This window comes from Ectobacillus ponti (assembly GCF_024294785.1).
In the GTDB taxonomy this organism is placed as follows: Bacteria; Bacillota; Bacilli; order Bacillales; family Bacillaceae_G; genus Ectobacillus; species Ectobacillus ponti.
Genome location: NZ_JANCLT010000003.1, coordinates 370,794 through 424,833 on the forward strand (window position 1 = coordinate 370,794; position 54,040 = coordinate 424,833).

At 51.1% G+C, this 54,040-nt stretch carries 58 protein-coding genes, 3 pseudogenes and 1 riboswitch; of the genes and pseudogenes, 42 read left to right on the forward strand and 19 right to left on the reverse strand.

The window, feature by feature from the left end; genetic code table 11:
* Window positions 1–21: 21 nt before the first annotated feature.
* From NK662_RS08120 to phaQ, 3 genes are all read right to left on the reverse strand, one after another.
* Window positions 22–471, reverse strand: a complete 450-nt coding sequence (locus NK662_RS08120) for a MaoC family dehydratase (protein ID WP_254758417.1) — start codon at window positions 469–471, stop codon at window positions 22–24.
* A 92-nt stretch (window positions 472–563) separates the two neighbouring features.
* Window positions 564–1,088 carry a polyhydroxyalkanoic acid inclusion protein PhaP gene (phaP, locus tag NK662_RS08125; RefSeq protein WP_254758418.1) on the reverse strand — a complete coding sequence of 175 codons (525 nt, stop codon included), beginning with the start codon at window positions 1,086–1,088 and terminating at the stop codon, window positions 564–566.
* A 42-nt stretch (window positions 1,089–1,130) separates the two neighbouring features.
* Complete coding sequence (phaQ, locus tag NK662_RS08130; RefSeq protein ID WP_254758419.1) at window positions 1,131–1,574, reverse strand: poly-beta-hydroxybutyrate-responsive repressor; 444 nt, start codon at window positions 1,572–1,574, stop codon at window positions 1,131–1,133.
* 210 nt (window positions 1,575–1,784) lie between these two features.
* Between phaQ and phaR the strand changes: the two genes are divergently transcribed.
* From phaR to phaC, 3 genes are all read left to right on the forward strand, one after another.
* On the forward strand, window positions 1,785–2,234 hold the full coding sequence (gene phaR / locus NK662_RS08135) for a polyhydroxyalkanoic acid synthase subunit PhaR (RefSeq protein ID WP_254758420.1): 450 nt from the start codon (window positions 1,785–1,787) through the stop codon (window positions 2,232–2,234).
* A 57-nt stretch (window positions 2,235–2,291) separates the two neighbouring features.
* On the forward strand, window positions 2,292–3,035 hold the full coding sequence (gene phbB, locus NK662_RS08140) for an acetoacetyl-CoA reductase (protein WP_254758421.1): 744 nt from the start codon (window positions 2,292–2,294) through the stop codon (window positions 3,033–3,035).
* A 242-nt stretch (window positions 3,036–3,277) separates the two neighbouring features.
* Window positions 3,278–4,363 carry a class III poly(R)-hydroxyalkanoic acid synthase subunit PhaC gene (phaC, locus tag NK662_RS08145; protein ID WP_254758422.1) on the forward strand — a complete coding sequence of 362 codons (1,086 nt, stop codon included), beginning with the start codon at window positions 3,278–3,280 and terminating at the stop codon, window positions 4,361–4,363.
* A gap of 59 nt (window positions 4,364–4,422) precedes the next feature.
* Here phaC and NK662_RS08150 read toward each other — a convergent pair whose 3' ends face one another.
* Window positions 4,423–4,776 (reverse strand): DUF3905 domain-containing protein, encoded by a 354-nt coding sequence (locus tag NK662_RS08150; RefSeq protein ID WP_254758423.1) that lies wholly within the window; start codon window positions 4,774–4,776, stop codon window positions 4,423–4,425.
* A 133-nt stretch (window positions 4,777–4,909) separates the two neighbouring features.
* On the opposite strand from NK662_RS08150, the gene ykzP reads away from it, so the two are divergent.
* The gene (gene ykzP / locus NK662_RS08155; protein ID WP_254758424.1) at window positions 4,910–5,071 is read left to right on the forward strand and encodes a protein YkzP; all 162 of its coding nucleotides are present in this window, start codon (window positions 4,910–4,912) and stop codon (window positions 5,069–5,071) included.
* Between the two features lie 38 nt (window positions 5,072–5,109).
* On the opposite strand, the gene NK662_RS08160 is transcribed toward ykzP, so the two are convergent.
* Both NK662_RS08160 and NK662_RS08165 read right to left on the reverse strand, forming a co-directional pair.
* Window positions 5,110–5,328 carry an NINE protein gene (locus NK662_RS08160; protein ID WP_254758425.1) on the reverse strand — a complete coding sequence of 73 codons (219 nt, stop codon included), beginning with the start codon at window positions 5,326–5,328 and terminating at the stop codon, window positions 5,110–5,112.
* Window positions 5,329–5,377: 49 nt separating this feature from the next.
* Complete coding sequence (locus tag NK662_RS08165; RefSeq protein WP_254758426.1) at window positions 5,378–7,150, reverse strand: B12-binding domain-containing radical SAM protein; 1,773 nt, start codon at window positions 7,148–7,150, stop codon at window positions 5,378–5,380.
* Window positions 7,151–7,655: 505 nt separating this feature from the next.
* On the opposite strand from NK662_RS08165, the gene NK662_RS08170 reads away from it, so the two are divergent.
* Entirely contained in the window at window positions 7,656–8,285 is a 630-nt protein-coding gene (locus NK662_RS08170) for a class II aldolase/adducin family protein (protein WP_254758427.1), read from the forward strand.
* A gap of 152 nt (window positions 8,286–8,437) precedes the next feature.
* A complete protein-coding gene (gene cbpA / locus NK662_RS08175; RefSeq protein ID WP_254758428.1) occupies window positions 8,438–9,064 on the forward strand; it encodes a cyclic di-AMP binding protein CbpA in 627 nt (208 codons plus the stop codon).
* Between the two features lie 38 nt (window positions 9,065–9,102).
* Here the strand turns inward: cbpA and NK662_RS08180 are convergent, their stop codons facing one another.
* Window positions 9,103–9,840 carry a divergent polysaccharide deacetylase family protein gene (locus NK662_RS08180; protein ID WP_254758535.1) on the reverse strand — a complete coding sequence of 246 codons (738 nt, stop codon included), beginning with the start codon at window positions 9,838–9,840 and terminating at the stop codon, window positions 9,103–9,105.
* A gap of 337 nt (window positions 9,841–10,177) precedes the next feature.
* Here NK662_RS08180 and NK662_RS08185 point away from each other — a divergent pair, with 337 nt between their 5' ends.
* From NK662_RS08185 to NK662_RS08200, 4 genes are all read left to right on the forward strand, one after another.
* On the forward strand, window positions 10,178–10,465 hold the full coding sequence (locus NK662_RS08185) for an aspartyl-phosphate phosphatase Spo0E family protein (protein WP_254758429.1): 288 nt from the start codon (window positions 10,178–10,180) through the stop codon (window positions 10,463–10,465).
* 113 nt (window positions 10,466–10,578) lie between these two features.
* The gene (locus NK662_RS08190) at window positions 10,579–11,022 is read left to right on the forward strand and encodes a MarR family winged helix-turn-helix transcriptional regulator (protein WP_254758430.1); all 444 of its coding nucleotides are present in this window, start codon (window positions 10,579–10,581) and stop codon (window positions 11,020–11,022) included.
* A gap of 132 nt (window positions 11,023–11,154) precedes the next feature.
* Complete coding sequence (locus NK662_RS08195) at window positions 11,155–12,849, forward strand: M3 family oligoendopeptidase (RefSeq protein ID WP_254758536.1); 1,695 nt, start codon at window positions 11,155–11,157, stop codon at window positions 12,847–12,849.
* Window positions 12,850–13,009: 160 nt separating this feature from the next.
* Window positions 13,010–13,537 (forward strand): DinB family protein, encoded by a 528-nt coding sequence (locus tag NK662_RS08200; protein ID WP_254758431.1) that lies wholly within the window; start codon window positions 13,010–13,012, stop codon window positions 13,535–13,537.
* A gap of 41 nt (window positions 13,538–13,578) precedes the next feature.
* Here the strand turns inward: NK662_RS08200 and NK662_RS08205 are convergent, their stop codons facing one another.
* Window positions 13,579–16,608 (reverse strand): efflux RND transporter permease subunit, encoded by a 3,030-nt coding sequence (locus NK662_RS08205; protein WP_254758432.1) that lies wholly within the window; start codon window positions 16,606–16,608, stop codon window positions 13,579–13,581.
* Between the two features lie 200 nt (window positions 16,609–16,808).
* Between NK662_RS08205 and NK662_RS08210 the strand changes: the two genes are divergently transcribed.
* Entirely contained in the window at window positions 16,809–16,934 is a 126-nt protein-coding gene (locus tag NK662_RS08210; protein WP_254758433.1) for a DUF6254 family protein, read from the forward strand.
* A gap of 40 nt (window positions 16,935–16,974) precedes the next feature.
* Here NK662_RS08210 and NK662_RS08215 read toward each other — a convergent pair whose 3' ends face one another.
* Window positions 16,975–18,177, reverse strand: coding sequence for an ATP-binding protein (locus tag NK662_RS08215; RefSeq protein WP_254758537.1), 1,203 nt, complete (start codon window positions 18,175–18,177; stop codon window positions 16,975–16,977).
* Window positions 18,178–18,401: 224 nt separating this feature from the next.
* Window positions 18,402–18,445, forward strand: a riboswitch (PreQ1 riboswitch).
* Window positions 18,446–18,551: 106 nt separating this feature from the next.
* Here NK662_RS08215 and queC point away from each other — a divergent pair.
* Genes queC through queF form a run of 4 tightly spaced genes read left to right on the forward strand, consistent with a single transcriptional unit; the run spans window position 18,552 to window position 20,925 of the window.
* Window positions 18,552–19,217 (forward strand): 7-cyano-7-deazaguanine synthase QueC, encoded by a 666-nt coding sequence (gene queC / locus NK662_RS08220; RefSeq protein ID WP_438503603.1) that lies wholly within the window; start codon window positions 18,552–18,554, stop codon window positions 19,215–19,217.
* Window positions 19,214–19,705 (forward strand): 6-carboxytetrahydropterin synthase QueD, encoded by a 492-nt coding sequence (gene queD, locus NK662_RS08225; protein WP_254758538.1) that lies wholly within the window; start codon window positions 19,214–19,216, stop codon window positions 19,703–19,705. Before queC ends, queD begins: the two co-directional genes overlap by 4 nt.
* Complete coding sequence (queE, locus tag NK662_RS08230; protein WP_254758539.1) at window positions 19,698–20,414, forward strand: 7-carboxy-7-deazaguanine synthase QueE; 717 nt, start codon at window positions 19,698–19,700, stop codon at window positions 20,412–20,414. Before queD ends, queE begins: the two co-directional genes overlap by 8 nt.
* Before the next feature lie 13 nt (window positions 20,415–20,427).
* Window positions 20,428–20,925, forward strand: coding sequence for a preQ(1) synthase (gene queF / locus NK662_RS08235; RefSeq protein WP_254758435.1), 498 nt, complete (start codon window positions 20,428–20,430; stop codon window positions 20,923–20,925).
* Between the two features lie 35 nt (window positions 20,926–20,960).
* Here queF and NK662_RS08240 read toward each other — a convergent pair whose 3' ends face one another.
* Complete coding sequence (locus NK662_RS08240) at window positions 20,961–21,146, reverse strand: YkvS family protein (RefSeq protein WP_254758436.1); 186 nt, start codon at window positions 21,144–21,146, stop codon at window positions 20,961–20,963.
* Window positions 21,147–21,408: 262 nt separating this feature from the next.
* On the opposite strand from NK662_RS08240, the gene NK662_RS08245 reads away from it, so the two are divergent.
* The 16 genes and pseudogenes from NK662_RS08245 to NK662_RS08320 all read left to right on the forward strand — a co-directional run bounded on the left by NK662_RS08245 (window position 21,409) and on the right by NK662_RS08320 (window position 37,678).
* Window positions 21,409–21,639, forward strand: coding sequence for a hypothetical protein (locus NK662_RS08245; RefSeq protein ID WP_254758437.1), 231 nt, complete (start codon window positions 21,409–21,411; stop codon window positions 21,637–21,639).
* A 134-nt stretch (window positions 21,640–21,773) separates the two neighbouring features.
* Complete coding sequence (locus NK662_RS08250) at window positions 21,774–22,376, forward strand: histidine phosphatase family protein (protein WP_254758438.1); 603 nt, start codon at window positions 21,774–21,776, stop codon at window positions 22,374–22,376.
* Window positions 22,377–22,477: 101 nt separating this feature from the next.
* Window positions 22,478–22,672: a protein YkzS gene (ykzS, locus tag NK662_RS08255; RefSeq protein WP_254758439.1), complete on the forward strand. Its 195-nt coding sequence runs from the start codon at window positions 22,478–22,480 to the stop codon at window positions 22,670–22,672.
* Between the two features lie 18 nt (window positions 22,673–22,690).
* Window positions 22,691–23,035, forward strand: coding sequence for a YolD-like family protein (locus NK662_RS08260; RefSeq protein ID WP_254758440.1), 345 nt, complete (start codon window positions 22,691–22,693; stop codon window positions 23,033–23,035).
* 340 nt (window positions 23,036–23,375) lie between these two features.
* Window positions 23,376–24,218: an SPFH domain-containing protein gene (locus NK662_RS08265; RefSeq protein ID WP_254758441.1), complete on the forward strand. Its 843-nt coding sequence runs from the start codon at window positions 23,376–23,378 to the stop codon at window positions 24,216–24,218.
* Window positions 24,219–24,260: 42 nt separating this feature from the next.
* Window positions 24,261–24,764: a GNAT family N-acetyltransferase gene (locus NK662_RS08270; protein ID WP_254758442.1), complete on the forward strand. Its 504-nt coding sequence runs from the start codon at window positions 24,261–24,263 to the stop codon at window positions 24,762–24,764.
* Between the two features lie 666 nt (window positions 24,765–25,430).
* Window positions 25,431–25,802, forward strand: coding sequence for a class Ib ribonucleoside-diphosphate reductase assembly flavoprotein NrdI (nrdI, locus tag NK662_RS08275; RefSeq protein ID WP_254758443.1), 372 nt, complete (start codon window positions 25,431–25,433; stop codon window positions 25,800–25,802).
* Window positions 25,777–26,541 (forward strand): annotated as a pseudogene (locus NK662_RS08280) (ribonucleotide reductase barrel domain-containing protein); the annotation flags it as partial. The gene nrdI and the pseudogene NK662_RS08280, both read left to right, overlap by 26 nt.
* Before the next feature lie 257 nt (window positions 26,542–26,798).
* On the forward strand, window positions 26,799–28,190 hold the full coding sequence (locus tag NK662_RS08285) for a ribonucleoside-diphosphate reductase subunit alpha (RefSeq protein ID WP_279664065.1): 1,392 nt from the start codon (window positions 26,799–26,801) through the stop codon (window positions 28,188–28,190).
* Between the two features lie 829 nt (window positions 28,191–29,019).
* A complete protein-coding gene (ltrA, locus tag NK662_RS08290) occupies window positions 29,020–30,843 on the forward strand; it encodes a group II intron reverse transcriptase/maturase (RefSeq protein ID WP_254758444.1) in 1,824 nt (607 codons plus the stop codon).
* A gap of 142 nt (window positions 30,844–30,985) precedes the next feature.
* Window positions 30,986–31,867, forward strand: a pseudogene (nrdF, locus tag NK662_RS08295) (class 1b ribonucleoside-diphosphate reductase subunit beta); the annotation flags it as partial.
* A 421-nt stretch (window positions 31,868–32,288) separates the two neighbouring features.
* A pseudogene (locus NK662_RS08300) lies at window positions 32,289–32,756 on the forward strand (nucleoside deaminase).
* A 211-nt stretch (window positions 32,757–32,967) separates the two neighbouring features.
* A complete protein-coding gene (nirB, locus tag NK662_RS08305) occupies window positions 32,968–35,367 on the forward strand; it encodes a nitrite reductase large subunit NirB (RefSeq protein WP_254758445.1) in 2,400 nt (799 codons plus the stop codon).
* Window positions 35,368–35,391: 24 nt separating this feature from the next.
* Window positions 35,392–35,703, forward strand: a complete 312-nt coding sequence (nirD, locus tag NK662_RS08310) for a nitrite reductase small subunit NirD (protein WP_254758446.1) — start codon at window positions 35,392–35,394, stop codon at window positions 35,701–35,703.
* A 10-nt stretch (window positions 35,704–35,713) separates the two neighbouring features.
* The gene (gene cobA, locus NK662_RS08315; protein ID WP_254758447.1) at window positions 35,714–37,180 is read left to right on the forward strand and encodes a uroporphyrinogen-III C-methyltransferase; all 1,467 of its coding nucleotides are present in this window, start codon (window positions 35,714–35,716) and stop codon (window positions 37,178–37,180) included.
* Window positions 37,181–37,195: 15 nt separating this feature from the next.
* Complete coding sequence (locus tag NK662_RS08320; protein ID WP_254758448.1) at window positions 37,196–37,678, forward strand: precorrin-2 dehydrogenase/sirohydrochlorin ferrochelatase family protein; 483 nt, start codon at window positions 37,196–37,198, stop codon at window positions 37,676–37,678.
* Window positions 37,679–37,703: 25 nt separating this feature from the next.
* Here the strand turns inward: NK662_RS08320 and NK662_RS08325 are convergent, their stop codons facing one another.
* Window positions 37,704–38,252 carry a GNAT family N-acetyltransferase gene (locus NK662_RS08325; RefSeq protein WP_254758449.1) on the reverse strand — a complete coding sequence of 183 codons (549 nt, stop codon included), beginning with the start codon at window positions 38,250–38,252 and terminating at the stop codon, window positions 37,704–37,706.
* A 218-nt stretch (window positions 38,253–38,470) separates the two neighbouring features.
* Between NK662_RS08325 and NK662_RS08330 the strand changes: the two genes are divergently transcribed.
* The gene (locus NK662_RS08330; protein WP_254758450.1) at window positions 38,471–39,202 is read left to right on the forward strand and encodes an IclR family transcriptional regulator; all 732 of its coding nucleotides are present in this window, start codon (window positions 38,471–38,473) and stop codon (window positions 39,200–39,202) included.
* A 57-nt stretch (window positions 39,203–39,259) separates the two neighbouring features.
* Window positions 39,260–40,888 (forward strand): M20/M25/M40 family metallo-hydrolase, encoded by a 1,629-nt coding sequence (locus tag NK662_RS08335; RefSeq protein ID WP_254758451.1) that lies wholly within the window; start codon window positions 39,260–39,262, stop codon window positions 40,886–40,888.
* A gap of 31 nt (window positions 40,889–40,919) precedes the next feature.
* Here NK662_RS08335 and NK662_RS08340 read toward each other — a convergent pair whose 3' ends face one another.
* A complete protein-coding gene (locus NK662_RS08340; protein WP_254758452.1) occupies window positions 40,920–41,348 on the reverse strand; it encodes a hypothetical protein in 429 nt (142 codons plus the stop codon).
* A 182-nt stretch (window positions 41,349–41,530) separates the two neighbouring features.
* Between NK662_RS08340 and NK662_RS08345 the strand changes: the two genes are divergently transcribed.
* The 4 genes from NK662_RS08345 (at window position 41,531) to NK662_RS08360 (ending at window position 44,529) form a co-directional block, all read left to right on the forward strand.
* Window positions 41,531–41,911 (forward strand): GntR family transcriptional regulator, encoded by a 381-nt coding sequence (locus NK662_RS08345; RefSeq protein ID WP_254758453.1) that lies wholly within the window; start codon window positions 41,531–41,533, stop codon window positions 41,909–41,911.
* Window positions 41,908–42,597: an ABC transporter ATP-binding protein gene (locus tag NK662_RS08350; RefSeq protein ID WP_254758454.1), complete on the forward strand. Its 690-nt coding sequence runs from the start codon at window positions 41,908–41,910 to the stop codon at window positions 42,595–42,597. Before NK662_RS08345 ends, NK662_RS08350 begins: the two co-directional genes overlap by 4 nt.
* On the forward strand, window positions 42,594–43,376 hold the full coding sequence (locus NK662_RS08355; protein ID WP_254758455.1) for a hypothetical protein: 783 nt from the start codon (window positions 42,594–42,596) through the stop codon (window positions 43,374–43,376). Before NK662_RS08350 ends, NK662_RS08355 begins: the two co-directional genes overlap by 4 nt.
* A 124-nt stretch (window positions 43,377–43,500) precedes the next feature.
* Window positions 43,501–44,529 carry a CPBP family glutamic-type intramembrane protease gene (locus NK662_RS08360; protein ID WP_254758456.1) on the forward strand — a complete coding sequence of 343 codons (1,029 nt, stop codon included), beginning with the start codon at window positions 43,501–43,503 and terminating at the stop codon, window positions 44,527–44,529.
* A gap of 36 nt (window positions 44,530–44,565) precedes the next feature.
* Here the strand turns inward: NK662_RS08360 and NK662_RS08365 are convergent, their stop codons facing one another.
* Window positions 44,566–44,748, reverse strand: coding sequence for a DUF3913 family protein (locus NK662_RS08365; protein ID WP_254758540.1), 183 nt, complete (start codon window positions 44,746–44,748; stop codon window positions 44,566–44,568).
* 242 nt (window positions 44,749–44,990) lie between these two features.
* Between NK662_RS08365 and NK662_RS08370 the strand changes: the two genes are divergently transcribed.
* Window positions 44,991–45,215 carry a hypothetical protein gene (locus NK662_RS08370; RefSeq protein WP_254758457.1) on the forward strand — a complete coding sequence of 75 codons (225 nt, stop codon included), beginning with the start codon at window positions 44,991–44,993 and terminating at the stop codon, window positions 45,213–45,215.
* Window positions 45,216–45,252: 37 nt separating this feature from the next.
* Window positions 45,253–45,651, forward strand: coding sequence for an SseB family protein (locus tag NK662_RS08375; RefSeq protein WP_254758458.1), 399 nt, complete (start codon window positions 45,253–45,255; stop codon window positions 45,649–45,651).
* 25 nt (window positions 45,652–45,676) lie between these two features.
* On the opposite strand, the gene NK662_RS08380 is transcribed toward NK662_RS08375, so the two are convergent.
* The 6 genes from NK662_RS08380 to NK662_RS08405 form a co-directional block, all read right to left on the reverse strand.
* On the reverse strand, window positions 45,677–46,588 hold the full coding sequence (locus tag NK662_RS08380) for a S66 peptidase family protein (RefSeq protein ID WP_254758459.1): 912 nt from the start codon (window positions 46,586–46,588) through the stop codon (window positions 45,677–45,679).
* A gap of 247 nt (window positions 46,589–46,835) precedes the next feature.
* Window positions 46,836–48,005: a D-alanyl-lipoteichoic acid biosynthesis protein DltD gene (gene dltD, locus NK662_RS08385; RefSeq protein WP_254758460.1), complete on the reverse strand. Its 1,170-nt coding sequence runs from the start codon at window positions 48,003–48,005 to the stop codon at window positions 46,836–46,838.
* Window positions 48,002–48,241 (reverse strand): D-alanine--poly(phosphoribitol) ligase subunit DltC, encoded by a 240-nt coding sequence (gene dltC / locus NK662_RS08390; RefSeq protein ID WP_254758461.1) that lies wholly within the window; start codon window positions 48,239–48,241, stop codon window positions 48,002–48,004. Before dltC ends, dltD begins: the two co-directional genes overlap by 4 nt.
* Before the next feature lie 67 nt (window positions 48,242–48,308).
* The gene (dltB, locus tag NK662_RS08395; protein WP_254758462.1) at window positions 48,309–49,457 is read right to left on the reverse strand and encodes a D-alanyl-lipoteichoic acid biosynthesis protein DltB; all 1,149 of its coding nucleotides are present in this window, start codon (window positions 49,455–49,457) and stop codon (window positions 48,309–48,311) included.
* Window positions 49,454–50,968 carry a D-alanine--poly(phosphoribitol) ligase subunit DltA gene (gene dltA / locus NK662_RS08400; protein ID WP_254758463.1) on the reverse strand — a complete coding sequence of 505 codons (1,515 nt, stop codon included), beginning with the start codon at window positions 50,966–50,968 and terminating at the stop codon, window positions 49,454–49,456. Before dltA ends, dltB begins: the two co-directional genes overlap by 4 nt.
* Before the next feature lie 12 nt (window positions 50,969–50,980).
* On the reverse strand, window positions 50,981–51,127 hold the full coding sequence (locus tag NK662_RS08405) for a teichoic acid D-Ala incorporation-associated protein DltX (protein ID WP_254758464.1): 147 nt from the start codon (window positions 51,125–51,127) through the stop codon (window positions 50,981–50,983).
* A gap of 284 nt (window positions 51,128–51,411) precedes the next feature.
* On the opposite strand from NK662_RS08405, the gene NK662_RS08410 reads away from it, so the two are divergent.
* The 3 genes from NK662_RS08410 to NK662_RS08420 all read left to right on the forward strand — a co-directional run bounded on the left by NK662_RS08410 (window position 51,412) and on the right by NK662_RS08420 (window position 53,682).
* On the forward strand, window positions 51,412–51,864 hold the full coding sequence (locus NK662_RS08410; RefSeq protein ID WP_254758465.1) for a GNAT family N-acetyltransferase: 453 nt from the start codon (window positions 51,412–51,414) through the stop codon (window positions 51,862–51,864).
* Between the two features lies 1 nt (window position 51,865).
* Window positions 51,866–53,029: an amidohydrolase gene (locus tag NK662_RS08415; protein WP_254758466.1), complete on the forward strand. Its 1,164-nt coding sequence runs from the start codon at window positions 51,866–51,868 to the stop codon at window positions 53,027–53,029.
* 128 nt (window positions 53,030–53,157) lie between these two features.
* Entirely contained in the window at window positions 53,158–53,682 is a 525-nt protein-coding gene (locus tag NK662_RS08420) for a hypothetical protein (RefSeq protein WP_254758467.1), read from the forward strand.
* Window positions 53,683–54,040: the final 358 nt, after the last annotated feature.

Genomic DNA, 54,040 nt, shown 5'->3' on the forward strand with positions numbered 1-54,040 from the left:
AAAATGTGAAAAAAGAGCAGTCTAAGACTGCTCCAGCTTCATAATGGCCGCTGTGCCTTCCACCACCAGCTTGTTATGCTGATTGTAGACATTTGTCTGCATCGTCAAAATTTTCTTGTCATCCCGTTTCTTGACAACCTCAGCCACTACGGTGAGCGTGTCGCCAATTTTCACGGGTGCCTTAAAGGAAAGGTTTTGCGACAGATAGATGGTGTTGCGGCCGGGCAGCTTTGTGCCGAGCACTGTGGAAATATAGCCGGCCACCAGCATGCCGTGCGCAATGCGTTCTTGAAACATCGTTGTCTCGGCGAATGAATCAAGCAAGTGAATAGGGTTCACATCGCCAGTGAGTTGTGCGAATGCTAGAATGTCTGCGTCTGTAATCGTTTTTGTCAGAGAAGCCTGATCCCCCACTTGGATTTGATCATACGATAGCTCAGGGACGAATTCCGCTTCTTTAAAAAGATTCATGACATCCTCCTTTATGTGTCAAAAATGAGAGCAGTCAAGGATGCGTTGCCGGCAACAGACGAGTACCACTGGGAGGAAGAGCCCTATTTTTGTTATTTCATTGGTGCAAATACCGCTTTGGAATTTTCCTCGAAGCGCTTTGCCAAATCCAGCTGCATGGCTTTCAGCTCATGCAGGAAGGACGTCATTTGGCCCTGCAGCTCTTCACGCTGCTGTTGCTGCTGCTGCACAACCTGCTTCAGCGCTTCCTCCAGCTGCTCGCTTGTCTGGGAGAGCAGGGAAAGAGACGTTTTCGTCGGAGAAGTGGAGAATTGCTGCATTTGCTGAAGAAGTTCATTCCACTTGCTTTGCCATTCCTCCAGCTGCGGCACGAACTGTCCGCCTGTCAGCTGCTTCATGTAGTCCACGTATTGTGTGCTTGCCTGCGCCATATAGCGCTTAAATTCCTGCTCCATAGTCTGCATTCCTTCCACAACCTTGTGCAGTGTTTCCTGCTGCTGCTTCAGCGCTTCCATTGTCATTTGCTCCATTTGTTTGCCGGCAGATGACATCATGGACAGGGACTGCCCCCAGTTCTTCCAGAATGCATCAACGAGTTCGTACGGTTTCATTTCCATGGCTAGACCTCCAAATAAATTTTCGCGTATTGTGAATGCAGATTATTCTGCAGCGTCACCTGATGAAGATTTCTTCTGTCTGCTGGTGTCTTGGGTGCCGGTGAATGAGAAGAATGCACTTGTGTAGAGATTGAAAAAAGTGCGGAGCATGTTCTGATACTGCTCAAAGGAAGAAGCGCAGGACGTTAAATACTGCTCTCCATACTCGGTGAGGGAATAGATGCGCTTGGCGGGGCCGCCTTCACTCGTATCCCAGGTCGAAGAGATCAGCTTTTCCTTTTCGAGCTTCCGCAGTGTCCGGTACACATTGCCTTGGTCAATGGAAGAGAAGCCGATATCCATCAGCATTTGAATGAGCTTATAGCCGTGAAGGCTCCAGTCCTTGAGACAAAGAAGCAGGAAGGGGACCAGGAAGTTTTTGGGCATGGAGCTGGCTGGGCGCGTCTGCGATGCTTCAAACAATTGTTCCGGATCATGTTTTGTCATATGGGTCCATCACCTCGTTCATATAACAGGTATACTTCAGTATATTATGGGAAAATTTTCTTATACCTGTAATTTACACCTATCTGCACAAGCCGTCAACAAAAAATCAGAAAATTAAAATAGAACTTGTCATGTAATGAGAAATGAGGGAAAATATAAGTGGAATTGAATAGATTTTCAAACTTGTAAAAAAAAGGGGTGTGGGAGAGGATGATCGATCAGAAGTTCGATCCGTTGAAGGCGTGGAAGGAAGTGTACGACCAAACTGAAAAGTTCTGGGGCAAAACATTGAATGAGACGCTGAACTCCGAAGAGTATTCCGCCTGGATGGGCGGCGTGCTGGATTTGAACCTGTTTTACCAGAAGATGATGAATGACCTGACGAAGGGATATTTGGAGAAGGTCAACATGCCGACACAGGACGATATCGCCCGGGTCGCGTCCCTTGTCGTCAATGTGGAAAACAAAGTGGATAACATTGAGGAATTCCTTGAGGAGCGCGTGGAGGCCCTGGAGGCATCGCCGGCGGCAAAACGCGACCTGGCCAAGGTAAAGAATGACCTGCGCGCACTCGAAGCGAAGGTTGATCAAATTCTGGAACACCTGACAAAACAACAAGAACTGCTCCAAGGATTGCAAACGCGGGAAGAAAAGCAATAAGCTTTTTACTTCTATACATGCATTGTTGCACATATCTAATTTAAGGGGGAGCAAGAAATGATTCAATTAGAAGGCAGAGTAGCAATCGTAACAGGCGGCGCAAAAGGAATTGGGGAATCGATTACAGCAGCGCTTGCTCATGAAGGCGTAAAGGTGGTCATCAACTACAACAGCAGTGCCCAGGCGGCAGAAGAGCTTGTTGCCAAGCTGGCAGCTGAAGGATATGAAGCATATGCAGTACAGGCGGATGTTTCTGTGCCGGAGGATGCAAAGCGCCTTGTGGAAGAAACCGTACAGCGCTTTGGCAAAGTCGACTTCCTGATCAACAATGCCGGCATCACACGTGACCGCAGCTTCAAGAAGCTGAGCCGCGAGGACTGGGATAAGGTAATCGATGTGAATCTGAGCAGCGTGTACAACACAGCAAGTGCGGTGCTTCCTTACATACTGGAATCTGAAGGCGGCCGCATTATCAATATTTCTTCCATTATTGGTCAGGCCGGCGGCTTTGGCCAAACCAACTACTCTGCAGCAAAAGCCGGCATGATCGGCTTCACCAAATCATTGGCTCTCGAATTAGCAAAAACAAATGTAACAGTCAACGCGATTTGCCCGGGCTTTATCAATACAGAAATGGTCGCAGAAATTCCGGCAAACGTGCTGGATGGCATCGTAGCAAAAATCCCTAAAAAACGCCTTGGCTCACCTGATGAAATCGCGCGCGGCGTGCTGTACCTGTGCCGTGACGGTGCGTACATCACCGGTCAGCAGCTGAACATCAACGGCGGCTTATACATGTAATGTCTCAAGCAAGGAAGTGCAAACCTGAGGGAATGCACTTCTTTTTATAGAAAAGCGGAACCGGCTCGTTCAGCTCACCGAAGGGAGGTTCCGGACTCTAAAAGGCGTTGTCTGCCTTTTATGGGGCCGGGTCCTCCCTGGCAGTGAGCCGGCCGGTGCAGCTGGACAGAAGAAAAGCGGAACCGGCCTGATTGGCCCGCAGACAGGGCAGTTTGGCTGGACAATACAAAGGGGGCTGTTCAATGGCAACAATGTGGAAGGAATGGGAAAAAACACTGAATTTCTATCCGGAAGAATATCGCAATGCCTATAGCCGGGCAAAGAAGGCGGGCGAGGTGCTGTGGCGCGAGCCAGATCCGCAGGTGGGGCAGACGCCAAAGGAAGTCATTTGGACGAAGAACAAGGCGAAGCTGTACCGGTATGTGCCAAAGAAAGAGCAGACGCACCGTGTGCCGCTGCTGCTTATCTATGCCCTCATCAACAAGCCGTATATTATGGACCTCACCCCGGGCAACAGCCTGGTCGAGTATTTGGTGGGCCGCGGCTTTGATGTGTATATGCTGGATTGGGGCGAGTTCGGGCCGGAAGACAGCCATCTGAAGTTTGATGACATCGTATTCGACTACATTGCCAAAGCAGTGAAGAAGGTGCTGCGCCATTCTAAATCAGAGGACATCTCTCTGCTTGGCTACTGCATGGGCGGCACACTGACATCCATCTATGCGGCGCTGCACCCGAACATGCCGATCCGCAATCTGATTTTCCTGACGAGCCCGTTTGATTTCTCGGAAACCGGCTTATACGGCAAATTCCTGGATGAGCGGTATTTCAATCTGGATAAGGCTGTCGATACACTCGGCAATATTCCGCCGGAAATGATTGACTTTGGCAACAAGATGCTGAAGCCGATCACCAACTTCTTCGGGCCGTACGTCACGCTGGTGGACCGCTCGGACAATCAGCGTTTCGTAGAGAGCTGGAAGCTCGTGCAAAAGTGGGTGGGCGACGGCATTCAATTCCCGGGCGAAGCCTACCGCCAATGGATTGGGGAGTTCTATCAGAAGAACAAGCTGGTCAAAGGTGAGCTTACTATCCGCGGCCGTCAGGTGAATCTGTCCGACATCCGCGCCAACATGCTGAACATTTCCGCTTCCCGTGACCATATCGCGGCGCCTTGCCAGGTGGAAGCACTGATGGACCGTGTGTCCAGCACAGATAAGGAATATGTTTGCATCCCGACAGGCCACATGTCCATCGTATATGGTCCGACTGCCGTGAAGACAACATATCCGACAATCGGCGACTGGCTTGAGAAGAGATCGCATTAATGGAAGAAGGCTGGCCTGAGTGGGCCAGCCTTCTTTTCTTGATACATCAGGAATCTGTGTCAGTCGTTAATGCCAAAGTGCGGGTGCATGAAGATATCCGCTTCATGGCCATCCTCGCGCTCCCGTTCTCCCCGCTTTTCCTCCAGCAGCTCCTGATTTTCGCCGGAGGTCCAGCCGATGTCGTTTGTCGGATGCACCCATTGGTCGCCTGCCATGATTTCCGGCGGCACCTCATCGCTCCAATGGTTCAGGGGGCTGTTCTCCGAGCTGTACAGGCTGTCTCCGATGACAACGCCATAGTCGTTAACAAATGGCGGCTGCATTTCAATGCCCGTTCCCTTAAAGGAAGGGAAATGTGCTTGATGCGGCAAAGTTTCATCCAAAATTGGGGATGCAGGGTCCTTTTCTTTCATGGGTGTCGGCCTCCTCTTTTTTTCCTTAGTATTGCCACTGCCGCTGCTCCTATCGCGTTAAAAATTACCGCTTATGACAGCGGAGCACTGTCACATACTAGGAGGGACAACTTTTATAAGCGAGGGATGTTACATGGTAAAGCGCAAGGTAGCGTATCAGGCAGCAACCAACCATAATAAGACACCGAAGGAAAGCCTGCCGGAGGGCGAAATGGCAATGGAGTTTGAGAACGAGGATACAGCGAAGTACGCCAACCGCAACTCCAAAAAAGGACGCAAAAATTCTTCTTCTTAAATACAAAGAAAGGAGTGTACGGGGGTACACTCCTTTCTTCAGTAAACAGCATGCGCCCGGTTGGCCTTGTCAATCCAGCCCTTCAGCAAAAACAAATCGATGAGCCAGATGATGCCGAAGGTAATGAGGCAGACAAGCCAGTACCATAGGATGATGCTGATTTTCTCTTTTACATAAATACGGTGGCCGCCAATGCCGCCGAGAAAGAACCAAATCAGAAGAGCCAGACCGAACGACTTGCGTTCTGATACACTCATCCTATCACCTCCTCCCTTACTCTATGCGGGAAGGGAGACGAACAGAACGTTACTGCCGGACAACGGCCGGCAGCTGTTCCTTCGGTGCGCTGTACAGCTCGCACTGCAGCGTTTTCGGATTAAAATAGGCCAGCAGCAGGGACGGAAGCGGCCGCACCTCTTGGCCGGCCAGAAGGCTGCCGATGTCAAACGGAAGCTCCTCCAGTACAGTGTGCTTATGGATTTCCTTATCTGCGAGGCGCAGCGCGGCGAAATCTTCACCCAGCAGTGCCGGCTTCTCCAAGATTGCCGCGTAGTACGGCGCCAATGTCTCTTTTGTTAATACGTCATCCCACCAAGGCTTGCGCGGACGGTACTTGTGGTTGTGCAGGTAGTCCACCTTCATGAGCCCTTTTATGATTTCCAGCTGCGGCACCTGCTGATGCTGGAGGAACTCATACAGTCGCTTAAATAAGTCCTCAAGCTGGTGGCCGATGCGCACCCAGCCGCGCTCGTCCCAATAGGCGCCAAACTCCTGGAAGAAATCAAAGGGTGTTGCGAAAATATGTGTGACCAGGTACTCCAGCGTGTAATCCATGCGGTGCGCGTTCCAGTATTTCTCCAGCACGTCCTCCACCTGCTTGATCCGCACAATATCATCAAAGGAAAGAATATTGTTGGACAGCATCTCATAAGGCGCATGGTCCATATAGACATAGCCGTGGTCCTTGGCCCGGATGCGCAGGCCGGTGCCGCGCAGCAGCTTAAGGAAGCCAAGCTGCAGCTCCTCCGGCCGAAGCGCGAACACATCGTTGAAGGTATTCTTAAAGGTATCATAGTCCTCCTCCGGCAGGCCGGCAATCAAGTCCAGATGCTGGTCGATTTTACCGCCGTCCTTCACCATGGTCACGGTGCGCGTCAGCTTTTCAAAGTTTTGCTTGCGCATGACAAGCTCATTGGTCCGGTCATTCGTGGACTGCACGCCGATTTCAAAGCGGAACAGCCCCGGCGGCGCCTCCTGATTCAGGAACTCAATGACCTCAGGCCGCATAATGTCGGCTGTAATTTCAAACTGGAACACCGTGCCGGGCAAATGCTCATCAATGAGGAACCGGAACATTTCCATGGCGTAGCTGCGGCTGATGTTGAAGGTCCGGTCCACAAACTTGATGACTCTGGCGCCATTTTGCATAAGGAAGCGGATATCCTCCTTAATACGTTCCCGGTCAAAGTAACGGACACCCACTTCAATAGAAGACAGGCAGAATTGACAGCTGAACGGACAGCCGCGGCTCGTTTCAATATAGGTGATGCGTTTGCCGAGGTGCGGGATGTCTTCCGGAAAGCGGTACGGGGACGGAATGGTCTTCAAATCCAGCTTTTCGCGCTGCGGCTTGATGACGAAGGTGCCATCCTCCTTCATAAAGGCGATGCCGTCCAATTCCTCATAATTTTGGCGGTTTTGAATCGCAAACAGCAGGTTCTTTACCGCTGCTTCTCCTTCGCCCATAATAATGAAATCAAATTCCGGCACGCGCTGGAGCCAATATTTTGTATCATAGCTGACTTCCGGGCCGCCGGCGAAGAGGATCAGATCCGGGTTGATTTTCTTCAGCATGCTGGCGACCTGGATGGTCTCTTCGATGTTCCAGATATAGCAGCTGAAGCCTATGACATCGGGCTTGCGCCGATGCAAGTCCGTTACGATATTCATAGCGGGGTCTTTAATCGTATATTCCGCCATTTCCAGGTCGAACTCAGGGGCCGCATATGCCTTCAGATAGCGGATGGCCAAGTTTGTATGAATGTACTTTGCATTTAACGTACTGACGATTGCTTTCATCTATTCAAACCTCTGTTCTTGTTTTCTATTAGGATAGACACTTTCCTAGTATAGGCATACTTGGTGGAAAAGACAATGGAAGAAGCATTTGCCACAAAGTAAAAATGTTTCTTTTGCGCAACTTTTTGGCGCTGTGTTCATATTATACAGCAAGAGCAAAAAAGTTTTAAACAGGAAAGAAGGAGACAGGCCATGAGCAATCGAATACAAGGAAAAGTAGAACTGTACGCCCATCTGCTGGAGAAGCTCCATATCATTTCGGAGCAGGAGAAGCAGCAGCTGCTGCAGCTGAATAAGTCAAGAAAATGACAAATATTACAGCAGGAAATCAAATTGGAAATACATGTATAAATGCTGAGGAAGTTATTGACAAAGCGACACTCCCATGGGATAATTCTAGTAAATTGTAAGAATTATCAAAAAATTGATAATGTGGAACGTTCATATACACGCCAACGATCTGCAGCATGAGCAGGGATACGAAATTTACATGGGGGTGAAACCAATGTTGTTGTTTTTAAGAAAATGGAAGGAACTGCGCAATATTAAGATGGAGCTTGGGTTGCGCGATTGGTTTTACGGGACGAAAATCAGCTTGTCAATGCGCGTCTCCAACCAGCCGCTCACCTTTCTGATCAACGTCGAGGGAAAGGATAAGGGCTTGTTCGTAGAGGATGATTTTATCGTTGTCAACGCAGCTTGCGAGCCTGTGTTCCAGGGAGATGAATTGCCTGCGTCGGAAGCACCGATGCATGCGGATATTTATAAGAAGACAAATGCGGATACAGTGCTGCAGGTGCAGACGGTTGACAGTCATTTGGTCGCAGAGCTGCATGCAGAGCATGGACAGGTGACATTTGAACAGAAGCATGTCGGGCGTGTATTTGGCCGTGAAGGCATTGAAACCATTACAGTTCCTATCGTGGAAACTGAACAAGAGCTGGTGGCATTGCTGGAGAGCGGATCCACGGCATTTACGGCAGAACGCGGGGCTGTGCTTGTCCATAACCAGGGTCTGATCGTCTGGGCGGAATCGCCGGAGGATACAAAGAAATGGCTGGAAGGCCTTGAATACTTAATGAACTATCATGTAAAGCTCCTGATGATTAAGGGAGCGCAGAGCTCTGTGATGTGAGGATCCTGAACACTCCTTGGGCGGATGCCCGGAGAGTGTTTCCCGTTCACCAAAAATGAAATGTAAGCGTTTTAAATCGGAACTGGCCGGCATAAAGCAGCAGGCGGGCTACTATATATAGTGGCATGCTGTAACTTATGGGAGGTCTGGGGATGCGGGTAAAATATCATTTTGTTCCGACACAGGACGTGGTGTGCTGCAGGGAAAGCGACACCGTTGCACATGCTTTGGAGGTTATGAATCAAAGCGGCTATCGTGCCATTCCGGTGCTGCAGGGGGATGGGCGGTCCTTTGCCGGGCTGATCTACAAGGTGGACATATTGGAGCACCTGTACGAAAAAAGCGGCAGCAGGGGGGACTTGGCGGCTCATCTTGTTGAAGACAGCCAGGCCTATGTGTTTGAGCGGGACTCCTTCTTTCGGGCCTTCTACACGATTCGCAGGCTGCCCTTCCTTGCGGTCCTGAATGACCAGCATGAGTTTGTCGGCATTTTGACCCACGCCAATGTATTTGATGTCATGGAGGATTCCTTCGGGATGAATACAGGCGGTTATACGCTGACGATCGCCACACACGAGCATAAAGGCACGATTAAAGACCTTGGCAATGCGTTGAAGAATTACAACATTGGCGGCTTGATGACGCTCGATAACGGCGATAAATATGTCAGACGCATCATCCTGAACATTACGGACAATTTGGACGAAGCGGAGATGAAGCAGCTGATTGCCAAGCTGGAAAAGCGGGACTTCCGGGTCAGCCGGGTGGACCGCATGTAAGAAGAGAAGGGGAGCCCTCGGGGGCTCCCCTTCTCTGTCTATGGCAGAAAGAAAGGCTTGGGGGCCAGCAAGTCGGAAACAAATACAATTTCGCCAGCTTCCTTCAACTGCGGAATATGGGACTGGATGACGCTGGCGGTAATTTCTCCCGGCGGCCCGACGTGGCCGATGATAATCATGGTTTTCTCCTCCTGCATCCGCTTCAGCAGCAGAGAAGCCTGCCGCGTTACGTGGGCAGAGGTGTACACATCATCGAAGAACATTTCGTTCTCAATGACCGGAACATCCAATTCGCGGGCGATTTTGGGCACCACGCTGTGCGGGTTTGTTTTACTGTCCAGATAGAACAACCCATACTCCTTGCACACAGAAAGCACAATCCGCATGATGCGTTCATCTGCGGTTGCTTTAGAGCCCATATGATTATTCATGCCAATGGCATAGGGGACTTCCTTGATCGCCATTTCCACCCGTCTGCGGATTTCCTCATCGCTGAGGTCTGTTGTGATGGCATTTGGGCCAAGCCAGCTCCGTTTGCCCCGGAGCGGCTCCATCGGCATATGGATAATGACCTCATGGCCCTTCTCATGGGCGGCTGTTGCATCCTGGCGCGAGCTTGGCAAGAACGGCATGACCGCAATTGTAAGAGGGATCGGGAGCGACAGCATATGGCCGGTGCCTTTCATGTTGTTGCCGAAGTCATCAATAATAATGGCAACCTTATGCTTTTCCACAGCGGCAGCCTGGGGGGCGGCAGCAAACAGCAAGGCGGCCATACAACATAGGGAAGCGAGCTTTTTCATGGTTTCACACCCGTTTCATAAAGTTTTACCTATAGCTATGTTGTGTCAGATCGCGGAAAATTACGCGCGAACTCCGTCGAATTATCTGATGCGTCCGTTGGCGGAACGGTCAGAAACCGCATGATTTCGCGGCGTATAGAAAAAATACAACAAAAAAAATGTCTATTATTGCGAATGTATTTACAAAGATAGAATAATTTGTAATAATTCTCAAGGTGAGATTGAGAATTTGTAAATTCGATGGAAAATGACATAAGCACAGTTCATATAAAGCAGAGTATAGGAAGAAGGAAAAATGAGGGGGATTGAGATGTTCCAGTCAAAAAGAAAGCATATGGTGGACAAGCTGTTGTTAGACATCAAACAAAAGCGGGAGGAAATGATTCAGATCGGGATGCAAAATGGACTGGCAAGCGCTGAAACAATTCAGGCCAGCCAGGAGCTCGATTTGCTGATTGTCGAATATCAAAGGTGCAAAGAGGCAACTGACCAGCCTTTCTATTCTCATGCCCTTCGCCGTTACTCTTCCTGGCGGCGCACCAGACGCTTTCTTACAAAGGCTGTGCTGGCCGTAGTTGCAGCAAGCATGATCGGGTAAAGGCTTACTATGGAAGATAGTAGATACATAGCAAGAGGCATTGACACTTTCCAATTGCTTCCGGTATAATATCTCTGCTTCAAGATACTATTTGCGTAAAGGGTGAGCAGAGGATGGATGCATCAAGCCAAGAAAAAGCCTTGTCGCTCAAGGTAGTTATTGCATTGTCCCGTGCATACCGCCGTGTGATGGACATTTCCAATGAATCCGTACAGGGATACGGCTTAAACCCGACCGAGTTCGGTGTGCTGGAATTGCTGTTTCATAAAGGAGAACAGCCGCTGCAGCAGATTGGCGAGAAAATCCTGCTGGCCAGCGGCAGCATTACGTATGTCATTGATAAGCTGGAGAAAAAACAGCTTGTTGTCCGTAAACCGTGCCAGCGTGACCGGCGCGTGATTTTTGCCAGCCTGACAGCGTCCGGACAAGAGCTGATGGAGACCATTTTTCCGCAGCATGAAGAGCTGCTTCATACGTCCCTGGATATGCTCAGCCAGGAAGAGAAGGAGGAGCTGCTGCAGCTTCTGAAAAAAATCAGCGGTTATTCTCAGAAGTGAGAGTTTGCGCGGACAAGCCCGGATCATATGCTTTGAGACCTGCTCAAAGCTTTTTTCTTTAGCAAGGGAAACAGGCGGAGCTTGTGGAATATATGTAGCATGTACCGATTACTTATTCGTGAGGTGAAGAAAATGGCGTTTGAGAATTATGTGTATGTCCGTCCGGATATGCAGCAGCTTGAACAGCAGTTTACCGCGGCGCTCGCAGCCTTTTCTGCTGCAGCCACGCTGCAGGAGCAAGAGGAGGCAATAGCGGAAATCAACCGCATCCGCAATGGCTTTGATACGATGGCAAACGTTTGCCACATCCGCCATACCATCAATACAAATGATGAGTTCTACAGAGATGAGCAGGACTTCTTTGATGAAAGTGCCCCGGTGCTGCAGGGGCATGTAACAAAGTACTATGAGGCGCTTGTGTCTTCCGCATTCCGAAGGGAACTGGAGGAAAAGTACGGCAAGCAGCTGTTTGCGCTGGCGGAATGCGAACTGCGTACATACTCGGATGCAGTGCTTGAGGATTTGCAGGCGGAAAATAAGCTGTCCTCACAATATACAAAGCTGCTGGCCTCCGCCAAGATTCAGTTTGAAGGCGAAGAGCGCACGCTTTCGCAGCTTGCGCCGTTCATGGAGAATCCGGACCGCGAGATGCGCCGCCGCGCCAGTGCCGCTTACTACGGCTTCCTGGCTGAGCATGAAACGGAGCTGGATGACATTTACGGCCAGCTTGTCAAAATCCGCACAGCTATTGCGAAAAAGCTTGGCTTCCATAATTTTGTGGAGCTCGGGTATATGCGGATGTGCCGCACAGACTATAACGCAGCCATGGTGGCGAACTTCCGCCAGCAGGTGCTTGACCATATCGTACCGATTGCGACGAAGCTGCGCCAGCGCCAGCAGCAGCGCATCGGGGTGGAAGCGCTGAAATTTTACGATGAAGGCTTTGAATATCCATCCGGCAACCCGGTGCCAAAGGGCGACCCGGAATGGATTGTGGAAAATGGCCGGAAGATGTACGCCGAGCTGTCTCCGGAAACAAATACCTTCTTCCAATTTATGCTCGATAACAATCTGATGGATCTCGTGGCGAAGAAGGGAAAGGCTGGCGGCGGGTATTGCACGTATATTGCGAACTACAAAGCGCCATATATCTTCTCCAACTTTAATGGCACCTCCGGCGACATTGATGTCCTGACACATGAGGCGGGGCATGCCTTCCAGGTATACGAAAGCCGTTCCTTCCAAATTCCGGAATATAACTGGCCGACCTACGAGGCGTGTGAAATCCACTCCATGAGCATGGAATTTTTCACTTGGCCGTGGATGGAGCATTTCTTCCAGGAAGATACGGAAAAGTACTATTTTTCACATTTAAGTTCAGCCTTGCTGTTCCTGCCGTATGGCGTGACGGTGGATGAGTTCCAGCATTTTGTATATGAACATCCGGAAGCTACGCCTGCCGAGCGCAAGCAGGCATGGCGCCGCATTGAGAAGAAGTATTTGCCTCACCGTGATTATGAGGGCAATGCCTATCTGGAAAGCGGCGGCTTCTGGCAGCGCCAGGGCCATATCTACAATTCTCCCTTCTACTACATTGACTACACGCTGGCCCAGATTTGCGCCTTCCAATTCTGGAAGCGGTCACGCGAAGACCGTGAAGCGGCCTGGCTGGATTACGTGAACCTTTGCCGCCAGGGCGGCAGCCAATCCTTCCTGCAGCTGGTGGAAACAGCGGGGCTGCGCTCACCGTTTGCGGATGGCTGTGTGGAATCCGTTGTTGGGGAAATTGAAGCTTGGCTTAATCAAGTGGATGATTCTGATTTGTAAGAAAATTCTAAGAAAGTTCATAAAGGCTGAGGCTGCACCGGATGATGATATGTGATAATGAAGTGAGGAACTATCATCATCCGGTCAGGCCCGGCGGCCATGACCGGGGTGCCCCTTGTAAAGGAGGCGCCCTTTTTGAGTATAGGGGAGGGGAGCAGGGATGACAGAGCGAACAACAGCGGGGCTGGCGGCAGTGCTGCAGTCCTTGGAGCATACGAGGGAGAAGCTGCTGCAGGAGGTGCAGGGGCTTTCGGATGTGCAGCTGAATTCAAAGCCGAAGCGGGAAAAGTGGAGTATTATGCAAAACCTGCATCATTTGCATTTGATTGAGCAAGCGGTTGCTGCATCCGTGGACGATGCGCTGCGGCACAGTGAGAGGGAGCAGCTGTATGCCAAGCCGGTGGAGCGGACGCTGGACCGCACCTACAAGGTGGAGGCGCCGGAGCAGGTACGGCCAACGGAGACCATTTTGAAGGAAGAACAAATCCGCCAGATGCTGGCGCATTCCCGCGGGGAGCTGCTGAAGGTGCTGCAGCAGGTTACCGATGAAATGGAGGTCTTGGAGAAATCCTCCCGGCATCCGATATTTGGCAAGCTGAGCCTGCAGCAATGGCTGGAGTTTCTGAATCACCACGAGCAGCGGCATATTGCCCAGATTCAAGAAGCGAAGCGTGCCTTGCATTCATAGAAAAAAGCCGGTCCCGGAGAAGCTCCGGAGCCGGCTTTTACTTATTTCTCGCGTTTCATTTGACGTCGGAAGAACAGCTCATACATGATCGGAATGATAATGAGCGTCAGCAGTGTGGATGACGTCAAACCGCCGATAACTGTAATCGCCAGTCCCTTGGAGATCAAGGTGCCGGACGAGGTGGTCAGCGCGAGCGGAATGAGGGCGGTAATGGTCGCGAATGCCGTCATCAGGATGGGGCGCAGCCGCGTTTTGCCTGCTTCCACGAGTGCGTCGCGAATTTTCATGCCTTTTTGCTCACGGTTCTGGCCAATGCGGTCCACCAGCACAATCGCATTTGTTGTGACAATCCCGATCAGCATGAGGAAGCCGATCATCACGCTGACAGACAGCGGTTCCTTTGCGATGAAGAGCGACACAAGCGCCCCGATGGGCACAAAGATCAGGGAAGACAGGATAATGAACGGAATGCGCGCCTTTCCGAAGGTGATGAGCATGGCCAGATAGACAAGGCCGATGGCGATAATCATGGCCAGCCCGAGATCCTGGAATGTTTTCACGGTATCATCGCTTCCGCCGCCGGCTGTCAGTGAGACATCCTTCGGTAAATCCAGCTTTTTCACATCACTGCTTACCTGCTGGGTAACAGCTTGTGTGTTGTTGCCCTCAATTTGGGCGGATACGCGGGCGTATATTTTGCCGTCGAGCTTCTGGATGGCGGTGAAGCTGTCAATTTCCTTCACCTCAGCGACTTCGCCCAGCTTGACAGGGCCGCGCTGGCTGAACAGGGTCACATTCTTCAGTTCATCCAAGGAAGCGAGAGACTGGCTGTAGGACAGCTGTACACTTTGGTCCTTCTGGTCCAGCTTCAGGGTGCCTACCTGTACCGGTGTTGTCTGGTCGGAAATGGTTCCAAGAATCTGGAAGCCGGACAGCCCGTACTGGGCGGACTTTTCAGGATCAATCTGCACCAAGTATTGCTTCTGCTTCTCTGAGAAGTTGTTTGTCACATATTTTAGATCTTTATTTTTGCCCATGTATTCTTCCACTTGCTTGGCGGCTGTTTGAAGCGCATCCAGGTTTGTGGAATACAGGTCGATGTCAACGTTATTATTGGAAGGCGGTCCGCCGGAGGAAAGCTCCTGCACGCCGAGCTTCGTGCCCTTTGCTTCGGCATCGGCAATCTCCTGCATCTTCTTCTCAAGCTCTGTTATGAGCTTTGGCACATCCTCGCCTTCCTTCAGCGTAATGAAGTAGCTTGCTTTGTTTTCCCGCTTCAGGCCGGTTGTGAAGTCACGGCTGCCGACTCCTGCGGTGACCTCCTTAATGCTGTCATAGCCGCGGAACATCTTCTCCATTTTCAACGACACATCATTCGTTTTCTCCAAAGATGTAGAAGCCGGCAGTTCAATAGAAGCAATGAGCGTTTTTTGCGCTTCATTTGGAATAAATGTAAAGCCGAGCTTCGGCACGACCGCAAAGGAGCCGCCCAGCAGCAGAAGTGAAGCGAGAATGACAATAAGCTTATGGTTTAAGGCCCAAACGATGGACTTGGCATAGGCGCGCTGCAGACCGTCCTCCTTCTCTTCCTTTGGCACCTTCTTAAAGGAAAAGCGGGCCAAAATCGGAACGACTGTGACAGCGACCAGGAGGGAAGCCAGCAGCGAGAACACAATCGTTAATGCAAACGGCAGGAAGAACTCGCCGGTGATGCCGCCGACAAAGCCAAGCGGCAGGAATACGACAACGGTTGTCAGTGTGGAAGATACAATGGCCTTTAAAATTTCCCGTGTGGAATCCAGTACCAGCTCATTGGACATGCCTTCCTTGGATTTGCGCACACGGCGGAAAATATTTTCAATGACGACGATGCTGTCATCCACCACGCGGCCGACCGCGACAGCCATGCCGCCGAGCGTCATAATGTTCAGCGAAATGTCCAGCCGCTTTAAGAAAATGACCGCGAATAACAGGGACAGCGGAATGGAGACAATCGCAATGATGGTGGCGCGGATGTTGCGCAGGAACAGCAGCACGGCCAGGGAGGCGAACAGTGCGCCCAGCAAGCCTTCCTTCACCAGCGTCTCGACCGATTTCTTGATGCCGTCTGCGGAATCATAGCCGATGGCATAATCCACTTTGTCCTTGTAGCGGTCCAATACTTTGATTACCTGGTCCGCCACCTCGACAGTATTGGCATCCTGCTTCTTCGTGACAGCCATGGAGAGCGCATCCTTTTCATTGTAGCGCGTCTTTTCCGCTTGCTCGGATACAGCCTCAATCTTGGCAATATCCTTTAAGAGCACAGGAGCGGCCTGCGGTCCTGCCTGGGCCGCAAGAGGTGGCTTCAGCTGCAGATTTTCCAGCTTGCTGATGGTATCCAGCTTTTCCTCCACGCGCACCGGCACCTGCAGATCAGCGGTGTTGACACGGCCGGCCGGGAAGGAGAGGAACTTGGCGTTGATTTGCTCCTTCAGGGCGCTGAGAGTCAGTCCGTAGCGCAATGCTTTTTCCCGGTCCACGGTAATTTGGACAAGATTTTCCTTCATGCCGCCGACAGAGACGCTGTTGATGCCCTGAATTTTGTTCAGCTCCGGAACAATCTCGTCATTCAGCAGCTTTTCCAAATCCGCATCTCCTTTTGCGAATAAGGAGATGTTGTAGATTGGAAAGGAGCCGAAGGAGAAGCGGTTCACCTTGGCCTGGGCCGTCTCCGGCAGCTTTGCATCTTTGATGGAGGCATTGATTTGCTGCTCCACCTTATCCATGTCTGTATCAAACGGGAACTCCAGGTTGATAATGCCGATGCTCTCGTAGGAAGAGCTCTTCAGCGACTTTAAGCCTTCAATTCCTTTCAGTTCGTTTTCCAGCTTCGTTGTGACCTGCTGGTTCACATCATCCGGCGAAGCTCCCGGATAAATCACTTCCACTGATACCTGCGGGAACTCAATATTTGGCAGCAAATCGACCTTCAGGCCGCTGAACGAGTAGAGGCCGCCAAGAATGAGCAAAAATGAAATGATGAACACGGCGACAGCATTTTTAAGGCTGAAGCGGGTCAGAAAGTTCATATGCCATTCCCTTCCTTTCTATAATAGATTTTGATTTCGTTCCATATATAAGCATTGTAAAGCATTTATATAGAAGCTGCACTTGTTTTGTTTCAGTTTTTTGTAAGTTTTGTATAAGTTTTTGTGAATGTTGTATGATGGCATATTCTTCGGCCGGGTGGTCATTCTAAGAATGAGTATACGGGAAGGAGCTGAAGGAAATGTCTCACCAGAAGAAGGAAAAGGAACGCCTCTGGCGGGCGCGCAAGGAGAACCAGCAGCCGCATGGCAAGGTTAAGACGTTTGCGGAGCTGGCAGAGGGTACAGACGACCATAAGAGAAGCTGAAGAAATAAGAAAAAACGCGGTGGCAGGCCCACTGCGTTTTTTAGTGTACTCTCGGGAAGGACAGACGAAAGCAGGATCCGTCCCCCTGCTGGCTTGTAATTTTCACGTTGCCGCTCATGGCCTTCACGATGCTGAACACCACCATCATGCCGAGGCCGGTTCCTTTCTCCTTTGTGGAGTAGAACGGCGAGCCGAGACGCTGAAGCTGCTCCTTGCTCATGCCGGTCCCGGTGTCCTCAATGAGAAGCTGGACCGAGTCATCCTGCTCCGATGCCGAGATGGTAAGTGTGCCGCCGGACGGCATCGCCTCAATACAGTTTTTTAAAATGTTCAGGATGCACTGATTGAATTTCTGCTTTTCTCCGAGCACGTACAAAGGCTGCCCCGGGGGCTCATACTGCACCACGATGTTGGAGAAATGGGCGAGCGGTGTGATGAGGGACAGAACACTGAACAGCTCGGCTTGAACGTCCAGCCGCTGTGTCTTGTCAATGCTCGGCTTGGCAAATGTCAAATAATCAGTCAGTACATGATTGGCCTGGTCAATTCCGTTGATGGCGATATCGAGATATAGGCTGCGCTCCTCCGGTGAGTGCTGGCCTGTCTGCAGCAGCTGCAGAAAGCCCCGGGTGGAGGTGAGAGGATTTCGGACTTCATGGGAGATGGAGGCGGCCATTTCCCCGATAAGATGGAATTTTTCCATGTTCACAAACTCCTCCTGCAGGCGGACCTGCGAGCGCAAAATCTCAATGAGATACAAAATGAGCAGTGTGCCGGCCGTGCTGCAGAACTGATAAAAGGAAACATGCCAAAAGTAATCCTGCGGGTCCGGGACATTCCATAAGAAAAACGGTGCCCAGCCAATCGGAAATAAAGCGCTTGCAATGGCGCAGAGCAGCAGCTTTCGCCGGAACTGTCCCTGGATGAAGGGCTTGTACATGAAAAGAAGCGCAAGATAGGAAACAGAAGAAGCGAACAAGGCAGGCAGTGCCCCGTCGCCGCCAACCAAGAAGCGGTACAAGTTCATTAAAGCCCATACAGCGCCTCCTGCTGCGGGACCGCCTATCAGCGTGCTGAAGATAAGAGAGATATGCCGCAGGTCAAACCGGTAGCCGGGGTAAGTCTGAACGGCGAAGGTAATGCAGACAACAATCGAGAGAGAAGCGAGCGCAAGAAAGAAAGCTGCGCTTAAGCGCGGATGCTGCCGTCCCTTATGAACCCAGAACAAATGAAAGACAAGCACGGATATAAGCAGAATCATAATATTGAGCAGCAGATACATGATGTACGGTCCCAAAGCAATTCCTCCTTGGTACAGGCTGTTACGTATAATCCCATCATACAACGCAAAGACGCAATTTTAAATAAATATTGACAATTTTGAAAACCTTTTTCAGTAGTTTTCTTTTCGATGGAAATGTGGTACGATTTTATAGCGATTTTTAGAAGAAAGTCCATGCTGCCGGCATGGGAGAGGTTCGCGAACTCCCTCTATAAAAAACTAAGGTTATAACAATATCTATGGGGTATTGTTATTGTTTTTTAGGAGACAAGGAAGCCCTTGTCGATAGTTCAAGAATGCTCTTTCTTCCATATATAAGAAGGGAGATGTATGAGATGTTAAAGCAGGAAAAAGCCGTTGTGGTGTTCAGCGGCGGGCAGGACAGTACAACCTGCCTGTTTTGGGCGCTGCAGCAATTTCAAGAGGTAGAGACGGTGACGTTCCATTATGGGCAGCGCCATGAATTGGAGATTGAGTGTGCGGCCGCCATTGCCAAGGAACTCGGTGTAAAGCACACCGTGCTGGATATGAGTTTGCTTGGGCAGCTGACGCCAAACGCTTTGACAAGAAATGATATAGAGATTACGCATGAGGAAGGCGGGCTTCCTTCGACGTTTGTGGACGGCCGCAATTTGCTGTTTCTGTCCTTTGCGGCAGTTATGGCAAAGCAGGTCGGCGCGCGCCACATTGTGACAGGCGTGTGTGAAACAGATTTCAGCGGCTATCCGGATTGCCGCGATGTGTTTGTAAAGTCTTTAAATGTAACGATTAATCTGGCGATGGATCATGAGTTTGTCATTCATACACCGCTGATGTGGATTGACAAGGCGGAAACGTGGAAGCTGGCGGATGACCTCGGCGCCTTCGAATTTGTGCGCGAGAAGACACTCACCTGCTATAACGGCGTCATGGGCGACGGCTGCGGCGAATGTCCGGCATGCAAGCTGCGCAAGGCCGGCCTGGACAAGTATTTGGCCGAGCGTGAAGGAGCGGAGAACTGATGGACTTCTTTGGCTTTCGCATCGTAGAGAACCTGCAAAAGATCGACCGGGACATTAAACGGGATCAGTTGAAATACCACAACAAGCGCGTGATGGTGAGCAAGGAGTTCACCTTTGACGCGGCGCATCATCTGCATTGCTATGAAGGGAAATGCAAGAACCTGCACGGCCATACGTATAAGGTTGTGTTCGGCATCAGCGGCTATGTGGATGAAGTCGGTCTGGCGATTGATTTTGGCGATATCAAGGAGATTTGGAAGCAGGAGATTGAAGTGTATCTCGACCACCGCTATTTGAATGAAACGCTGCCGCTGATGAATACGACAGCGGAAAATATGGTGGCGTGGATTTTTGAAAAAATGGAAGCGGCGCTTGGGACAGAAGAGCGCCAGCAGCAATACAAAGGCGCACGCGTGGAATTTGTCCGCCTGTTTGAGACACCGACGAGCTATGCCGAGATGAGACGGGAGTGGATGTATGGTGAGTAAGATTCCCGTTCTTGAAATCTTCGGTCCGACTGTACAGGGCGAGGGGATGGTCGTGGGGCAGAAAACGATGTTTGTCCGGACGGCCGGCTGCGATTACAAATGCGCCTGGTGCGATTCGGCCTTTACATGGGACGGCTCGGGCAAGGACCAAATCCGGCAGATGAGTGCCGCGGATATATGGGAAGAGCTGCGCCGCATCGGCGGCGACCGCTTCTCGCATGTGACCATTTCCGGCGGCAATCCGGCGCTCCTGGCTTCGCTTGGGGAGCTCATTCGTCTGTTGAAGGAGAACGGCATCCGCACGGCGCTGGAGACGCAGGGGAGCAAATGGCAGGACTGGCTGCCTGAGATTGACGATATCACCATTTCCCCGAAGCCGCCAAGCTCCGGCATGCAGACAGATTTTACGATGCTTGACAGTATCATTGATAGATTGCAAGATCAGCATGTCAGCCTGAAGGTTGTCGTATTTGATGATGCGGACTTTGCCTATGCGGAAACTGTGCATCTGCGTTATCCGCAGGTGCCATTCTTCCTGCAGGTGGGCAATGATGATGTGAAAACGGCAGACGATGCGGCGCTCATCAGCCGTTTGCTCGGCAAGTATGAGTGGCTGATTGACAAAGCAATGGAAAGCCGTACGATGAACGATGCACGTGTGCTGCCGCAGCTGCATGCGCTTGTGTGGGGCAACAAACGCGGTGTGTGAGGAGGAGACAAACATGACAGGACGTAAAGATGAAGAATTGCAGGATGTCACGCTGCTGGGAAATCAAAACACAAAATATTTGTTTGCATACTCTCCGGAGATTCTGGAGACATTCGATAACAATCACCCGAACCGTGACTATTTCGTAAAGTTTAACTGCCCGGAATTTACAAGCCTTTGCCCGAAGACCGGACAGCCGGATTTCGCCACGATTTATATCAGCTACATTCCTGACATTAAGATGGTGGAGAGCAAGTCCTTGAAGCTGTATTTGTTCAGCTTCCGCAATCATGGCGACTTCCATGAGGACTGCATGAATATCATCATGAATGATCTCATTAAGCTGATGAATCCGCGCTACATTGAAGTGTGGGGCAAGTTCACGCCGCGCGGCGGCATCTCCATTGACCCATACTGCAACTGGGGGCGCCCGGGAACAAGGTACGAGCAGATGGCGGATTATCGTCTGATGAACCATGACTTGTATCCGGAAAAAATCGATAACCGGTAACTGAAAAAAGGATCCTGTGACAGGATCCTTTTCTTTTATGCGTGCTGTGCAATAATCGTATAGTTTTTGTGATTGACAACGGTAAGCGGCTCTACATCCAGTTCCCGAAAATTCTTCATAATAGTCACGTCCACGATGACGGAGTTCTTGTTTACCTTTTGCACCCGTCCTTGCAGACCCTCTTTGAATTGAATGATGTCACCGGCTTCTGCGATCTTCATGTCTGTTCTCTCCTCACGAGTCAAAAGTTTAGTAGAAAAAGAGAGGATTGACAAAATGACTTTTCCTACTTTTCTTTATTTTGCAGGAAGTTGTCTTGTTTGTAAATGTTTTCATTACATTTTTTTATAAAAAATCTATTTTTATAGAAAAATAATACAAAATTATAAGGGGTCACGGAGGATACAGTCAAATTTAAAGAAATAAAGATGGTGTCAGCAGAATATAATGGTATGGAAAATTATGAGAAGAGGGGTTGGCTGAGTGGGAGACTTATTCTGGGTCGTTGCTTTGTTCATTGTAATTGTGTTTGTCGTAATTGCATTCGGCAAGAAGAAAGACAAGAGCTCCTACAGCTCAAACGATTGGTATGATGGAAATGACGGAAATGACGGAAATGACGGAAATGACGGAAATGACGGAAATGACGGAAATGACGGAAGCGATGCTGCAGACTCCGGCTCTGGCGACAGCGGAGACGGTGGAGGCGATTGAAGGAAAGGGGGGGGGCTGCGGCTGCCCCTTCTTTGCTGTTTCTGTCTGCTGTGTGTGGTATGATATAAGCAGATATGACAAAGGATAATACCAGAGTCTGGAAAAAACGGAGAGTGAGAGGGATGCAAATCTCGTTGATCAGACATGGTCCTCCGATCATGCCGTCGGATCGGATTCGTGTGAAGCAATTTCCGGATTGGCTGCGTGCTTACGGAGAGGCGGATGCGGATTTGGCAGAGCCTGTACCGGAACGGACGCGGAGAATGGTGGAAGGCGCCAGATTTATTGCTTCAAGCAATGCGAAGTGCGCAGTGCAATCAACAGCATCGTTGACCAACTCCTTATCGTTTTTGCAAAGCTCGTTATTTCGGGAGGCAGCCCTGCTGCAGACGCCGCCATTGCCTCGTTGGGTAAGCATGAAGCCGGAATCCTGGGTGCGGGTCGGGCGCGCCTGCTGGCTCGCCGGCCTTGGCCGCAGCGAAGAGCCGTATGAGCAGGCCCGGATCCGGGCCAGACAGGCTGCTGATGTATTGATCGGGTATGCTGCCTTTTATCAAAAGGTGGCGCTGGTCGGCCATAGCTATTTCAATGTGATGGTTGCAAAGGAGCTGCAGCAAAGAGGCTGGCTTGGGCCGCTGCTCCCCGAGAGAGGGTATTGGAATTGTGCAGTATATCGTTATAACAAGGTGTTGGCAGGAACGGATCTGAAGCAGCATGTTCCGCTTACCTTCCCATAAGAAAGGCACAATTTCCAGCAGGAATCTTGTGCCTTTCTTATGTTTCCTGCTTGTCGCTTTTCCCAAAGCAGGGTACAATTGAGTCTTGCAGAGGTGAGGTCATGGATTATACACTGGCAAATGAAATATTGGATAAGCTGAAAAACAGAGAATTGCACGAGTATACGGTTACGAAGGAGTCCTTCTATGCCTTTCGTGAAGCGCTGGTCAAGCGGCCGGATTTCAAGCATTTCCGCGGCACTGCTTATCATGGCGGCCGGGTCGTATACACATATATAGAGACAGCCAGGTCATAGGGATTGGGAGGCAAAGGAATGAAGCCGACACCGCAGCGGTTGACGAGCTGGGATTATATGTGGCAGGGCGCTGACGGCAAGCGGTATGCCGGCATGGTGCTGCTGCCATGGGAGCGCAAGAAGGAAGGGCGCTACCTGTGGGAGATGAAAAAGCGCATTGCCGATGCATACAAAAGCAAGGCGTACGTGTCTGTCACAATTTTGCAGGGAGATTCATTTTTGGACTTGGACGGGCGCGTGGCTCATGTAAGCGAGGAGAAAAGCATGGTGACGCTGCAGGATGCAGCGGGGAATGTCCACCGCTTCCGGATGAGCGACGTGCTTCACATTGGGGATCAACAGGAAGAGGGCGGCTCAAAATAAGAGCCGCCTTTTTCTGATAAGCTGCAGACAGGGCGAAGGGGAGCCTCAATCGGCTCCCGCTGGCTTGTTTTTTGGCGCCGCTTCGGTATGCTTCCGGTAGTTTGCGCATTTTTCCTTAAAGCATACTGTTTTTGTGCCGGGAGGAAGACTTTCTTTAAACTTTTCATAGCACCAGCAAATGTCCTGTTTCACACATACACGCTCCATTTTCGCTTGCTTCCTTATATTGTACGAAAGCCGCCGCAGGTTTGTCAGCAAAAAGCATTGTAGACGGCCTGCAGCCGGTATACAATGGATGTGGGGGATTTTTCCTATTCCTGAAGATAAGGGAGTGAGAGGGATGAAAGAAAAAGCAGCGTGGCGGATGAACGGCTTTCTGGGCCTGCTTTTGCTGTTGCTGGTTGTTGCAGGGGCCCTTTATTTTGCGATTGTGCAGTATAATCCGCTGTATGCCATTCTGGCAGGCATTTTGGCGTTGATTGTGCTGAGCGGCATGACTGTGGTGCAGCCCAACGATTCCGTGGCCGTCATTTTTTTCGGGCGCTATTTGGGAACGATTCGGGACGATGGCTTCTTCATTACAGTACCGTCCTTGCGCAAGCGTGTGTCTTTGCGCGTGCGGAACTTTAACAGCGACACACTAAAGGTGAATGATGTGGACGGCAACCCGATTGAGATTGCGGCGGTCGTTGTATTTAAGGTGACTGATACGGCTAAGGCGCTGTTTGATGTGGAACACTATACCGAGTTTGTCCGCATTCAAAGCGAAACGGCTCTTCGTCACGTGGCAACGAAATATCCGTATGATACAGACAGTGAACAGCAGTGGTCGCTGCGCGGCAATGCCGAAGAAATTGCCGGGGAGCTGGCGCGCGAACTGGAAGAGCGCCTCAGCGTGTCCGGTGTGCATGTGATGGAAGCGCGGCTGACGCACCTGGCGTATGCACCGGAAATCGCCAGCGCGATGCTGCAGCGCCAGCAGGCCAACGCCGTGGTGGCGGCCCGCCAGAAGATTGTGGAGGGTGCTGTCGGCATGGTGGAGGCAGCGCTGGAGCAGCTGGAGCAGAAGCGGGTTGTCCAGCTCAGCGAGGACATGAAGGCGCAAATGGTCAGCAACCTCATGGTCGCGATTGTATCAGAGAAGGGAACGCAGCCTGTGATGAACGCCGGTACAGTAAGATGAGGACCTCATGCGGGGTTCTTTTTTTACGCAAGGGGGAATCCGATGCCGTATTTGCACACAACGCGTCTGTATATGATCCCGCTCACGCCGGAGCTGGTGCAGACAGCTATGAGGGACGTGCGTGAACTGGAGCGGCGGCTGGCCTGCCGGATTGCGCCGGGATGGCCTTCTGATTTGTATCAGAGTGTCCTTCCCTTGAAGGCGGCAGAGCTGTCAGAAAACCCGCTTGCCGGCCGTTGGGGCGGCTGGGTGATTCATCGCCGCCGGCAGATCTTACTTGGAAACATGGGCCTTAAGGCCGGACCGAATGAAACAGGGACAGTGAGCCTTGGCTACAGCATTGCGCCGGCTTACCGGGGCCATGGGTATGCGACGGAAATGGGCCGGGCATTCGTCGAGTGGGCGCTCCGGCAGCCCGGGGTGGAACGGGTTACAGCTGATTGTCTGGCGGCAAACCTCGCTTCAGCCCGGGTGCTGGAGAAAATCGGGCTGCGGCGCGTCCGTGAGCAGGGCGGCACGATCTACTGGGCGAAGGAAAGGCAGTAAGAGGCTGTTTCTTCAACTGTTGTGAAACTGTTAGCGATTTGTCATCTTTTTTGTCGATTTGTAATAGCCGCAGGCTTGTGTCAAGGACTTGTAACATGGGCCGGATGAAGAAAGCTGCCCTATTTTACAGGAGCGTAAAAAGTATGACAAAGTTGGGCGGAATGCTATCGTATCCAAATGGCGGTAGGTTTACAAGGAAAGCTTTTCTGTGTAGAATGCGGATACATACCAAACGGGCTTTGCGGAAATAAGCAGAAGGAGGAGAAGGTGTGTCGTATTCTTTGGTATGCAACGCTGCCGCAAAGCAGAGGAACCAGCTTGTTGGCAAACAACTCTATAAAAACTCATGTGCCCTCATTGCCAGGGCTTTTTTTATTGTCTGCAGATTTCGCCTCCTCCATTTTCCTGTCATCGCATGTCTGACTTTTCGGCAGCCCTCCCATTTTCATTGACAAGATTCCGCAAATAGACTGTATTGACACCCGATTTAGAATGTAGTTTGATATGTTTTGTATTTCTTTTTTTGAGCCTCCCTCTCTGTGTCGAGATTTGACATACATAATTTGAGGTATATATATTGTGTATCCTCACTAAAAGTAATACAATATGTAGGTATAGAAGATTATTTTACATTTTTTGGTATATTTTAGCAGGGGGGAACCGGAGATGTTGATTGCCTATGATTCTATGACGGGAAATGTCAAACGCTTCATTCATAAGCTGAACATGCCGGCGGTGAAGGTCGAAGAAGGTCTCATCTTGGACGAAGAATTCGTCCTAGTGACATACACAACAGGATTCGGGAATGTCCCCGAGCGCGTGACGAAGTTTTTGGAGCGCAACCATTCGCGTCTGCAGGGCGTGTCGGCAAGCGGCAACCGTAACTGGGGTGATATGTTCGGCGCCAGCGCCGATCATATTTCCCATCAATATGAAGTGCCGGTTGTATCTAAATTTGAGCTGGCGGGCACGAATAAGGACGTGGAAATTTTTAAGGAAAGGGTGCGGGAGCTTGCGGCATATCGAGTTAAACAATGAAATTACGAAAATGACAGACGGCTTCTATCAGCTGGAGAAGGATCAAGAGGCACTCCAGGAATTTATGAAGGAAGCGAGAGAGAACACGCTGCATTTTCACAGCGTGCAGGAGCGCATCGCCTACATGCGGGAGCATGACTACTACTACGACGTGCTTGGCGAGTATTCACTTGCAGAGGTGGAGGCAGTATATACGCTTGTGTACGAAGCAAACTTCCAATTCCAGTCTTATATGGCGGCATCCAAGTTTTATAAGGACTATGCGCTGAAGACGAACGACCTGAAGCAATACTTGGAAAGCTACGAAGACCGGGTGGCCATCGTGGCTTTATATTTGGGCAGAGGAGACGCGGAGAAGGCCAAGCAGTATGCGGAGATGATGATCAAGCAGAACTACCAGCCGGCGACGCCAACGTTCCTGAATGCCGGACGGAGCCGCAGAGGCGAGCTGGTGAGCTGCTTCCTGCTCGAGATGGACGACAGCCTGAACTCCATTGGCTTCAATATTAATACAGCGATGCAGTTAAGTAAGATCGGCGGCGGTGTGGCTTTGAACTTGTCCAAGCTGCGTGCCCGCGGCGAGCAAATCAAGGGCATTGACAATGCGGCAAGCGGTGTAATGCCGGTCATGAAGCTGCTGGAGGACTCTTTCTCATACGCAAACCAATTGGGCCAGCGTAAAGGCGCAGGAGCTGCTTATTTGAATATTTTCCATTGGGATGTTATGGAGTTCCTGGATTAATTGTAGTCCCTCTGCGCAGTAACGCGTATGAGAAAACCTTGTGAACGCAGGCAAAAGCGGTGTCGCTCATGGGCGGCTAACGGTATCAGCTGAATAAGGAGAATTGCTCGCGAAGAAGCTGACTAAGAGAGCCTACGGTCCAGCAATGGATAGCAGGTAATACCGTGCCAAGCTTGGCATAGCCAAGAAGGTGTAGAGACTATCGAACGCCCGTCGTACGACGGAAGCAAGTAGAGTAGGCAGGAGATTAGCACCTGTCGAAGCGCAAGGCTGCCGTTCTGGCAGATGATATAGTCCACCCTGCAGTGAAAGCTGCAGACGAGGTGTCCAAAAAAATTAATGCGGACGAGAAGACACGCATTCAGTCGCTTTCCATCGGTTTGATTGCGCCAAGCAAATTCTTCGAGCTGGCGGAGAAGAATGAGCCGTTGTATGTATTTGCCCCTTATACAGTGTACAAGGAGTATGGCATCCATCTGGATGATATTGATATCGATGCCATGTACGAGGAACTGCTGCAAAATCCGAACGTGAAGAAGAAAAAGCTGGACCTGAGCGCGCGGGACATGCTGATCAAGATTGCGATGATTCAGTTGGAGTCCGGCTATCCGTATTTCATGTTCAAATCAAATGCAAACAAGCAGCATGCCTTGAAGGATATTGGCAGTGTTAAGATGTCTAACCTCTGTACGGAAATTTTCCAAGTTCAGGAAACATCTGAAATTAACGATTACGGCCAAGAGGACACAATCCGCCGTGATATCTCCTGCAACCTCGGCTCTCTGAACATTGTCAATGTTATGGAGAACCAAGAGCTTCGGGAAGCGGTACATGCCGGCATTGAGGCGCTGACAGCCGTATCCGACATGACAATCATTCCGAACGCGCCGTCTGTCAAGAAGGCAAACGAAGAAATGCACTCTGTCGGTCTTGGCGCAATGGGGCTTCACGGCTACCTGGCAAAGAATAAAATTGCCTATGAAAGCAGTGAGGCAAGAGAGTTTGCCGGCACGTTCTTCATGATGATGAACTACCACTCCCTTGAAAAGAGCATGGAGATTGCCCGTGAGCGCGGAGAAACCTTCCGTGACTTTGAAAAATCCGAGTACGCGAAGGGCACGTATTTTGAGAAGTACGAAATGCAGGATTTCCGCCCGCGCACTGAGAAGGTACAGAGGCTGTTTGCAGGCATGCATGTGCCGTCTCCGGAGGATTGGAGCCGCCTGAAGGAGCAAGTGCAGCAGCACGGCCTTTACAACTCATATAGACTTGCAGTTGCTCCGACTCAGTCCATCTCCTACGTGCAAAACGCGACAAGCAGCGTGATGCCGATTGTGAACCAAATTGAATCCCGCACGTATGCGAATTCGACAACCTACTATCCAGCGCCATTCCTATCGAAGGAAACGTTCTGGTACTATAAGACGGCTTATGATATGAATCAGTTCAAAATCATCGACCTGATTGCGGAAATTCAACAGCACGTTGATCAGGGCATTTCCACGATTTTGTACGTGAACAGCGATATCTCCACCCGTGAGCTCGCCCGGTACTACATCTATGCCCACAAAAAAGGGCTGAAGAGCTTGTACTATACGAGAACGCGCAAGCTGAGCGTGGAAGAATGCATCGCATGTACGGTGTGAGAAAGGAGCGGATCGGATGAAAGCAGTAAACTGGAATAAGAAAGAAGACGACTTCAGTCTTGTATTTTGGAAGCAGAATATCGCCCAGTTTTGGACGGAAGAGGGTGCGACACGTTCACCTATAACTGCCTAGCGCAGGAAGTGGTGGGGCTGTTACATGAGTAACAGTCACAACTGAACCGATGAATGGTAGGAATGAAAGCCGTCATGCTGAGCTGAAACTACCTCTCTAAAACTCCTACATGCACGAGGATGTGATGAAATCCGACTGTATGACGCTAGGGAAAGTCGGTTGAACTTATGCTAGAGCCGCTTTGTGGAAGTAGGTATGCATAAGGATAGATCGGGAGGCTGTAAAAGATTCCTATGGTTAGAATGCCTAAATACAAAGGCTGACGAAGTGGCGAATGTACGGGTCTAAACGGTCACTGCTTCCGAAAGGGGCAGGTCACAGATATGTGGCGTGCAATACCGAAAAGTAAAAATCTTCTTTATGAAATTCGGGATAGCGGGCAAGGACGCTATATGTTGCGCAGGCTCATAGTCACGACCTAAGGGAATACATGATAGCTAATCGGTTCGGAACGTGGTAAGCAAGAGGCTTCTACACTAAACGCTCATCAGCGGGAAGTTTGCATATAAGGTAGAAATACCGAAATTGCTTTGCTCTTGTGAAAGTAGGGGCACAGTACTTATGAAGCCATGGAAACATGGTGGAGGGATAGCCCCAAGTCTAAAGTGAAATCTAAGCACTTATAAATGTGTATTGCATCGGTCTGGTATGAATGTGGGTAATAACACCTCAGCGGTAAGGGATGGTGTTACCACAATGCAAGCCACTCTGCGACATTGGGAGTACTACGGACTAACCGAAAGATTCTCCCGACTTTATGAAGACAGCGCCAAGGGCAAAAGATTTAAAAACCTTTACGAACTCATAGTCAGCGAAGAAAATATCCTCCTGGCATATCGCAGTATTAAAAGGAATAAAGGCAGCAGAACAGCAGGGGCAGACTCCTTTACGATTGACAACTATGAGGTAATAGAGAAACAAGAGTTCGTTATGGGTATACGAGAATCACTCGCCAACTATAAGCCAAAAGCGGTTCGAAGAGTTTGGATACCCAAGCTCAACGGAGATAAACGTCCATTGGGGATCCCGGCTATGCGGGATAGGCTAGTCCAACAGATGTTTAAACAAGTACTAGAGCCCATCTGTGAAGCCAAGTTTTATAATCACAGCTTCGGTTTTCGACCGCTTCGAGGTGCTCAGCATGCAAAAGCCAGATGTGACCTTTTAATTAACCAATCTAAGCTGTATTACGTTGTAGACGTAGACATAAGAAGCTTCTTTGATAACGTGAACCACACAAGGCTGATGAAACAACTATGGAACATAGGCATTCAAGACAGGCGAGTTCTAGCCATCATCAGTAAAATGCTGAAAGCTCCCATTAAGGGTGAAGGTGTCCCAAGTAAAGGCGTGCCACAAGGTGGCATCCTGTCACCGCTTCTATCTAACATCGTGTTAAACGACTTGGATCACTGGGTTTCAAACCAATGGGAAAACTTCAACTCCAATCTTACGTACACCAAGCCGTATAACAAGTACGCGTCGTTGAAAGGGACAAACTTAAAAGAGGGTTGGATAGTCAGATACGCAGACGACTTTAAAATCTTCTGTCGTAGCTACAAAGCAGCTGAAAAGTGGTTCCATGCAACGAGGGAATTTCTATACAAAAGACTGGGCTTAGAAGTGTCTGGCGAGAAGTCAAAAATTATTAACTTGAGAAGAAAAAGCAGCGAGTTCCTAGGTTTTACTTTAAAGGCGAAAGAGAAGGGGAAGCCCAAGAGAGGAAACGGAAAGAAGTATGTATCTGTAAGTTCCATCAGAAGTAAAAAGGTACAACATATACTTACAGATGCCAAACAAAGACTTAGGCACATGCAATCAGTACCAACGAGGTTTTCAGCATATAAATGGAATGCCTTTGTTTTAGGACTACACAACTATTTCCGATACGCCTCACAGGTGAACCTTGACTTTAATGATATTGCCCACAAACTGTCCAGAACGATGCATAACCGATTGCGAGCATATAGTAAAAAAGAGTATCCGAAAAATCCTTCAGACACATATAAAAGGCTGTATGGAAAGTATAAATATAAAACTTGGAAGATTGATGGAATTTATCTGTTCCCATTAGCTTGTATTAAACGGGAAACACCGCTGGGCTTTCAACTGGCATATAACCCATATACGGAGTCGGGTAGGAAATTCATCCACGACAAGATGGAAATCAACATTTCCGTACAAGTACAAAAGCTAATCAGGTCACATATTCCGCACCGCAGTGTGGAATACATCGACAACAGAATCTCTCGTTACAGCATGAGGAAAGGGAAATGTGAAGTGACCCAGTTATACCTTCAAGCCGAGGATACTCACTGTCACCATGCAGTACCATTTCACCTTGGCGGGACAGATAATTTCAGCAATCTGCGGATTGTGCATAAAGATATACACATCCTCATACATGCTAGAGATATAATGACAATTGACAAATACAGCTCCATGTTTAATTTGGACACAGTACAGATCAAGAGACTTAATAACATGCGAACACTATGTGGTCTCAAGGAAATTCACTGATATTCTCTATTGCAACGTGGTAACATTTATAAAGGCGATTTGGTAACTTTAGATGGAACGCCGTATGAGGGGAAACTCTCACGTACGGTGTGGTGTGGGGGAAAAGGCAGAGATTATATCAAAGTCTTACCTATCACAATAAATCTCTGTTTCCACGGACAAAAACAATTGGGTGAACCTGTCGAAGGAAGAGCAGGTTGCCTACAAGCGTGTGCTGGGCGGCCTGACGCTGCTCGATACAAAGCAGGGCGGAGAGGGGATGCCCCTCATCCTCCTGCATGTGAAGAACCTGCAGGCGAAAAGCGTGCTGGCGTTCATGGGCGCCATGGAGGAAGTGCATGCGAAATCGTACAGCCACATCTTCACAACGCTGGCGACAGAAGAGGAAATTGACGGCATTTTCCGCTGGGTGGATGAGCATCCGCTGCTGGAAAAGAAGGCAAGCCTCATCGGCAGCTACTACCGGCGCCTGCTGAAGCCGGAGGTTACACCGAAGGAGCTGTATATGGCGATGGTGGCAAGTGTATTCCTGGAGAGCTACCTGTTCTACAGCGGCTTCTTCTACCCGTTGTACTTGGCCGGCCAGGGCAAGATGACGGCAAGCGGGGAAATTATTAACTTAATCATCCGCGACGAAAGTATTCACGGTGTATTTGTCGGCCTGTTGGCACAGGAGATTTACGCGCAGCTGTCTGAAGACGACAAGCAGGAGGCAACAGCGGAAACATTGCAGCTGCTGCTCGACCTGTACGAAATCGAAAAGGCGTATACAGAGGAAATCTATGCGCCGATCGGTCTTGTCGGCGAGGTCATCAACTTTATCCGCTACAATGCGAACAAGGCGCTGATGAACCTCGGCTTGGATCCATATTTTGAGGAAGAAGATATCAATCCGATTGTCATGAACGGTCTTCGCACGGATACGAAGAACCATGATTTCTTCTCCGTTAAGGGGAACGGATATGTGAAGGCAACAAACGTTGAAAAGCTGGCGGATGATGACTTCCTATTTGATTTTGAATGAGACTGTCCTTTTGGGCAGTCTTTTTTTGTTGCATTCGCAGCAGCAGCGCTCCTGCTTGCTTTTCTTGCGGAACAACAGGGCTTTGCAGAAACAAAGGGAAAGAAAATGAAACAATCCTGGCAGGAAGGCTCCTGCTTCTCATGAGAATTGTTCCATTTTTTTCGGTTATTGTTTCATTTTTTAAAATCATTATTCCACTTTTTCAATTTTTTGTTTCATTTTCAGGAATTTTTGTTCCATGCCTGTAAAAGTGGGGAGTAAAATCTCTGAACAGAAAGTCTGTCAGAAAATCTGCCGATATTGTGGAGTTTGCCGCCTGTCCTGTGCCATCATGTTAAAACATACACCAGGCAGAAGGTGACAACCGGGCAACTGCAATGCCATATCCATGTGGCAGCTGACTAACGGGGAGGCGTAAGAAATGAATGAGCGATTTATGAGACTGGCACTGGAGCTTGCCTTTGAAAATGCCTTGCTTGGCCGCGGCGGGCCGTTTGGAGCGGTCATTGTACAAGAGGGAAAAGTCGTCGGCACAGGCGTCAACAGGGTGACCGCCTCGAAGGATCCGACTGCCCATGCAGAGATGCAGGCTATCCGGAACGCTTGCAGCAATCTCGGCAGCTTTCAGCTGACGGACTGCGAGGTGTACACAAGCTGCGAGCCTTGCCCGATGTGCCTCGGCGCGCTGTACTGGGCAAGACCAAAGACCGTATACTTTCATCACACGCGCGAGTAAGCTGCAGAGATTGGCTTTGATGACAGCTTTATCTATAACCAGGTGGCATTGCCGGTTGCCGGCCGTATGCTGTCGATGAAGTCTCTCCGGCTGCCGCAAGCCAAAAGCGCATTTGAAATTTGGCAATATACTGACAAAAAGCAACGGCATTAACTCCCACTTCCTTGACAGGATATCCAGAAAGTAAAATGTTCACGAAATCGTACGCTGAAAGTGTGATGTTTATCACATTTTCACTGTCTTCAGCGTAATAAGTATGGCAACTTTTTTACATCTCATTCCAACCTATTGGATTTTAGGAAAGCTCTGATAAAATAAATTCAAAGAAATTGCTCAATAATTCACAAACAGGAGTGGAAGAGACATGAGTAAGCAGCGACTAGTGATGATCGGCAACGGCATGGCAGGTGTCCGTTGCATGGAAGAAATTTTAAAGCGTGATGGAGAGCGCTTTGACATTACCATTTTCGGTGATGAGCCGTATCCGAATTATAACCGCATCCAGCTGTCCAACATTCTGCAGGGGAAAACAAAGCAGGATGAAATTATGATGAACGACTGGAGCTGGTACGAGGAGAACGGCATCACTTTATATACAAACGAGCGTGTAACAGAAATCAATCGTGAGCAAAAAACAGTGGTGAGCGAAGCGGGCCGTGTCGTGGCGTATGACGTGCTGCTGATGGCAACAGGCTCCTCTGCTTTCATTCTCCCGGTTCCGGGACATCAGCTCCCGGGCGTAACCGGCTTCCGTACCATCGATGACTGCAACATGATGATCCAAACAGCAGGCGATTACAAGAAAGCAGTCGTGATCGGCGGCGGCCTGCTTGGCTTGGAAGCGGCACGCGGCTTGCTGAACCTCGGCATGGAGGTTGAGGTGGTCCACCTCATGCCGCACCTTATGGAGGTGCAGCTCGATGCGCCGGCAGGAGAGCTGCTGAAGAAGGATTTGGAAGCGCAGGGCATGAAGTTCCTCATGGAAAAGAAAACAGCTGAAATTCTGGGCCATGAGCGTGTAACAGGCCTTCGCTTCGATGACGGCACAGAAACAAGCTGCGACCTGGTGGTCATGGCGGTCGGCATCCGTCCCAACACACAGCTCGCAAAGGCAGCCGGCTTGGCGGTGAACCGCGGTATCGTCGTAAATGATTATATGGAAACATCTGATCCATCCATTTTTGCGGTGGGAGAATGCAATGAGCATAACGGCCTGACCTACGGCCTGGTGGCGCCATTATATGAACAGGCAGTCGTGCTGGCTGACCATATTTGCGACAAAGGCACAGCCGGCTATCACGGCAGCGTGCTTTCCACTCAGCTGAAGGTATCCGGCTGCGACTTGTTCTCTGCCGGCCAGATTTACGAGGATGACGATACAAAAGCAATCGCCGCAAAGGATGATGTAGCCGGCACTTATAAGAAGGTCCTGGTGCGGGACAACAAGATTGCCGGCATCGTGCTCTATGGCGATGTGTCCGACAGCAACCGCCTGTTCCGTATCATGAAGCAGGGCGCAGACATCAGCGAGTATACAAAGGCATCCATTCTGCATAAGGGCAATGAAGAAGAGGAGCTGAGCGTTGCCTCCATGCCGGCGGAAGAAGTGATTTGCGGCTGTAACGGGGTCACAAAGGGTGCAATTGTACAAGCTGTACTGGAGAATGATTTAAAAACCTTTGAACAAGTCAAAAGCTGCACAAAGGCCGGCGGCTCCTGCGGCAAATGTAAGCCGCTCGTGGTACAGGTGCTGGAGCATACACTTGGCGGTGCGGTGCAGGAGGAAAAGCTGGGCATCTGCGAGTGCACAAAGCTGGACCGTGATGAGCTTGTGGAGGCCATTAAAAATATGGGCTTGAAAACAGCGAAGGAAGTGCGCAACGTGCTCGGCTGGAAGCACGAAGAGGGCTGCGCGAAATGCCGTCCGGCGTTGAACTTCTACCTTGGCATGATCTGGCCGCAGGAGCATGAGGATGAAAAGCAATCCCGCCTCGTGAACGAGCGCATGCACGCCAACATTCAAAAGGACGGCACATATTCCGTGATTCCAAGAATGTACGGCGGCGTAACTGATGTGCAGCAGCTCCGCAAGCTGGCGGACGTGGCAGAGAAGTACAATGTCCCGCTCATTAAGCTGACAGGCGGACAACGCCTCGGATTGTTCGGTGTGAAAAAGGAAGATCTGCCGGCCGTATGGGAAGAGCTTGGCATGCCATCCGGCTATGCTTACGGCAAAACACTGCGTACTGTAAAAACTTGCGTAGGCGCCGCCTTCTGCCGCTTCGGCACACAGGATTCCATGAGCCTCGGCATTGCGCTGGAGAAAATGTTTGAGGGCGTCGACACACCGCATAAGGTGAAAATGGGTGTCTCCGCCTGCCCAAGAAGCTGCGTCGAGTCTGGTGTAAAAGACTTTGGGGTGATCGGCGTGGAGAACGGCTTCCAAATCTATATCGGCGGCAACGGCGGTACAGAGGTGAAGGAAGCGAAGCATCTTTGCACCCTGGCCACACAGGAGGAAGTGCTGCGTTTGGCCGGCGCATTCGTCCAGTATTACCGCGAGACAGGCAAGTATCTGGAGCGCACAGCGCCATGGATGGAGCGTCTGGGCTTTGAGCACATCAAGGAAGTCATGATGGACGAAGCACGCGTGGCAGAGCTGTATGCCCGCTATGAGCAGGTGGCGGCGAAGTACCGCGAGCCATGGGCTGAAGTACTGGAAAAACCGGAATTGCACGCACTTTATGAAGTGAAGCATGTATAAGGGAGCGGATGAAGGATGGCGACAATGACAGCACGTAAGGTACAATTGATGAAGGTGGAAGAGCTGCCGGTCGGTGCCGGCAGAGAGGTGGAGGCGGACGGCGTCAGCATCGCCGTCTTCCGCCTCCCAAATGGCAAGGTGTACGCCCTGCGCAACGGTTCACCATACCGCAACAGCCCGCTGGTGGAAGGCATTGTGTCCGGAGAGTATGTGTACTGCTCTCTGTACAACTGGAAAATATCACTGGCAACCGGAGAGGTACAAAAACCGGATGATGGGCGCGTACAAACATATCCTATAGAAATACAGGACGGATACGTCTACATTACATTGTGAGGGAGCAGTCATGAGAGAAGATGCGGGAAAGGTATATCTAGTGGGAGCAGGGCCGGGCGATGAAGGGCTCATTACGGAAAAAGGGAAGCGGAGCATCACGGCGGCAGATGTCATTGTCTATGACCGGCTGGTAAATGCGCGCCTTCTCGAGCATGCGAAGGACACCTGTGAATTTGTGTACTGCGGCAAGCTGCCAAAGCATCATGTGATGCGGCAGGAGCAAATCAACCAGGTGCTTGTGCGTTATGCGCAGGAAGGCAAAACTGTTGTCCGGCTGAAGGGCGGCGACCCGTCTGTGTTTGGCCGCGTCGGGGAAGAGGCTGCCGAGCTGGCCGTCCGGGGCATTCCGTATGAAATGGTGCCCGGCGTCACGTCCAGCATCGCAGCCGCGGCTTATGCAGGCATCCCGGTGACACACCGTGAATACAGCAACACCTTCACGATGGCAACCGGACACTGCAAGGAGGATTCCACAGACTTGGATTTTGCCGCTCTTGCCAAAAGCAAGACGGCTGCCTTTTATATGGGCATCCAAAACCTTTCCTACCTCTCATCTCAATTGATTGCAAACGGAAGGGACAGACAGACACCAGTGGCGGTCATTGAATGGGGCACAACCGGCCGGCAGAAAACAGTGCTCGGCACGCTTGCAAGCATCCAGCAGCGCGTAACGGAGGCCGGCATCGCCAATCCGGCCATGACCGTCATCGGCGAAGTGGCCCAGCTGCGCCGCGAGCTTGCCTGGTTTGAGGAAAAGCCATTCTACGGCAAGCGGGTGCTCGTAGCGAAGGCAGCAGCAGAGCGGAGCGACATTGCCGCCTATTTGGCGGAAAACGGGGCGGACGTGTGGGAGATTCCGCACTTTCGCAAGCGCGCCCTGAAGCTGGCGGAGACCGAGGTGCGCCGCGTGCTGGAAGCGGATCGCGTTGTCTTTTATGCGCCTGACAGCGTGGCATTTTTCATGGAGGCGATCCTTGTATGCGGCTTGGATGTCCGGGATTTGCCGCGCCGCATGGAAGGCGTTTCGGCAAAATCCGTGGAGGTACTGGGACAGTATGGAATCCGCGCCGGACTCGTGCAGCCGGCTGACGGCGAAACACTGTATATCGGCCGTGCGCTGTCGCTGGCGGAGGAGGAGAAGCTGCAGGCTGCTTGGGGCCGCGGCGTATTTCTGGCCACGCATCAGCTTGAGCATGACGCCCGCTTTGATGAGGTAAGTGAGCGCATGTGGACGGAATTTCCTTGGGAAACAGTCATGTTTCCGAATCAGGCAGCAGTTGCGGCGTTTGTGGCGGAAATGGAGCGGATGGGGGTGGACAAGGCCATCTACACAGCATTGTCCTATGCCTGCATCGGCAAAACGACAGAGGACCTTGCCCGCGCGTATGGCTTTACACGCCGTGATGAGCTGCAGACGATGCTGCAGAAGCAGGAATGGAAGAAGTCTTGCGCTCCGGCTGCTGCTCCGTTACGATAGGCTTGAGGTGAGAGGATGAAGCTATATCCCATTATGCTGAAGCTTGCCGGCAAGAAGGTCGCCATTGTCGGAGGCGGAGCCATCGCGTACCGGAAAGCGGCCGGATTGGCTGAAACCGGGGCGGACATTGTTGTCATCAGCCCACAGCTGCATGAAAGCTTTGCGGCGCTGTCTGTCAGCTGGCGGAACAAACGGTTTGAGCCGGAGGATATCACCGGTGCCCATCTGGTGTTTGCCGCCACAGATGATGCGGCCGTGAACCGGCAGGTGGCGGAGGCTGCCGCGGACTGGCAGTGGGTCGATGTGACAAGCGAACAGGAGCTGTCAGCCTTTTATGTGCCGGCGGTTGTGCGGCGGGGCGACCTTGTGCTCGCGGTGTCCACATCAGGCGCCAGCCCGGCTTTGGCGAAGAGAGTCAAGCAGGAGCTTGAACAGCAATACGGTGAGGAATATGTGCAAATCGTGCAGCATTATAAGCATGAGCGCAAGAAGAGATAAAGCCTGCAGCTGCAGGCTCTTTTTGTTATTCCTTATGTCTTGCCATGATGTACGTGCTGTAATATTTGCCGTCGGAAAGAATTCTATCTCTCTTCATGAATCCTTCAATCTCAAAGCCAAGTCTTTTATACAGCTCAATTGCATGTTTGTTTGTCTCCAGCACACCATGTAAAACGATTTTTTGAATATCATTGGCATCAGCCCAGGAGATGGTTTCCGTCATAAGGCGCTTGCCGATCCCGTGCCCCCAGAATTCCTGCAGCACGCCCAACCCAAACTCCACCTTATGTAAAAAGCGTTTCAAATCAGGGCCCGCGCATCGGGAATAACCGATGATTCTTCCTTCTGCCTCTGCCACCAGGAGCAGCCGGCGGGGATGGCTTGCATCTGCTGCAATGATGCCGGCAAAGCCAGCCGGGTCAATATATGCTTCCCCTCTTTCCCGGTCCATGTTCTCCGTCTCTCCGTCAATCTGCAATCGCAGCTGTGATAAAGCACCGGCATCCTGTTCCACAGCGGATCGGATGGTATAGCGGAGTCCCTTGGCATGAACTTCTTGTGCATGAATGATCATCAAATTCACTCCGTTTCCAGTTTGGATTATATCAAATAGGAATTTTCACACAGGAAAACTATTATACTTGCAATTGTGAGAATAAGGAAGATATATATTCTGTAGGATGAAAATTTTGTAAGCCCAGAAAGAAGTCTAAAGATAATTGACGGAATTATTAAAAAATAATACAATTTAAAATGGAAAGGTATTTCATATCATGGAAAAGAGGGGTGGAGATGGTTCAATCGATTGACCGGGCCATGCAAATTATCTCCCTGCTCAGCTCAGATGAACGAAAAGCGGAATGGTCGATTTCCGAGCTGTCCGGGCAAACCGGCCTGCCGGTCAGCACCATGCACCGCCTGCTGCAGTCGCTCATGCAGCATGAATTGGTGGCGCAGAATGCCGATACAAAGCGCTATAAGCTCGGTTATCGGTGGCTGGAGCTGGGGCTGCGCACCTTGAATACGCTGGATCTGCGTGCAGTGGCACGGCCCGCGATGGAGAGGCTTGTGGCAGAGGTGGAGGAAAATGCGTTTTTGAACATCATCAGCGGAAGAGACGGCATCGTGATTGAGAAGGTGGAAAGCCCGCTGAAAATCCGTGTGGATGAGCAGCTTGGCACCCGGATTCCTTTGACAGTCGGGGCCCCAAACAAGGTGCTGTTGGCCTTTATGCCGCAGGAGGAGCGCGAGGCTGTAATGAAACGGCAGCCGGCGGAACAGCAGGCAGCACTGGAGCAGCTTCTGCACCAAATTCGGGAACAGGGCTATGCCATCAGCATCAGTGAAAAAACAGAGGACACAGCCGCAGTGGCGGCGCCGGTATTCGACCATGCAGGAAGGGCAGCTGCCGCTGTCAGCATCGGAATTCCAGGCTTTCGCTTCACGGAGGATCGAATTCCAGCCTTTATTCAACAGGTGCAGGAAACAGCAGCACAGATTTCTTTTTCGCTTGGCCAGACATAATTTTTTTAGCTGCAACAATGGAAAGGTTTTTCATAATACGGAAAACGGGGGATATACATGCAAATCTTGGAGATGAAATGGCAGACAAAGGAAGGGTTTTTGAAGCTGCTTTGCGACTTAGTCGGGTTCGGAAGCATTACCGGCACGCCAGCAGAGGTGGGCGTGGCGCATTTTATTGTGGAGCAGCTGCAGACGCTTTCCTACTTTCAGGAGCACCCGGAGCAGGTGCGGACACATCTGACGAAGGATGGGCGCCTCATTGTCACGGCGCTGGTGAAGAATGCGGCAGAGAAGCAGGAGACAGCGGTGCTGCTGAGCCATTTTGACGTCGTGGCGATTGAGGACTATGGCCGCTGGCGCCATCTTGCATTCCAGCCTGAGGAGCTTACGAAAGCTTTCCAGGCACAGAAGCATTTGCTGCCGCAGGATGTGCAGCGGGATATGGAAACAGGCGAGTGGCTGTTCGGCCGCGGCACCATGGATATGAAATGCGGGCTGGCGGCACAGATGGCGATGCTGGAACGGGCTGCGGCAGGAGTGTTTGAAGGAAATGTGCTGCTGCTCGCTGTGTGCGATGAGGAGGTCAACTCAGCCGGGATGTTGGCCGCAGCGCCTGTGCTGCTGGAGCTGGCGGAGGAGCATCAGCTGAAATATCAGGTTTGTCTGGATTCAGAGCCGCATTTTCCCCGCTACCCGGGCGATGAAACAAACTACATTTACAGTGGTTCTATCGGCAAGGTGCTGCCGGGCTTCTTCTGTTATGGCAAGGAGGCGCATGTCGGAGAACCGTTGGCGGGGCTGAACGCGAACCTGATGGCATCCTATGTGACCTGTGAGCTGGAGCTGAACACTGCGTATTGTGAGACAGTCCGGGGGGAAGTCATGCAGCCGCCGACAAGTCTGCAGCAGTACGATTTGAAAAAGGGTTACTCCGTGCAAACGCCGCATAAGGCGGCAGTGTTGTTTAACCTGTTTGTCATGGAAAAGCCGATGGAGGAAATTGTCCGCCAGCTGAAGGGAAGTGCAGAAGCAGCCGCGCGGAGCATTGAGGAGACATATCGGCGGCAGGCGCAGCGCTTCGCGAAGCTGCAGCATTCCGATCCGAAGGAGCTGCAGGTGAAGGTATGGACGCTGCAGGAGCTGCTCGATTATGCGGTGCAGACATACGGTGCGGAAGCGGTGGCGCGCCTGCAGGACATCCGTCCGGAAAAGGGCGAAGATGAGCGGGACGTGGCGGTGCGGTTCGTGGATGAACTTGCTTCGCTTTGCAATGAGCAGGCGCCGATGATTGTGCTGTTCTTTGCGCCGCCGTACTACCCGTCCGTCAGTTCAGAGGAGCTGCCGCATATCCGGCGCACAGCGGACCATATCATGCAATACGCCTGGGAGCGGCACGGCGTGGCGCTGCAGCGGATGCTGTATATGCCCGGCCTGTCCGATATGAGCTACACAAGCCTGCAGCAGCCATTGTCCTCCCTGGAGCAGCTGACTGGCAACATGCCGCTTTGGGGCAGCGTATACAGCCTGCCGCTTGAGGAGCTTGCCAAGCTGAACGTGCCTGTCATAAACGTAGGGCCGATTGGCAGAGATGCGCATAAGTGGACTGAACGGCTGGATGTCGCCTATGCAACAGGACCGCTTCTGTCGCTTCTTGAGGAGACGATCCGTACCGTACTGCAACCATAACAAAAGCGAGCCGCCCAGGCTCGCTTTTGTCTTATGAGCAGACTAAGGCATCGACCCCCTGCCAAATCCACTCTGTTCCGATGTGATCGCTTTCACAAGTAATGTGAAAGAGCTCCAGGTCGCCGGTTTTCTCCCATTGCCGCTTCAGCACGTACGGATCAATATAGGAAAAAAGGGCCTGAACATTGCTCTTTGGCATAAATAGGACAACAAACGGATCCGGAAACAGCATTTCCTGTTCAAAAAAGGATGGAATGTGGCAGGAGTCGGGCTGGAGATATGTACTGGTCTCAACAGAGGAAGCATACGGCTGTAATTGTGAAAGCACTTCAGGGCTGCAGATTGCCTTGTGCGGAAGTGTGGAGAAATATTGCAGCAGCGCTTGTGCTGTTTCCCCGAAAGCTGGACAAACATTGCCATCATCGCAATAGTCGTAACACAGGATATAAAGCTCCTTCATGGTAATCTCCTCCCCTATATATGCATCTTTATAACTCTTTCTTATAGTTTATGCGAGTTCCTTCTCCTGAACGGATAAAATTATTACAATTTTTCAACAAAAAAATAATGAAGGAACATATTTACAATTTTTTGTGTTAGTGTACTATGTGATTAGTACACTAATTCTGTAGGAGGGGTGAAATGAAGGTTGCTTTTGATCCCAACATGCCCATTTACATTCAAATTATGGATTTCATCAAAAAACAGATTATAACAGGACAGCTGCAGCAGGGAGAGAAGCTGCCGTCCGTCCGGGACTTGGCTGCGGAGCTGCAGACAAATCCAAATACGGTGCAGAGGGCCCTGCAGGAGCTCGAGCGCGAAGGAATTGCGGAAGCCAGACGGGGAATGGGGCGCTATGTCACACATGAAGGGGAGAAGATTATGGAAATGAAGCGGGACATGTCCAAGGAGCTGATTTCGGCATTTGTCAGCGGCATGGAGGCGCTTGGCGTCTCGGAAGAGGAAATGCTCATGCTGGTGCAGTCGGCACTTGAGCAGCGGAAGGGGGAAGCGCGATGACACTTGTACAGATGGAGCAGGTAACAAAGCGGTATGGCAAAAAGGAGGCTGTCCGGGATTTCAGTCTTGCTTTGACAGAGGGGAAAATCATTGGGCTTGTCGGCAGCAACGGCAGCGGGAAAACAACATGGATGAAGCTGCTGGCGGGGCAAATCTATCCCACCGGCGGCAGCATTGCCATTGAGGGGATACCGGTCGGAAGAGCAACAAAGAGCATGGTGGCTTACCTGCCGGATGGCCCGTTTTTGGATAAGTGGATGAACGTGGCACAGGCCCTGTCCTTCTATGAGAAATTCTTTGATTTTGACCGGCAGGCGGCGGAGGAAATGCTCGAAAATCTGGGGATCCCCCAGCAAAGCAAGGTGACCGCCCTTTCGAAGGGAACGCTGGAGAAGCTGAATCTGGTTCTCACACTGGCCCGCCGCGCCAAGCTGTACCTGCTCGATGAGCCGCTGGGCGGTGTCGATCCGGTTGCCCGTGAGCAGATTCTGGACCTGATTCTCTCACAGTACCGCGAGGACAGCACCATTGTTATTTCCACCCACTTGATTTCCGAAATTGAAAGAATCTTTGAAGAGGTGATTGTGGTAAAGGACGGCGCTCTTGTGCTGCACCAGAACGTAGAAGACATTCGTCTGCAAAAGGGGCAGGCGGTCAATGAACTATTCCGGGAGGTTTTCCAATGATGACGACAATGCTGCAATACGCGTGGAACGGAAGCAGACGGGGCATGCTTGTGCTGATGGGCGCCTTTCTTGTTCTGCAGGCATTTCTGTTCTTAAATATGAACTCGCTGCACCTGTTTACGGACTCCAGGGTGGTGACAGATCAGGTCAGCTTTGCTGTATTCATCCTGTCAGTGATTTTCTTTTTCATCTTTCTCATGGTGCAGACGGTGCAGTTGTACCGCAAGCTGCTGCGGAGCCGTCTGCTGCAGGCTGCGCCTGTCTCCAGTGGGTATTATCTGGCTGTTCCGCTGCTGCTTTGGACGGCAGCCGCAGTCGTTTTATTGCTGCTGGCTTATGTGGCAGTTCTCCTGTTTCTGGGTACGGAGGCAGAAGCCAACGCGCGTTTGCTTATGAGCGCATTCGACAAGATGACCTTTGTAAAGGGAGCCTTTCTTATTATCACCATTCTCTCTACCATGTTTGGTGTCTATATGAATATCTTCTTCTCCATCGCCCTGGCCAAATCCATCAGAACGGCGAAAGGGATGCAGGTGCTGCTCGCGTTTGGAATTTTTGCTCTCCTTGCCGGAGCAAGCTCCTGGATTTATGGCAAACTGGAGGGCATCGGTCCGGTATTTGTTCTGACAGACGGCGTGCAGATTTTGGCGCAGGGCAATGCGAGCCTGCAAGTCGAGATGACCTCTTTCCCGGTGATCGGCATGATGTTTGATTTGGTGGTATTTGTTGTGTTGTTCATTGGCACAGCATATTGCATTGAAAAACGGGTGGAGCGGTAGGGCTTTCTTTCACACAAAAGGCTTCCTGAGCGGAGGCCTTTTTTTGCCGGGCGGAATAAATGTATGGAAGCTTCCAGTTTTCTAGTAAAATACGATACAATGAAAGTACTACTTTCTTGGCGAGGTGATTATTCTGACACAGGCATTTGCCCGTATTCGGTTGCGCAGCTTTCTTGGCTGGATGCTGTTGGGCGGCTTTGGGGTCATGGTTCCGGCGCAGCTGCTGGCGGATACCGGACTGATTACGCAGGCAACAGTGGACATTTTGCTTGATACCCTGGTGATGTTCGCATTTCCCTTGCTGTGGCTGTATGAGAAGGGGCGCAGGCAAAAGGCGGAGCTGTCTGCTTTTTACAGAAAGCCGGCCCCATTTCCGTGGAAGCTGGTTGCCGTGGCAACGGTCATTGTTATGTTGTTTTCCACAGGCATCTCGATTGTGCAGTTTCATATCCTGTCCTATTTGATACCGGAGGAGTGGCTGGGGCTGCTGGCGGACCCCGGTGTGATGGATGAGAGCTCGGCGGCCATGGCGGTGTTCAGTGCCATATCCGTCTGCGTATTTGCTCCCATTATGGAGGAAACCATCTTCCGCGGGTTTTTCCTGCAGCGGATGACCCATAAGTGGGGTGTCAAGCGGGGCGTCGTGTTCTCCTCTGTTTTGTTCGGCTTGGGGCATGCGGATGTAATTGGGGCAACTGTGTTCGGCCTTCTTATGTGTCTGCTGTATGTGAAGACGAAAAGCCTGCTGCCGGGCATGGCTGTGCACGCACTCAACAACGCAATTGTGAGCGCCCTGCTGTTGGGCGGCGGCTCTTCCGGTGCCGGGGAGGAAATAAGCCGGGCAGACTTCCAATCCACAACCGAGCTTGCCATCGCAATCGCTCTTCTTGTCGTCAGTCTCCTCTGGCTGGTCCCGTTTTTCCGCAAGCAGTGGCGTTTCATGAAGGACCAGGGGCTGCCCCTCATTCCAAGCGCCTATGCGGAGGCTGCTGCAGGGGTATACAGCCAAGTGGTGATTACAGAGCGGCATATGGCGGTGGAGCTGCCGGATGAAGTGGTGCAGCAGCTGGGCTTGGAGGAAGAGGACTATGTCCATCTTGAGGTGGAGGATGGCCGGGTCATTGTTACCAAAGCCCGCGGCCGTATATCATGATAGAAGCAAAAAGGGCGCTGTGAGCGCCCTTTTTGCTTAGCTGATCATCACTTCCACCTTGAAGTTGCCGCCTTTTTTCACATATTTAATTTCCGTGACAGTGCGCACCTGGTCAATAATTTCAACCTTCTCGCCAATGCGCGGAATGACCGGAACATTATCCCAAATGCCGAGCAAGTCGGCCTCATCGTTGCCAGCTTCATAAAACCAAATCTTCATCATATAGAATCCCCTTTCAATTCGCGCTACATTTTTATTCATAATATATCATATTTATTCTGAGTTGGGTATATTCGAAATATTTTTTCTCACATTTTTTACAGTATGCAAAGGGGCATCCGGCGGTAGCTTTTCTAAGAAAGATAATTGGTCCGAAGAAATGTCCCGCTGCAGCGCTTCTTGTAAAACAGGGAAGTCTTGTATTATGATAAAAGGAAGGAAGGGCAAGGAAGGAGAACAACATGGACGAGGAAATATGGGAGGAGCTGCGCCGTCTGCATGAACGGGTGCAGGAGTGCGAACGGAAGCTGGAGGAGAAGCTGCAGGGCTGCCCCTGCTGGCATATGCTGAAGCATATTGTGTATGCTTCCCAAATTATCGCGCCGGCCTGGGTGCTGCTGATTAAAATCAGCGATATGCTCCTGGCAGAAACTTTAGCTAGAAAAGAGTTCGAATATTGCGTATAATCGTTATTATACTATAAGAAAAGAGGTTCATCATCCTATGGCAGACATTACGATTTCATCTCAAGTTGAAGCCATGTTGTTATTGGCGAAAAACGATCCGAATAAACGAAAGCTCTTTTATCAAGCATTTTTGGAGTCCTTCGTATATGTGGCCGGAACCTTGGAGGAAGAAGAGGGAGCACGGCAAGGCACGATGACACTGAAATATTTCCAGGGTGACGGCCGCTGGATTTTGCCGATTTTTACAAAGCTGGAGTATTTGGCACAGGCGATTGTCGAGGATATGCCGGTCATTTCCGTTCGTGTGAAGGAGCTGTTTGAGCAGGTGGACCCTGAAGCGACGGTTGTGCTGAATGTCGGCACTGAATTGGACAAGACCTTCTCGCCTGAGGAAGTACAGGATCTCGTTTCCGGTGAAATTTTCAAAAAATATTAAAAGAGAAGAGGGTGCCTCTTCTCTTTTATTTTACGCCAGGCTCGAATACGAGGGTTTGATCCTCTCCGTTCATAGTGACCGGTACGCCGAACGGTATGCCCTGATGCGGCCGGCAATGTCCGAGCGGAAAGCCGCTCAAAATGGGAATGCCATACGGCACGACATGATCGTAGATAATTTCAGGCAAGGAGAGGGATGATTGGCGTTTCGGGGCACAATCGGAGAAGCTGCCGAGAATCAGGCCGGCACACTGCTGAAGCTTTCCGGCAAGCTTGAGTTGGTTTAGCATCCGATCCAAACGATACGGTTCTTCGCCAATGTCCTCCAGAAATAGAATTTTGCCGCCTGTATCCACCTCATAAGGTGTCCCAAGCGTGCTCGCCAGAACGGTCAAATTGCCGCCTGTGAGGGGCGCTGTGACAGAGGAGAAGGAGGGATATATATATTCATCCTGCGCCGCCAGCATGATAAACTGCGGCGTGAACAGCTGTTCAAACGATGATAGAGTCATGGCGTCCACGCCGCCGCCGCCGCATTCCTCCATCATGGGGCCGTGAAACGTCACCAGGCCGGCGTGCCTGCCAAAAGCAAGGTGGAGCGCTGTAACGTCGCTGTAGCCCCAGAAAATCTTGGGATTGCGCCGGATCAGCGGGAAGTCCAAGAGCGACAGCAGCCGGGCACTGCCGTATCCGCCGCGGGCGCAAAACACGGCTTTCACCGCCGGATGGGAGAAAGCAAGGTGGAGATCATCCGCGCGGGCGGCATCCGTGCCCGCCAGATAACCGCGCTGCCGGGCTGCGCTGTCGCCCAGAAGAACACGCAAGCCCATGGCCTCCAGCTTTTGCTTCATCAATAATACCTTATCAAAATCAGCCGGACTGGAAGGCGCCACAATCATTACAGTATCGCCCGGCTGCAGGCAAGACGGTCTTTGCATAAGCATACCCCCTTCTTCTATTCCTATTCGCCAAAAGGAAATGTCATCACCAGAAAAGCGTCATCGGCTCGATCAGCTCACAGAAGGGAGGTTTCCGGCCCGAAAAGGCGCTTTTTGCCTTTTTGTGGCCGGGGTTCTCCCTGGCGGTGAGCTGGCCGATGAAAGCTGGACACCAGAAAAGCGTCATCGGCTCGATCAGCTCACAGAAGGAAAGCATAAAAAACGCCGGGGCAGCCGCCCCGGCGTTTTACTTCATATACTGCTCCAAAGCTTGATCCACGTAAACCCAGCCCTTCCAGCCAACGTGGATGGTGTCCTTCATAAAGTACCTGTCATACTCATGAGAGGATAGATCGGCAACAGGGAAGCCTGCCTGCTCGATTTGCTTGCGCACCTTGTTATAGTAAACCTGCCGGCGCTCCTTCGGGAACTCGGCAAAGTCATACCAAGGCCCGTTGACCGGCACCGAAATGAATAAGGCCTGTGTGTGATTGCGCTTCAGCAAATTCAAAATCATTTGCAGGTCTTCATATTCCGGAGACTCTTTGTAATCTTCCTTTGCCTTATAGCCGCGCAAATCCGGCAATTTGTCGCCAATATGCTTTTCAAAATAAGCATCTTCAATGCCGTATTGGTTGGACTTGGAATCGGCAGCGGCTGCTTCCTCCGCACGTTTTTCCAGCTGCGTCATCGACAGGCCGCGCAGGCTTTCGTCGGTGCTTGGCGTGCGTGTTGGAATGGTGAACAAGGAAACCAAAAGGTCCTTGCGCTCCAAAATATTTTTATATACATAGGCAAACGGTTTGATGGCTGCCGCTTTCCAGACAGTTTTCTGTTCGTTGCTTACGATGGCTTCCAGCAGAGGGCGCAGCAGCTTGTCCTGCTTGACCACCTCAAAGGAAAGCAGCCGCTTTGCCAGATAGCGCTTTGTCTCAGCGTCAACCTGATGATTGAACACGAGGCTGTAGGCCTGAAGGGAAGAGTAGTTTGGCGCAAAATGCACCTCATCCAGTCCCTCGGCTACAAACCATTGCGGCGAGAGCACATACACAATTTTTTTATTGCGGAGCTCTCCCGTCAGCTCGGAAAAGCTGAGAAGATGGGTCAGCGACTGTGTGCCGCCGCGTCCGATGAGATAAGGTGTAAAGCCATGCGGCTCCACCTTGAAATAGTTGGATGGATGATAAGGATCCAGACGCAGCAGCTCAGAGGAGCCGTACATCGGCAGAATTTGCTTTTCCCCGAGCATCCGTTTTTGGAGGGCAATGCCCTGAAACACATCCGGTTTCAAGGCAGTTGCCGTCTCGTCCACTCGTTTGTCGCTTATAAGCGGGTATAGCCATTGCACCGGCACGAACAGCATTGCACAAAGAATGGCAAATGCCAGGATCATCGGGCCGAATTTGGGCTGCGTCATTGCAGTTCCGCCAGCTTTTGGATAATCATATTTGGTGTAGCCCATTCATCGCGGTCAAAGTCGGAAATGGATACCTCAATGCTCAAGCGTTCCTGAATTTCCACAAGCAGTGTTACGGCGCCGAAGGAATCGAGAATGCCTTCTTCAAACAGCTGTACATCCGGATTTTCCTTCACGATATCGTTTTGACAAACCTCTTCTAAAATGTCCAATACTTGTTCTTTTAAAGCAGCCATGTTGGAGTCTCCTTTTCTATCATTTCATACAATATATTACTGCGTTTGCGGCGAAAAGCCAATATGATCAGTTCAAGCGGCCTGAGAAGATCAGGAAGCCAAAGCACACGGCGTGGAAGGTGATGATGATTGCCAGCGCGTGCATCCACTTGTTGTTCGGCCAGAATTTGCGCTTCTTGTTTTCCCGTTCAAACAGGTCGAACAGGATGAACAGGAGAGCATGGTACAACCCGTAAATAACATAATGTATATGCAGGCCGTGCCAAATCCCCATGATGAAGAAGTTCAGAAAGAAGCCCATGTAAGAAATGGCATAGCGATCCTTAATGATTTTCTTCTTTGTCATGAAAAATACGAAGCGCATATATACGTAATCGCGGAACCAGAAGGACAGGCTCATGTGCCAACGGTTCCAGAAGTCCTTGATATTGCGGCTGAGGAACGGCTTATTGAAGTTCTCCGGCGTCTTGATGCCCATGAGATAGCTCACGCCGACCGCAAAGGCGCTGTAGCCGGCAAAGTCAAAGAACAGGTACAGACTGTATGCGTACATGTACACAAGTGTGGCCGCGAAGGTGTCCTCCTTTACAAAACCCGCTTGAATCACATACTGGTTGATGAGATAGCCGATAATGAATTTGTACAGAAAGCCCCGGAAAATCCGGTTGAGGCCGGCATACAGCAAATCCTGGTACTGCTCCCGGGAAGGGGCGGTCTGTACATCCTTCAGATAACGGCGGTACCTGTCGATCGGTCCGGATGTGATCGTTGGAAAGAACAGCAGGAATTGCAGAAACACGGGCAGCGACACTTCTTTAATTTGCCCGTCGCGTATCTCCATAATCATCTGGACCGTTTTAAAGGTCAGATACGAAATGCCGAGAAAGCCAATCGGCGTCGCCAACTGGAAAAAGGGAATCACCTTGGCCAGCACAAGGGGCAGAATGGACAGCACAACAGCAGCATAGAAGGCTCCTGCGCTGTTGTTCCGCTTCCGCATCCGTAAATACCCGATGACGAGCGCAGTCTGCCAAATGGTAAAGAGAATCAGGGATACAGCTTGTGCCGGCTTGCTGGCAAACACAATTGCCAAAATGATGACCGTGACAATTGAATTGTAGATATGGAGCGACTTCCCCCTTAGGCCTGCAATGATCGTCGGCGCCAGCAGCACCGCTACAATTGCAAAATAATAGAAGGTTGCATATGGGGTCATGCGGTAACCTCACTCAATAATTTTTTCCGGTCAGCTTTTCCGTTTGGCGTCATCGGGATGGATGACTGATACATAAATTTTCTTGGCAGCATGTAGCTTGGCAGCATGCTGCTGATTTCTTTCCGGATCGCCGAAGTCAGATGGAATTCCTTTTCGAAGGAATGCTCCGTCGGCACAATAACAGCAAGCAGATAGTCATATTTCTCGCCTTTTTTAATCGGCAGGACCACCGCAGACTGTACGTATGTGCAGGCGCGCAGGTGATGCTCAATTTCTTCCAGCTCCATGCGGTAGCCGTGCAGCTTGATTTGGAAGTCCAGACGCCCGTTATAGAACAGCAGCCCGTTCTGTAAATAGCCGGCATCGCCTGTTTTATAGGCGCGCTGCCCGTCAATGGTCAGGAATGCTTTCTCTGTCAGCTCCGGGCTGCCGAGATAGCCTTTGCTGACGCTCGGGCCTACAATGACAATTTCTCCCTTTTCGCCGTCTGCTGCCGGCGTGCCGTCTTCCTTCACGATCAGAACCTGGCCGTCTGCCTTGCTGTAGCCGACAGGAAGAGATGGATATTGCGCCAGCACTTCGTGGTCCACTTGAATGCTGGTAATCGCAACGGTGGCTTCCGTTGGGCCATACGTGTTAAAGATGGCTGCCTTCGGGAAGCGCTCCAGGAGGTGGCGGGCCGCATCATTGGACAGCACTTCGCCGCAGAACAGGAATGTTCTCAGGCTTGGAAGCATTTCTTCAGAAAAGCGAGGCTCCATCAGGCACATTTCCGCAAAGGACGGTGTGGATGTCCACACTTCAATGCCGGATTCTGCGAGAGAAGCGAACAGATCCTTTGGCTTCGCAATCATGTCCTTGTCGATAGCCCAAAGCGTTCCGCCGGATACAAGGGACGGATAGAGGTCCATCACGGATAAATCAAAGGAGAATGGCGCCTGATTCAGGAATACTTGTCCGGTTTGCAGGCCAAAGTCGCCAAGCATCCAATCAACAAAGCTTTGGAGGCAATTAAAGGTGATTTGCACACCCTTTGGGTTGCCGGTGCTGCCGGATGTATAGATGATGTAGAAGTTCTCTTCGTCTTTTACAGCCAGCTCCGCAGCCGGGGCCTGCCCCAGATGCGAGTCAATGATGTTATGTAATTCTTCCCCAGCAACCTGCTGCAGGTTCAATTCCGGGAATGGAATGGCGGACGGTGACAGCATAAGCTTCGCGCCAGAGCTTTCGGCAATGCGGACAACCCGGTCTGCCGGAATGGAGGCATCTACAGGAATATAAGCATGGCCGGCCTTTACACAGGCTAAGAAGGAGACAACCATATGCGGCTGCATATGGCCATACACCATAATTGGCGTTGTATCATGTTCATATGATGAAGCAATCCAGGCGGCAAGAGCATCGGACTGCTCCTTCAGCTGCCGGAAGGTTACTTGTTCCCCACGCCAGCTAAACGCAGCCTGATTCGGCTGCTTGACCGCCCACTGTTCGATTTGTTGCAGAAAATCCATAGTTTCCCCACCCTAAAATTCGTTATAAATAAATGTGCTTGTATTTGTATCCTTGAATCCGTACAGCCCGACAAGCGCGAGCAGAATTCCAAGGTAGTACAAGGTCTTCAGTGTCCATTGCACAGCCGGCCGGGACCAAATTTCTTTTAGTTTGTTCACAATTTCCCTCCTGTATCCGTGAGGTGGCGGAATGGGCTGCGGCAAGCGCAGCATCCCGCAGTGTGTCTTGCATGAGCAAGGAGCCGGTCGAGCTCCCTCCGTTTTCCCTTCAGTCACACCATTCTGTTTTGTATAGTAGCATTAAACAGGCAAAAAGGAAATCCCCACTTTTGCGAAAGTAGCGCATTTAGGCAGGAACAATGGCGAAATAAGCTGAAGAAGGATACTGTACTTACAGATATTATGGTATATTTCACAAACATCATGCAAGAAAGGAGCATGGTATGAAGATTGTAGAGCTGCCGCTTCGGGAAGCGGCTGAGCAAATTTATCATTTACAGCAGCGGTCGTATCGGGTGGAAGCGGAGTTGCTCGGGTTTTGGGAGCTGCCGCCGCTGCTTGAAACGGCGGCGGATCTGAAGTGCAGCGGAGAGACGTTCTGGGGCTGTTATGCAGGGGAAGCGCTGGCCGGTGTTCTGTCATTTAAGCAAAACGGCGGAGAGCTCGACATTCATCGCCTTGTGGTGGACCCGCCATTTTTTAGGCAGGGAGTGGCCGCTGCACTTCTGCAGCGCCTGGCCTGTGCATATAATGACAAAACATGTGTTGTCACCGCAGCAGAACGCAATGTGCCGGCCGTGGCTCTGTACAAACGCAGCGGGTTTGTCGAGACCGGAAGAATAGAGCCTGTACCTGGGCTGGTGATGCTTAGACTCGAGAAGTATGGGAGGGGCTGAAATGAACCATTCATATGAGCTGAATCAGGAACAGCTGCGCGGCTGGCGCCGTCATTTGCATCAGAACCCGGAGCTGTCATTTCAAGAGGAGAGAACTTCACAGTTTGTGTATGATACACTCTGCACCTTTGAGGGACTGACGGTTACAAGGCCGACATCCTGCAGCGTTATGGCCATTTTGCGCAGCGGGCGGCCGGGAAAAACGATTGCGCTCCGTGCCGATATGGATGCGTTGCCGCTGCAGGAGGAAACAGGGGCGGAATATGCTTCCCGCGTGCCGGGAGTCATGCATGCGTGCGGCCATGATGGCCATACTGCCATTCTTTTGGAGACCGCCCGCATTTTGGCCGGCATGCGGCAGCAGATAAGCGGCGAAATCCGTTTTTTCTTTCAGCATGCGGAGGAGCAGTATCCGGGCGGCGCGGAGGAAATGGTGCGCGCGGGTGTAATGGATGGCGTGGATGCTGTGTTTGGACTGCATCTGATGTCTGGTCTGGAGACAGGGAAAATCGGCATTGCCTACGGACCCATGATGGCAGCGCCGGATGTGTTTCAAATCGAGGTACAGGGAAAAGGAGGGCATGCGGCCCGTCCAGAGGAAACAATTGACCCCATTGCGGTGGGAATGCAAATTGTGAACAATCTGCAGCATATTGTGTCGCGGGCCACAGGCGCGTTTGACCAGCGGGTCGTATCTGTTACCCAGTTCCATGCAGGGACGGCTGACAACATCATCCCTGACACGGCTTCCATTATGGGGACCGTCCGCTGCTTCCGGCAGGAGCTGCGGGAGGAGGCTGACGAGCTGATCGGTCGGATCGCGAATGGAATTGCCGCGGCGCACGGGGCCTCCTGCACGTATCAATACCGCTATGGATATCGGCCGGTTGTGAATGACCATCGCATGACAGCGCTTGTGGAGAAGGTCGCGGGTTCCTTGGCAGGCAGGGCCGCTGTAGTGACGGTGCCGCCATCCATGGGCGGAGAGGATTTTTCCGCCTTTTTGCAGAAGGCGCCAGGCTGCTTCTTCAAGCTGGGCTCTGGCAATGCCGGCAAGGGAACAAATTACCCGCACCATCATCCCCGCTTTGATATTGATGAGGAGGCATTGCCGCTGGGGGTTGAAATGTTCGTGCACTTGATATGCCGCCTGTCAGCGGAATAAGAGCATGCAAGCAGTCCAGAGAGGCTGCTTGCATGCAAAAAAACTTGTCAGTAAAGAGGAAAAATAGTACATTTAAACTCCTAATATCCATTTTTCATAATAAATAAATTTAAGAGAGGGGCAAAAGCATGGGAGAACGTAAGAATTGCGGTTGTGCAGCAGGCACATTGGCACATCATGTAGCTGAGAGAAGCGGAATGTCGGTCAGTTGGATTCAAGAGCATTTTGATATGGAGATGTTGGTTGAGCAGGCGCGGTATCTTGCGGAAGCCGGCACAGTCTATCTTTGCCTGGGCAGCGGGGGACATCAGGCGGCGTCAGGCATGCAAGCCAAATTGATGGAGCTGGGGAAAATCGTATATCCGCTTGCAGCGGATTATGTGCAGCAGTGTGCCATCCGGCAGGCTTGCAGCAATGAACTTGTAGTATATATGGGTGACCGGAGAAGAGGGGTGCCGGTGGAGCTGCAGCAAACTGCCGCTGACAGCGGGGTGGCGCTATTTTGTCTGTCCCGGTGTCTGAGAAGCAAGGACTGCTCCGGGGAGGCTTCTGCCCAATTCTCGGAACAGCTGCTGCATACTGTTCTTTGCCTGAGCGTGGAGTATGTATGGGGCAGGCTGTCTGCAAAAAAAGAAGCCCTGCAGCAGGGCTGATCTCCGTTCTGGAGAAAATGAAAGACTATGTTCACTACATATGATATGAAGGTTGATAGAAAAAGCTTGTACAAAATGCCCATTTCTAGCAAAATGGGCGTTTGTTTGAAAGGTAAAAGAGGGCTGAGCGATGTTCAGCTCCGGCAGCCAGCCATCTGCCAGGGAGAACCCAACCGCATAAAAGGCAAAAGGCGCCTTTTAACGGCCGGAACCTCCCTTCGGTGGGCTGAACGAGCCGGTTCCGCTTTTCTTTGGTGTCTAGCTACACCGGCTAGCCCACTGCCAGGGAGAACCCAACCGCATAAAAGGCAAAAGGCGCCTTTTAACGGCCGGAACCTCCCTTCGGTGGGCTGAACGA

Excerpts from the sequence above, each read along its gene's own strand:
- dltD (WP_254758460.1), bottom strand. The coding sequence starts at position 48,005 with ATGACGCAGCCCAAATTCGGCCCGATGATCCTGGCATTTGCCATTCTT.
- NK662_RS08420 (WP_254758467.1), top strand. The coding sequence starts at position 53,158 with ATGGGAGAACGTAAGAATTGCGGTTGTGCAGCAGGCACATTGGCACAT.
- NK662_RS08205 (WP_254758432.1), bottom strand. The coding sequence starts at position 16,608 with ATGAACTTTCTGACCCGCTTCAGCCTTAAAAATGCTGTCGCCGTGTTC.
- dltB (WP_254758462.1), bottom strand. The coding sequence starts at position 49,457 with ATGACCCCATATGCAACCTTCTATTATTTTGCAATTGTAGCGGTGCTG.
- NK662_RS08355 (WP_254758455.1), top strand. The coding sequence starts at position 42,594 with ATGATGACGACAATGCTGCAATACGCGTGGAACGGAAGCAGACGGGGC.
- NK662_RS08240 (WP_254758436.1), bottom strand. The coding sequence starts at position 21,146 with ATGAAGATCGCAGAAGCCGGTGACATCATTCAATTCAAAGAGGGTCTG.
- NK662_RS08170 (WP_254758427.1), top strand. The coding sequence starts at position 7,656 with ATGTTGTTGTTTTTAAGAAAATGGAAGGAACTGCGCAATATTAAGATG.
- phaQ (WP_254758419.1), bottom strand. The coding sequence starts at position 1,574 with ATGACAAAACATGATCCGGAACAATTGTTTGAAGCATCGCAGACGCGC.
- nirD (WP_254758446.1), top strand. The coding sequence starts at position 35,392 with ATGACAGCACGTAAGGTACAATTGATGAAGGTGGAAGAGCTGCCGGTC.
- ykzS (WP_254758439.1), top strand. The coding sequence starts at position 22,478 with ATGGATTATACACTGGCAAATGAAATATTGGATAAGCTGAAAAACAGA.
- phaP (WP_254758418.1), bottom strand. The coding sequence starts at position 1,088 with ATGGAAATGAAACCGTACGAACTCGTTGATGCATTCTGGAAGAACTGG.
- NK662_RS08415 (WP_254758466.1), top strand. The coding sequence starts at position 51,866 with ATGAACCATTCATATGAGCTGAATCAGGAACAGCTGCGCGGCTGGCGC.
- NK662_RS08320 (WP_254758448.1), top strand. The coding sequence starts at position 37,196 with ATGAAGCTATATCCCATTATGCTGAAGCTTGCCGGCAAGAAGGTCGCC.
- NK662_RS08375 (WP_254758458.1), top strand. The coding sequence starts at position 45,253 with ATGGCAGACATTACGATTTCATCTCAAGTTGAAGCCATGTTGTTATTG.
- cbpA (WP_254758428.1), top strand. The coding sequence starts at position 8,438 with ATGCGGGTAAAATATCATTTTGTTCCGACACAGGACGTGGTGTGCTGC.
- NK662_RS08165 (WP_254758426.1), bottom strand. The coding sequence starts at position 7,150 with ATGAAAGCAATCGTCAGTACGTTAAATGCAAAGTACATTCATACAAAC.
- NK662_RS08340 (WP_254758452.1), bottom strand. The coding sequence starts at position 41,348 with ATGAAGGAGCTTTATATCCTGTGTTACGACTATTGCGATGATGGCAAT.
- NK662_RS08210 (WP_254758433.1), top strand. The coding sequence starts at position 16,809 with ATGTCTCACCAGAAGAAGGAAAAGGAACGCCTCTGGCGGGCGCGCAAG.
- cobA (WP_254758447.1), top strand. The coding sequence starts at position 35,714 with ATGAGAGAAGATGCGGGAAAGGTATATCTAGTGGGAGCAGGGCCGGGC.
- NK662_RS08190 (WP_254758430.1), top strand. The coding sequence starts at position 10,579 with ATGGATGCATCAAGCCAAGAAAAAGCCTTGTCGCTCAAGGTAGTTATT.
- NK662_RS08120 (WP_254758417.1), bottom strand. The coding sequence starts at position 471 with ATGAATCTTTTTAAAGAAGCGGAATTCGTCCCTGAGCTATCGTATGAT.
- NK662_RS08325 (WP_254758449.1), bottom strand. The coding sequence starts at position 38,252 with ATGATCATTCATGCACAAGAAGTTCATGCCAAGGGACTCCGCTATACC.
- NK662_RS08265 (WP_254758441.1), top strand. The coding sequence starts at position 23,376 with ATGAAAGAAAAAGCAGCGTGGCGGATGAACGGCTTTCTGGGCCTGCTT.
- dltC (WP_254758461.1), bottom strand. The coding sequence starts at position 48,241 with ATGGCTGCTTTAAAAGAACAAGTATTGGACATTTTAGAAGAGGTTTGT.
- queC (WP_438503603.1), top strand. The coding sequence starts at position 18,552 with ATGTTAAAGCAGGAAAAAGCCGTTGTGGTGTTCAGCGGCGGGCAGGAC.
- NK662_RS08200 (WP_254758431.1), top strand. The coding sequence starts at position 13,010 with ATGACAGAGCGAACAACAGCGGGGCTGGCGGCAGTGCTGCAGTCCTTG.
- ltrA (WP_254758444.1), top strand. The coding sequence starts at position 29,020 with ATGCAAGCCACTCTGCGACATTGGGAGTACTACGGACTAACCGAAAGA.
- dltA (WP_254758463.1), bottom strand. The coding sequence starts at position 50,968 with ATGGATTTTCTGCAACAAATCGAACAGTGGGCGGTCAAGCAGCCGAAT.
- NK662_RS08345 (WP_254758453.1), top strand. The coding sequence starts at position 41,531 with ATGAAGGTTGCTTTTGATCCCAACATGCCCATTTACATTCAAATTATG.
- NK662_RS08180 (WP_254758535.1), bottom strand. The coding sequence starts at position 9,840 with ATGGCCGCCTTGCTGTTTGCTGCCGCCCCCCAGGCTGCCGCTGTGGAA.
- nrdI (WP_254758443.1), top strand. The coding sequence starts at position 25,431 with ATGTTGATTGCCTATGATTCTATGACGGGAAATGTCAAACGCTTCATT.
- NK662_RS08410 (WP_254758465.1), top strand. The coding sequence starts at position 51,412 with ATGAAGATTGTAGAGCTGCCGCTTCGGGAAGCGGCTGAGCAAATTTAT.
- phbB (WP_254758421.1), top strand. The coding sequence starts at position 2,292 with ATGATTCAATTAGAAGGCAGAGTAGCAATCGTAACAGGCGGCGCAAAA.
- NK662_RS08365 (WP_254758540.1), bottom strand. The coding sequence starts at position 44,748 with ATGAAGATTTGGTTTTATGAAGCTGGCAACGATGAGGCCGACTTGCTC.
- NK662_RS08195 (WP_254758536.1), top strand. The coding sequence starts at position 11,155 with ATGGCGTTTGAGAATTATGTGTATGTCCGTCCGGATATGCAGCAGCTT.
- NK662_RS08380 (WP_254758459.1), bottom strand. The coding sequence starts at position 46,588 with ATGCAAAGACCGTCTTGCCTGCAGCCGGGCGATACTGTAATGATTGTG.
- NK662_RS08350 (WP_254758454.1), top strand. The coding sequence starts at position 41,908 with ATGACACTTGTACAGATGGAGCAGGTAACAAAGCGGTATGGCAAAAAG.
- ykzP (WP_254758424.1), top strand. The coding sequence starts at position 4,910 with ATGGTAAAGCGCAAGGTAGCGTATCAGGCAGCAACCAACCATAATAAG.
- NK662_RS08330 (WP_254758450.1), top strand. The coding sequence starts at position 38,471 with ATGGTTCAATCGATTGACCGGGCCATGCAAATTATCTCCCTGCTCAGC.
- NK662_RS08160 (WP_254758425.1), bottom strand. The coding sequence starts at position 5,328 with ATGAGTGTATCAGAACGCAAGTCGTTCGGTCTGGCTCTTCTGATTTGG.
- phaC (WP_254758422.1), top strand. The coding sequence starts at position 3,278 with ATGGCAACAATGTGGAAGGAATGGGAAAAAACACTGAATTTCTATCCG.
- NK662_RS08150 (WP_254758423.1), bottom strand. The coding sequence starts at position 4,776 with ATGAAAGAAAAGGACCCTGCATCCCCAATTTTGGATGAAACTTTGCCG.
- NK662_RS08270 (WP_254758442.1), top strand. The coding sequence starts at position 24,261 with ATGCCGTATTTGCACACAACGCGTCTGTATATGATCCCGCTCACGCCG.
- queF (WP_254758435.1), top strand. The coding sequence starts at position 20,428 with ATGACAGGACGTAAAGATGAAGAATTGCAGGATGTCACGCTGCTGGGA.
- NK662_RS08335 (WP_254758451.1), top strand. The coding sequence starts at position 39,260 with ATGCAAATCTTGGAGATGAAATGGCAGACAAAGGAAGGGTTTTTGAAG.
- NK662_RS08260 (WP_254758440.1), top strand. The coding sequence starts at position 22,691 with ATGAAGCCGACACCGCAGCGGTTGACGAGCTGGGATTATATGTGGCAG.
- phaR (WP_254758420.1), top strand. The coding sequence starts at position 1,785 with ATGATCGATCAGAAGTTCGATCCGTTGAAGGCGTGGAAGGAAGTGTAC.
- NK662_RS08370 (WP_254758457.1), top strand. The coding sequence starts at position 44,991 with ATGGACGAGGAAATATGGGAGGAGCTGCGCCGTCTGCATGAACGGGTG.
- nirB (WP_254758445.1), top strand. The coding sequence starts at position 32,968 with ATGAGTAAGCAGCGACTAGTGATGATCGGCAACGGCATGGCAGGTGTC.
- NK662_RS08185 (WP_254758429.1), top strand. The coding sequence starts at position 10,178 with ATGTTCCAGTCAAAAAGAAAGCATATGGTGGACAAGCTGTTGTTAGAC.